At 44.9% G+C, this 57,671-nt stretch carries 41 protein-coding genes and 3 pseudogenes (2 of these 44 cut by a window edge); 28 read left to right on the plus strand and 16 right to left on the minus strand.

Annotation, left to right across the window (positions count from 1 at the left end; translation table 11 throughout):
- On the minus strand, nt 1-203 hold the 5' end (the start) of the coding sequence (locus MKY92_RS15650) for an HTH domain-containing protein (protein WP_339296804.1). Its footprint begins 772 nt before the window's first position; 203 of the gene's 975 nt are visible here — the first part of the coding sequence; the start codon lies at nt 201-203; its stop codon lies beyond the left edge, outside the window.
- Nucleotides 204-308: 105 nt separating this feature from the next.
- Here MKY92_RS15650 and MKY92_RS15655 point away from each other — a divergent pair.
- Nucleotides 309-792: pseudogene (locus tag MKY92_RS15655) on the plus strand (GyrI-like domain-containing protein).
- A 94-nt stretch (nt 793-886) separates the two neighbouring features.
- On the opposite strand, the gene MKY92_RS15660 reads toward MKY92_RS15655, so the two are convergent.
- The 3 genes from MKY92_RS15660 to MKY92_RS15670 are packed head-to-tail and all read right to left on the minus strand — an operon-like array spanning nt 887 to nt 4,549.
- Nucleotides 887-2,008, minus strand: coding sequence for a Ger(x)C family spore germination protein (locus MKY92_RS15660; RefSeq protein WP_339296805.1), 1,122 nt, complete (start codon nt 2,006-2,008; stop codon nt 887-889).
- A complete protein-coding gene (locus tag MKY92_RS15665) occupies nt 2,005-3,093 on the minus strand; it encodes a GerAB/ArcD/ProY family transporter (protein WP_339296806.1) in 1,089 nt (362 codons plus the stop codon). Before MKY92_RS15665 ends, MKY92_RS15660 begins: the two co-directional genes overlap by 4 nt.
- Entirely contained in the window at nt 3,086-4,549 is a 1,464-nt protein-coding gene (locus MKY92_RS15670; protein WP_339296807.1) for a spore germination protein, read from the minus strand. Before MKY92_RS15670 ends, MKY92_RS15665 begins: the two co-directional genes overlap by 8 nt.
- A 231-nt stretch (nt 4,550-4,780) precedes the next feature.
- Between MKY92_RS15670 and MKY92_RS15675 the strand changes: the two genes are divergently transcribed.
- From MKY92_RS15675 to MKY92_RS15725, 11 genes are all read left to right on the plus strand, one after another.
- Nucleotides 4,781-7,078, plus strand: a complete 2,298-nt coding sequence (locus tag MKY92_RS15675) for a stalk domain-containing protein (protein WP_339296808.1) — start codon at nt 4,781-4,783, stop codon at nt 7,076-7,078.
- Between the two features lie 126 nt (nt 7,079-7,204).
- Nucleotides 7,205-9,490 carry a DEAD/DEAH box helicase gene (locus tag MKY92_RS15680; protein ID WP_339296809.1) on the plus strand — a complete coding sequence of 762 codons (2,286 nt, stop codon included), beginning with the start codon at nt 7,205-7,207 and terminating at the stop codon, nt 9,488-9,490.
- 278 nt (nt 9,491-9,768) lie between these two features.
- The gene (locus tag MKY92_RS15685) at nt 9,769-10,716 is read left to right on the plus strand and encodes an ABC transporter permease subunit (RefSeq protein WP_036671347.1); all 948 of its coding nucleotides are present in this window, start codon (nt 9,769-9,771) and stop codon (nt 10,714-10,716) included.
- Nucleotides 10,717-10,729: 13 nt separating this feature from the next.
- Nucleotides 10,730-11,599, plus strand: a complete 870-nt coding sequence (locus tag MKY92_RS15690; protein WP_339296810.1) for a carbohydrate ABC transporter permease — start codon at nt 10,730-10,732, stop codon at nt 11,597-11,599.
- Nucleotides 11,600-11,664: 65 nt separating this feature from the next.
- Nucleotides 11,665-13,251 carry an extracellular solute-binding protein gene (locus MKY92_RS15695; protein WP_339296811.1) on the plus strand — a complete coding sequence of 529 codons (1,587 nt, stop codon included), beginning with the start codon at nt 11,665-11,667 and terminating at the stop codon, nt 13,249-13,251.
- A 92-nt stretch (nt 13,252-13,343) separates the two neighbouring features.
- Nucleotides 13,344-15,083, plus strand: coding sequence for a histidine kinase (locus MKY92_RS15700; RefSeq protein WP_339296812.1), 1,740 nt, complete (start codon nt 13,344-13,346; stop codon nt 15,081-15,083).
- The gene (locus MKY92_RS15705; RefSeq protein WP_339296813.1) at nt 15,083-16,693 is read left to right on the plus strand and encodes a response regulator; all 1,611 of its coding nucleotides are present in this window, start codon (nt 15,083-15,085) and stop codon (nt 16,691-16,693) included. The genes MKY92_RS15700 and MKY92_RS15705 overlap by 1 nt, the downstream gene beginning before the upstream one ends.
- A gap of 96 nt (nt 16,694-16,789) precedes the next feature.
- A complete protein-coding gene (locus MKY92_RS15710; protein ID WP_339296814.1) occupies nt 16,790-19,021 on the plus strand; it encodes an FAD-dependent oxidoreductase in 2,232 nt (743 codons plus the stop codon).
- 17 nt (nt 19,022-19,038) lie between these two features.
- Entirely contained in the window at nt 19,039-20,247 is a 1,209-nt protein-coding gene (locus MKY92_RS15715; protein WP_339296815.1) for a GDSL-type esterase/lipase family protein, read from the plus strand.
- A 268-nt stretch (nt 20,248-20,515) separates the two neighbouring features.
- Complete coding sequence (locus MKY92_RS15720; RefSeq protein ID WP_339296816.1) at nt 20,516-25,546, plus strand: hypothetical protein; 5,031 nt, start codon at nt 20,516-20,518, stop codon at nt 25,544-25,546.
- A gap of 338 nt (nt 25,547-25,884) precedes the next feature.
- Nucleotides 25,885-26,775 (plus strand): cation diffusion facilitator family transporter, encoded by an 891-nt coding sequence (locus MKY92_RS15725; protein WP_339296817.1) that lies wholly within the window; start codon nt 25,885-25,887, stop codon nt 26,773-26,775.
- 112 nt (nt 26,776-26,887) lie between these two features.
- Here MKY92_RS15725 and MKY92_RS15730 read toward each other — a convergent pair whose 3' ends face one another.
- The 5 genes from MKY92_RS15730 to MKY92_RS15750 all read right to left on the minus strand — a co-directional run bounded on the left by MKY92_RS15730 (nt 26,888) and on the right by MKY92_RS15750 (nt 32,519).
- A complete protein-coding gene (locus MKY92_RS15730; protein WP_339296818.1) occupies nt 26,888-27,358 on the minus strand; it encodes a ferritin-like domain-containing protein in 471 nt (156 codons plus the stop codon).
- Nucleotides 27,359-27,464: 106 nt separating this feature from the next.
- Nucleotides 27,465-27,905, minus strand: a complete 441-nt coding sequence (locus MKY92_RS15735; protein WP_339296819.1) for a CBO0543 family protein — start codon at nt 27,903-27,905, stop codon at nt 27,465-27,467.
- 211 nt (nt 27,906-28,116) lie between these two features.
- Complete coding sequence (locus MKY92_RS15740) at nt 28,117-29,550, minus strand: alpha-L-fucosidase (RefSeq protein WP_339296820.1); 1,434 nt, start codon at nt 29,548-29,550, stop codon at nt 28,117-28,119.
- Between the two features lie 14 nt (nt 29,551-29,564).
- A complete protein-coding gene (locus MKY92_RS15745; RefSeq protein ID WP_339296821.1) occupies nt 29,565-31,604 on the minus strand; it encodes a beta-galactosidase in 2,040 nt (679 codons plus the stop codon).
- Nucleotides 31,605-31,703: 99 nt separating this feature from the next.
- Nucleotides 31,704-32,519, minus strand: coding sequence for an AraC family transcriptional regulator (locus tag MKY92_RS15750; RefSeq protein ID WP_339296822.1), 816 nt, complete (start codon nt 32,517-32,519; stop codon nt 31,704-31,706).
- Between the two features lie 170 nt (nt 32,520-32,689).
- Between MKY92_RS15750 and MKY92_RS15755 the strand changes: the two are divergent.
- Nucleotides 32,690-33,403, plus strand: a pseudogene (locus tag MKY92_RS15755) (DUF421 domain-containing protein).
- Nucleotides 33,404-33,484: 81 nt separating this feature from the next.
- Here MKY92_RS15755 and MKY92_RS15760 read toward each other — a convergent pair.
- Nucleotides 33,485-34,843, minus strand: a complete 1,359-nt coding sequence (locus MKY92_RS15760; protein WP_339296823.1) for an alkaline phosphatase — start codon at nt 34,841-34,843, stop codon at nt 33,485-33,487.
- A gap of 349 nt (nt 34,844-35,192) precedes the next feature.
- On the opposite strand from MKY92_RS15760, the gene MKY92_RS15765 reads away from it, so the two are divergent.
- The 5 genes from MKY92_RS15765 (at nt 35,193) to MKY92_RS15785 (ending at nt 42,296) form a co-directional block, all read left to right on the plus strand.
- Nucleotides 35,193-37,007, plus strand: coding sequence for a family 43 glycosylhydrolase (locus MKY92_RS15765; RefSeq protein ID WP_339296824.1), 1,815 nt, complete (start codon nt 35,193-35,195; stop codon nt 37,005-37,007).
- A 231-nt stretch (nt 37,008-37,238) separates the two neighbouring features.
- Nucleotides 37,239-37,553, plus strand: a complete 315-nt coding sequence (locus tag MKY92_RS15770) for a metalloregulator ArsR/SmtB family transcription factor (protein ID WP_339296825.1) — start codon at nt 37,239-37,241, stop codon at nt 37,551-37,553.
- Nucleotides 37,550-40,018, plus strand: coding sequence for an FAD-dependent oxidoreductase (locus tag MKY92_RS15775; RefSeq protein ID WP_339296826.1), 2,469 nt, complete (start codon nt 37,550-37,552; stop codon nt 40,016-40,018). The genes MKY92_RS15770 and MKY92_RS15775 overlap by 4 nt, the downstream gene beginning before the upstream one ends.
- Before the next feature lie 256 nt (nt 40,019-40,274).
- Complete coding sequence (locus tag MKY92_RS15780) at nt 40,275-41,093, plus strand: helix-turn-helix domain-containing protein (protein WP_339301807.1); 819 nt, start codon at nt 40,275-40,277, stop codon at nt 41,091-41,093.
- Nucleotides 41,094-41,117: 24 nt separating this feature from the next.
- On the plus strand, nt 41,118-42,296 hold the full coding sequence (locus MKY92_RS15785) for an MFS transporter (RefSeq protein WP_339296827.1): 1,179 nt from the start codon (nt 41,118-41,120) through the stop codon (nt 42,294-42,296).
- Between the two features lie 624 nt (nt 42,297-42,920).
- On the opposite strand, the gene MKY92_RS15790 is transcribed toward MKY92_RS15785, so the two are convergent.
- A complete protein-coding gene (locus MKY92_RS15790; protein ID WP_339296828.1) occupies nt 42,921-43,397 on the minus strand; it encodes a hypothetical protein in 477 nt (158 codons plus the stop codon).
- Between the two features lie 163 nt (nt 43,398-43,560).
- Here MKY92_RS15790 and MKY92_RS15795 point away from each other — a divergent pair, with 163 nt between their 5' ends.
- Together MKY92_RS15795 and MKY92_RS15800 are read left to right on the plus strand one after the other, a co-directional pair.
- On the plus strand, nt 43,561-44,655 hold the full coding sequence (locus tag MKY92_RS15795) for a stalk domain-containing protein (RefSeq protein WP_339296829.1): 1,095 nt from the start codon (nt 43,561-43,563) through the stop codon (nt 44,653-44,655).
- A gap of 87 nt (nt 44,656-44,742) precedes the next feature.
- Nucleotides 44,743-45,198 (plus strand): DinB family protein, encoded by a 456-nt coding sequence (locus tag MKY92_RS15800; protein WP_339296830.1) that lies wholly within the window; start codon nt 44,743-44,745, stop codon nt 45,196-45,198.
- A 236-nt stretch (nt 45,199-45,434) separates the two neighbouring features.
- On the opposite strand, the gene MKY92_RS15805 is transcribed toward MKY92_RS15800, so the two are convergent.
- The gene (locus MKY92_RS15805) at nt 45,435-46,319 is read right to left on the minus strand and encodes an AraC family transcriptional regulator (RefSeq protein WP_339296831.1); all 885 of its coding nucleotides are present in this window, start codon (nt 46,317-46,319) and stop codon (nt 45,435-45,437) included.
- Nucleotides 46,320-46,536: 217 nt separating this feature from the next.
- Here MKY92_RS15805 and MKY92_RS15810 point away from each other — a divergent pair, with 217 nt between their 5' ends.
- The 4 genes from MKY92_RS15810 to MKY92_RS15825 all read left to right on the plus strand — a co-directional run bounded on the left by MKY92_RS15810 (nt 46,537) and on the right by MKY92_RS15825 (nt 52,571).
- Nucleotides 46,537-47,412, plus strand: coding sequence for a fumarylacetoacetate hydrolase family protein (locus MKY92_RS15810; protein WP_339296832.1), 876 nt, complete (start codon nt 46,537-46,539; stop codon nt 47,410-47,412).
- A gap of 21 nt (nt 47,413-47,433) precedes the next feature.
- Nucleotides 47,434-48,900, plus strand: coding sequence for an alpha-ketoglutaric semialdehyde dehydrogenase GucD (gene gucD / locus MKY92_RS15815; RefSeq protein ID WP_339296833.1), 1,467 nt, complete (start codon nt 47,434-47,436; stop codon nt 48,898-48,900).
- A gap of 16 nt (nt 48,901-48,916) precedes the next feature.
- Complete coding sequence (locus MKY92_RS15820) at nt 48,917-50,893, plus strand: YjhG/YagF family D-xylonate dehydratase (RefSeq protein WP_339296834.1); 1,977 nt, start codon at nt 48,917-48,919, stop codon at nt 50,891-50,893.
- A 61-nt stretch (nt 50,894-50,954) separates the two neighbouring features.
- Nucleotides 50,955-52,571 (plus strand): glycoside hydrolase family 43 protein, encoded by a 1,617-nt coding sequence (locus tag MKY92_RS15825; protein WP_339296835.1) that lies wholly within the window; start codon nt 50,955-50,957, stop codon nt 52,569-52,571.
- 270 nt (nt 52,572-52,841) lie between these two features.
- On the opposite strand, the gene MKY92_RS15830 is transcribed toward MKY92_RS15825, so the two are convergent.
- Entirely contained in the window at nt 52,842-53,198 is a 357-nt protein-coding gene (locus MKY92_RS15830) for a DUF3221 domain-containing protein (RefSeq protein ID WP_339296836.1), read from the minus strand.
- Between the two features lie 177 nt (nt 53,199-53,375).
- Between MKY92_RS15830 and MKY92_RS15835 the strand changes: the two genes are divergently transcribed.
- Complete coding sequence (locus MKY92_RS15835; RefSeq protein WP_339296837.1) at nt 53,376-53,675, plus strand: immunity 53 family protein; 300 nt, start codon at nt 53,376-53,378, stop codon at nt 53,673-53,675.
- Nucleotides 53,676-53,704: 29 nt separating this feature from the next.
- Entirely contained in the window at nt 53,705-54,490 is a 786-nt protein-coding gene (locus MKY92_RS15840; protein WP_339296838.1) for a hypothetical protein, read from the plus strand.
- A 110-nt stretch (nt 54,491-54,600) separates the two neighbouring features.
- On the opposite strand, the pseudogene MKY92_RS15845 reads toward MKY92_RS15840, so the two are convergent.
- Nucleotides 54,601-54,732, minus strand: a pseudogene (locus tag MKY92_RS15845) (L-serine ammonia-lyase, iron-sulfur-dependent, subunit alpha); the annotation flags it as partial.
- A gap of 102 nt (nt 54,733-54,834) precedes the next feature.
- On the opposite strand from MKY92_RS15845, the gene MKY92_RS15850 reads away from it, so the two are divergent.
- Complete coding sequence (locus tag MKY92_RS15850; protein ID WP_339296839.1) at nt 54,835-55,239, plus strand: helix-turn-helix domain-containing protein; 405 nt, start codon at nt 54,835-54,837, stop codon at nt 55,237-55,239.
- Between the two features lie 90 nt (nt 55,240-55,329).
- On the opposite strand, the gene MKY92_RS15855 is transcribed toward MKY92_RS15850, so the two are convergent.
- Nucleotides 55,330-55,944, minus strand: a complete 615-nt coding sequence (locus tag MKY92_RS15855; RefSeq protein WP_339296840.1) for a TetR/AcrR family transcriptional regulator — start codon at nt 55,942-55,944, stop codon at nt 55,330-55,332.
- A 176-nt stretch (nt 55,945-56,120) separates the two neighbouring features.
- On the opposite strand from MKY92_RS15855, the gene MKY92_RS15860 reads away from it, so the two are divergent.
- Nucleotides 56,121-56,858 carry an SDR family NAD(P)-dependent oxidoreductase gene (locus MKY92_RS15860; RefSeq protein ID WP_339296841.1) on the plus strand — a complete coding sequence of 246 codons (738 nt, stop codon included), beginning with the start codon at nt 56,121-56,123 and terminating at the stop codon, nt 56,856-56,858.
- Nucleotides 56,859-56,986: 128 nt separating this feature from the next.
- On the opposite strand, the gene MKY92_RS15865 is transcribed toward MKY92_RS15860, so the two are convergent.
- Nucleotides 56,987-57,671: the 3' portion of an AraC family transcriptional regulator gene (locus MKY92_RS15865; protein ID WP_237175237.1), read on the minus strand. Its footprint extends 188 nt past the window's final position; only the last 685 of its 873 coding nucleotides appear in the window; its start codon lies beyond the right edge, outside the window; the stop codon is at nt 56,987-56,989.

A 57,671-nucleotide genomic window follows, 5' to 3' on the forward strand; every position in this document is an offset into this window, starting at 1 on the left:
AGGAGGGAGTTGTTCATGACAAAATAACCCCCGTCCCGCCCAACTTCAGCGACAAGTGGCATTCCCATGGCTTCAATTTCTTTGATATCTCGAATGGCTGTCGAACGAGAAATATTAAATTCTCGCATGATTTCAGAGATAGTAAAGTGGGCACGGTTATTGATATACCGCGTAATGACATTAATCCGTTCAACTTTTTTCATTGGGCCCCCTAAACAGTATCATATTCTGACATGATTTAAGGTTATTATAAACTCATCAAGTGAAAACACAAATCAATTGAAAATTTAAAGAGGACGGTGTAAACCATGAGTAATTATCATTTTGAAGAGAAAGAAAGCTTCATCGTACTAGGTATTGGAACAGATCTTAAGAGCGACTACACAGATTATGCTGGCATCAACAAGGAGAAAGCGGAATTTTTGGTCTACGGTGAAAGAAGATGGAAGCCTAGACAAACTAAAGTCCCTGGCAACAAATGAATATATTTTCGCCGTAAACGAAGCAGTGAATAACAAGATGATGCATTATGCTGGGGTCATGACAGAAGAATCTCTGCCAGAAGCAACGAGAGTAATCCAATTTCCCAAGGGCGAATACCTTGTTGTGAAAGGCGAAGCAGAGACGGCTGATGCGCTTAGTAATATGCTTACTGGCATTGCCTTTGGTCAAGCCCTCCCCGTAGAAAAGGATTATTCCTATGTTGGCGGTCCAAATACAACGGTTGAAATGGGAGAGAAAAACGGTTTGGTATATGGTGAAATGTGGATTCCTGTTGTAAGGAATGGATAAGACGTGGAAATCTGAAAACTTTTGAGTTGAATATGAAGGAGAAAGCTCTCTTCCAAATGGAAGAGAGCTTTCCCAATTGCACGACACCATACTGTTAATTTAAAACACCGCTGCCGACTATGGTAACCTTCACTTCCGGGTGAAAACGAACTTGGGCATATTGTTTATTCCAGTTTAGGTTTTTCCACACGTCCGGGTAATGTGCAATTAAATGTCTGCCAATTCCGAAGGAATCACACCCGCTTTGCTGAAGTGTCTTGATAATTTTTTCTGCGTCCTGAGTCATGTCATCGGATAACTTGCGGTTCAGACGTTCAATCGTATCTTTTTCCTGAAGATGATTCATTGCATACTCAACGATCGTTACTGGAAGTTCGATATGGAGATTCACATCAATTTGGCTATCATTTGCAACCTTTACCGCCAGTTTGCGCTTAATTTGTGCGATATTCGCTTCATAAGTGACATAGTTGCGTAGGTTGTTGGAAGGCCCTGGGTGAACCTTTTTGACAAAACGCGCCGCTTTATTCCATTTCCCACTCATAATAATGTATAGAGGAGCCTGTTCGGTATTGAGACTGCCACTGAACCTTTGCCCATGAAACAGAGCGATTCCCCGAGCATCAATCTCCTCTCCATCCTTATAAAGGTAAGGCAGCGTAAAATCCTGTCCCGGATCCAGCATGGGAGGGAGAAGGGTCTCTAACGTCATTTCAGGAAAAATACATAATTCCTCCAGACTCTTAATTTTTTTCGTAATAAAATCACCAATCAATATGCTGCCAACTTTTTTTTGGTGTAACAAATCTCCTGCATCGCCATCCACAATCGCAATTTTCACATGTGAGGTCGGGTAATCGGGTTCCCGATATAAGACGTCCAGGTATGGGTAGATATCATTTTGTGCGAGTTTGTTGCCGTATAAGATCATCCCATATTTGAAGAAACGGATATCACCAGTCACTTTAGCGCGAATTCTATCCGTACTTTGACGGACGGATCTCCCGGTGCCAGAGTGGACTTCATTACCGCTGCCCCCTTGTTGACTCTCAGAATCATCAACAATTTCAAGCGTCTGTTTAATTTCACCCTCTGATGTGATGTCAAACGCCGAAGCATTAGCCAGTCTTGCATCTTTTAAACTATCCTGATCCCAGCATCCCGTCATCACCATGAGCAGGATCAGCAGGACAAGGAGTTTTCCTCGTTTACTCATATCATCTTCTCTTTTCGTTTCATTATATAAGATAGAACCAACAGTAGCAGAGGCAGGATCATGAGAAAAAAGTATGCCGATCTGTTGGCTATCGTACTAATCAACTCAAGGTTTTCCTTCTGTTGTGGCAGATAGGCAATTACGCAAGAAGCAAGAACGACATAAGGGACGGCTTTTTTATGGTGTTTTTGTTTGAAGAGATAACTTATACCATAGGATGCCGTATAGTAGTAGCCACAAATGGCCCCAAAAATTGATATTAACCAGATGGGGAGGAACAGAAAATCGGCCCGATCCATTGTCCCGAGTGGGATAGAACGGAGCAAATAAATGACAGGTTCAGGCATTAAGTCAACCTGCTGGGGACTGAAAGCCGTTGAACAAATAAACACGGTAAATGCATACAACAACACAACTACAGCACTTGCAGAAGCAACGGACTTAAGTTTGCCACCGCTGTTACCTTCAACCATGGGAAACACAACGAGAAAAAACTCGAAGCCGAACATAGCCATTAATGTTTCGGTTGATCCACTAATGATATTGGGCCACCCTGCTTCCGTCATAGGTAAAAGATATAACAGATTGATTTCCTTGAGTCCATAACTGATCAACACCATCATGGGCAAAACCAAAAAGGAGATGAGTACAAGCACCCGGGCAATGATTCGTAATTTTTGCCGAACCAAATAAATACTGCTGAATAAAAAGAGGGCAAATATAGCCCACCGTGGCGTATCCTGCAGCATCCAGCGATTAATCACACTGTAGGCATTCACCAGAACAGAAGTGCCCATTAACAGGAAATATCCAACGTAGGCAATGATCAGCAACTTGCCAATCCATTTACCCGTTATAAGCGTTACAATGTGATATATGGACGAACTCGGGAATCTTCGCATCAATAGCCAGCATAACAGTATGACAAGTTGAATCAGTATACCTCCAAGGAAAACAGAAATCCATCCCCCACCGTTGGACAGAAGGTGTATCCGATAAGGGAGGGATAAAATATCTACACCGATTTCAAATTTTATAATAAGTAAGAACAATTGTCCCCGTGTGATCGTCGTTTCCTTATTCACGTTTTTTCCAACTCCTAGAGAACTTCTGCTGATTCAGCCGCTGCGGGCGGGCATCATGAGGACGTCCGCGAAGCGCCCAGATGGGAAATCGGATCCATACATCCTTCATGTCAGCTAATCGGAAAGGAGCGACTGGAGCAAAATAAGGCGATCCGAAGTTTTCCAGCTTACAGAGGTGAATGGTTAAAATAACCAGACCAAATGCAATGCCGATATATCCAAAAAGCGCCGCCCCAATCATCATTGGAAAGCGGAGAATACGTACTGCTGAACTCATCTCATGCGAAGGCACCAAAAACGATGAGATAGCAGTTAGTGATACCACAATAATCATCGTATAGGATACAAGCCCAGCTCGAACGATAGCATCACCAATAACCAAACCGCCAACGATGCCGATGGTCTGGCCCACTCGGCTGGGAAGTCGGACCCCGGCTTCTCTTAATACTTCAAAGATCAGTTCAAGCAACATTGCCTCTACAAGTGCAGGAAAGGGGATGTTCTGCAATGATTTCTTGATTGTGTGTGCCAGCTCGATCGGTAAAATAGCGGAGTGAAAGGAGATCGTAGCAATATAAACAGCAGGTAATGTAAAAGCAATGATAAAACTCATCATGCGAATTAACCGTAAAAAAGAACTGACAATCCAGCGACCATTATAATCATCCGGACTTTGGTAAAAAGCAAAAAACGTCACTGGAGCGATAAGAGCTGAAGGACTTCCTTCGGCAAGTATGGCGACGCGTCCCTCCATCAAATTGGCAACAACCCGGTCAGGTCTTTCTGTACTGAGCTGCTGGGGAAACAGAGAAAAGGGGTTATCCTCTATAAACTCTTCAATAAAGCCTGAAGCGAGCACCATATCTGAAGATATGGATGCAATTCGCTCTTTTACTTCGTTCACCAACTCCGGATTGGCCAAGTCCTGAAGATATACAACTGCAATTTTGGTATGTGTCTTCTCGCCGACGTTAAAATATCGAACGATTAAGGATGGACTGATAATTTGTCTACGGATTAGATTCAAATTAACGGAAAGCTGCTCTACGAATCCATTGTGCGGCCCTCGAATAACACCTTCGTTTTCCGGTTCGGTTGTGCTACGGACATACATTTTCTCGGTAGAAAGAATGTAAAACTCTGGGTGCCCGTCGACTATGTAAAGACATTTCCCTTGAATAAGTGAGTCTACTCCACGTTGCAGATCCGTATCTTTTCGACTTTCTAACGTGGTGAACGATGGGTAGATTTCCGAATGATTTTGGCTATTCAGTGCTGTTAAGACATGTGTTTGAATGATCTCCAGATCTACAAGTGAATCGATATAGAGAAGCACACTCTGTACACCATTAAGTAGAAGCTGTTGTTGTTTCAAATCGTCAGTACAGTAGAGGGACTGCTCTACATAAGTAATATTCATTTTTAATTCAGAGAATGCCTGTTTGGTTGGGGTCATTGATCCACCTCTTCATCAAATGCGACATGGATTATCTTGTGCAAAATCAAGACTATTATTCAATAGGCACTTCTTATTCAAAGAACTTATAACCAAACATTGAAAAAATAACTGCACTGAATCCATAATTTACAATTGAATTAGAAACTTTTTCCTAAATCTAGCGTCTAATATTATGACTTTATGAGGGGTTATAAATTACTAGAGAGTAGAAGGAGCCAAAGACAACGCATGAATATGAAGAAGAAATTATCCATTTTTACCGCTTTAGCCGTTTTTCAAGCATTTGCAGTCGGTTCTGTGAGTGCGCAATCAGCACCGCAAGGTGACACCGCGTCAGTAAACACAGCCAATGTAGAATCAGTTGAGGTGTTAAAGCAAGAACAGCCGATTGCAGAGCGTGAAGTGAAGACGGAGAGCAATAACAAATCTATCAATACTCCGCCCACTGAAGCCAAGGACACTCAAACCTCAACCGGCACTGAGGCAACACCTAAAACAGATAGCGAGAAACCTGCATTGGATGGGGGAGAGACCCCTGCAAACGAAACGGGTACGAAACCTGTGGCTCAAGAGGAAGCACCTGAGGAGGAAACGCCAGCTACACCTGCTCAAATAGAGCAACCATCCATTGATGGAACGTCTCCTGTAGCAGCAGGTGGAAATCTGACGTTGTACATGAATAGCAACAAAATGGAGCAGGATGGAAAAACATATCTTGCTGGCCAGCCAATGGCTGTAAAAAATGGTGTATCCTATGTTGCAATCCGTGCGCTGGTAGACCGAGTGGGATACGGCGTCAAATATGATAATAAAACCAAGGAAACCATCATAATTAGTGGTGAGGATGAACTCCGATTCAAGACGAACAGCAAGGACTATACCGTAAATGGTGAGACCAGAACAATGAAGGGCCCTGCGTATCAGCAAAAAAGTACATTCATGGTACCTTTAACTTCCATTACTCAAGCTCTGAACATCACCTATAAAGTGAATCAGTCGGCCAAGACGGTAGTGCTGAATCTTAATACAAAACCTGTTGCAAGCTTTACTATTTCCCAAAAGGAAATCTTTGCGGGTGATCAAGTGGAATACGTGACTTCTTCCAGTTCACCTAATGGAATGGATATCGTTGACGAACGCTGGACTGGTCGCCAGGATTCATATGATCAAGCAGGTACATATACGATTTCATATCAAGTACAGGATTCCAACGGACAATGGAGTGATCCCTATTCAACTACGATTGAAGTTTTGGCTCCTAATCTTCCCCCTGTAGCCATGTTCGCCACGGATAAAGAAGAGTATAAAATGGGCGAAAAAATAACATACACAGACCAAAGTACAGATGATGAAAATAATATTGTTAAAGCGGCGTGGGAGAACAATTCACTTGCGTTCTTTGAACCGGGTCCAAAAACGGTGACTCTTACGGTAACTGACAATCATGGCGCTACGAACACGTACTCCAAAGTCATTACCATAACGAATGAGACCTTATATTCTTTTACCGACTTCAATTTACTCTTCACGCCGGTAGGACAGAAATTCACCTTTAACGGCGGCGAAGTGACTACCATGGAAAAAGTGCCATATACGTACATGGATGAGCCAAGTTTGCTGATCCGCAGCAACAGCCCGGAAACTGTGAATACAGAAGGCATTGTATATAAAGAATCATCTTCGGGGCAGACCCGTTTCATGATTCACCACGTGAACAATACAGGCAAAAGAGTAAAAATGTATGTGATTGCAACTAATAACAATCCAAATCCGGCTGTATTTGAACAACAGAATATGGGCTTTGCCGGACCTACACCATATGCTACCGTAGCTGGGAAATTGTCTATTGATAAATGGTTCAAGTCGATTCAGACTGGAGCGGATCAAAAGAAAGAGTACCTTCAACCTGGGGAAAGCAAACTCATTTTGACCGAACTTAATAAAACGCCGATGAAAGAAGGACAAGTCATCTCTCTCTATTCAGATGCATATAGTGATTATTCCTTAGACTATAACGTTATTCTGGTGGAAGAAAATAAAGATCCGTTTGAAGCCTTGCCATTGCTTCCCGTGCTTGATCGTGACGGAGTGCACAACCGTGGTACGTACCCGAATGCGACTCGCATTATAAAGTACGATGAGCACGTGGGAATCAAACCTGCCCGTCTGCCACTTGGTGACAATTCAAGCGATCCCAATCTGGCAGGAACAGATCCGATGGCTTACACAGACGCATCCAATGCGGGTAATTTCGGTGTATTGTACAAAATCACGCTGACCAATGTTGCACCGCGTACGCTTATCTCCTTTAACCCTCGTGGAGGGAAGTACTCCGGAGTAGCTCTGGTGAACAATCAGTTGGTATCGATTGCCGAAGGTAACGTTGCGGTTGCCAATTCAAGTGAACAAAGCGTTCTTTACCGCACCGGGTTAACTGGAGAGAGCGTAACGATTCTATTCTCTGCCGCGCCAGGAAGCAACCTGCCGGTCAATCTGCTCTTTACACCGCTCCCATCAGAGAAGTAATGTTGCTTTCTCTCTTGTCTCTTACAACGAATAGTTTGAGTGGCGCGTTAATCATCGACAGAAAAGACTCCGTATGGAGTCTTTTCTTTTCATAACTTATTTCTACTAAGGAGGAATACAATTCCGATGAATGTAGTCGTCAAGTTGATACGTGAATTCAAAGAGCGAGATAACCGGCGTTTGTTGAAGGATTATCGAGACAGAGTGGAGCTTATAAGGAAACGGAATTTGGAAACTTGGGACGATCAGCGCCTGCAAGCGGAATCCCTTCGGCTGCAAGAAGAAGCAAGATCAGGTAAGCCTTTGGATGATCTGCTTGTTGATGCTTATGCTCTAGTCTGCGAGGCTGCGAAGAGAACACTCGGATTACAGCCTTACGATGTCCAGATTATGGCTGCTATCGCTCTGCACGAGAGATTTTTGATTGAGCAGCATACCGGTGAAGGAAAAACACTCTCTGCTGTTATGCCTGTATATCTCAACGCGTTGACAGGCAAAGGCGTTCATGTACTTACTTTTAACGACTACTTGGCAAATCGAGATGCAGCGTGGATGGGCCCGATCTACCGTTTCCTCGGGTTAACGGTAAGCTCGGTTCAAGCGGGCATGAGCCTGTTCGAGAAACGGGAAGCTTACGCCAAGGACATAACCTATGTTACGGCTAAAGAAGCAGGGTTTGATTATTTGCGCGACACAATCGCATTTAATGAAGCGGATACCGTACACCGTCCTTTCCATTACGTCATCGTCGACGAAGCAGATTCATTGCTTCTTGATGAAGCGCGGGTGCCATTAGTCATTAGTGGCGATTCGAGTGCTTCCAAAAGTGATGGTGTTCTTTTCGCAGAAGTCGCCCGGCAGCTGCAGCCAGCAGAGCATTACGATTTTGACGAGTTCCAGCGGAACGTTTACTTGAATGAAGCGGGTGCTGCGAAAGCGGAGTCGCTGCTGGGATGTGGCAATTTGTACGATAGCCATAACAGTCATTGGTTAACTTCATTGAATTGTGCGCTGCATGTGGAATCGTTATTAAAGAAAGACGTCGATTACATCGTCCGGGACGGTGGAATCGAGCTAATCGAAGAACACACCGGACGTGTGGCCGAGAACAGGTATTTGCCGGACGGGCTGCAAGCTGCGCTGGTGGCAAAAGAAGGGTTGCAGTGGATGGCCGGCGGGAGAATTCTCGGTATGATCACGATTCAGCACTTTATTAGCCTGTACTCGGGAATTTGCGGAATGACGGCTACGGCACACGCTTCAGCAATGGAATTTGAGGATATCTATGCGTTACAGGTTGTGCAAATTCCTCCAAACCAGCCCAACATACGGATCGACCACAAGCACCGAATTTACACCCATAAAGAAGCCAAATATAAGGCGCTTGTACAAGAAATCTCTTCCGTCCATAGGATGGGACGCCCCATTCTTATTGGTACGTCAAGCGTCGAGGAATCTGATATGCTGGCGGAGGCGCTTGCCGCTGCTGGCGTACCTTGCCAGGTTCTGAATGCCAAAAACGATGCAAAAGAAGCCGAAATCATCGCTAAAGCGGGAGAAATAGGCGCGGTAACGGTATCTACGAATATGGCAGGGCGCGGCGTCGACATTCGTCTCGGCGGTGGTAATCCCTCTCAGGCAGAAGTGGTTGCCAAACTGGGCGGATTATACGTGATAGGTACATATGTGAACGAAAGTATGCGGATTGATGACCAGCTGCGCGGACGTTGCGGCCGCCAAGGTGACCCTGGATCTTCCGTATTTTATATTAGCCTGGAGGAAGAGTTGATGCTGCGCTTTGGCATTCATAAACTGTTTCGCGCTCCAAATCAGGACGAGGTTCTTGATGATCCGGCGCTCCACAACAAAATCGAGCATATCCAGCGCGTTATTATAGGTCAAAACTTCGATATTCAGCGGGAATTGAACTGTTATTCGGATATGGTGGAGGATCAGAGGCGAATTCTATATGAAGAACGGCTCGGAATTTTGAAATCTGAGAGACTGATGAGTCCATCGGAGCAGCGTGTACGGCTTTTTTATATCGACGAGTTCTGGGCTGACCATCTGGCATTCGTTTCTTACATCCGTGAAAGTATTCATCTCGAGAGCATTACCAGTCGCAACCCAATCGACGAGTTTCATACGCAAATCACCCAAGCATTCGAGCAAATTCCGGCTAAAATTGATCATGAATCGGCGAATATGCTTAGAAAACTCGGAGGTTCGAATGATCCCGAGAAATGGGAACAGTTCGGTCTGAAGAGTCCTATTTCGACTCGGACTTATATGATCAACGATCAATACAGCCAAGATAAGCGCAGTTCATGGACCGGAACGACGGTGTTTGCTTTTTGGGGCAGTAAGATTTTGAAGCTGTTACTGAAGCCAGTATATAGGATGTCAAAATAGTGATGGGAGCGTGACGATCGATGAACAATAATTGTTGAATTCGATTATGAAACTGAGATTTTTTGGGGAGAAGTATAAATACGGCATTGAAAGTCGCTATCTTAGCGGCTTTTTTTTTATTTTAGTAGAACAAGTTCTTGTCTCACCTGCCGGGATTAGCTGTTTGAACGAACCCTGGTACACTTCCTTAAAATCTTATAAGAAATTCTTGATATATCAGAAATTTATCCGATAGGCGGGTGCTATTATACAAATACAAACAAAGACGAGGTGATGAAATGCAAGCAAAATTGGCAGCGGACGCCATTCCCATCTCCAAAAAGCGAAAGACATGGATAAGGACGATACAAAAGCACAAAGTGATGTATGCTCTCTTATTACCAGCTTTAATTTACTTTGCGGTATTCAAATACATTCCTATGGCGGGAATCATGATTGCTTTCAAAAACTACAACCTGGCTCTGGGTCTATGGGATAGCCCATGGGTGGGATTCAAAAATTTTACGGATTTTATGAACGGCGTTTATTTCTGGGACATCATGAAAAATACGATTGTTATATCGCTTTATAAGCTATTGTTCGGTTTCTCCGCGCCCATCGTACTTGCTTTACTCCTCAATGAAGTGTATAGCCAATGGTTTAAGAAAATCGTACAGACCATCACTTATTTGCCTCATTTTCTATCATGGGTCATCGTGTATGGAATTATGGTAGCCTTACTAGCCCCAGGCGATGGTCTCTTTAACATGATTTTGAAGGATTTTGGTGTTGAACCCATCTCGTTTCTGACCGAGCCTGCCTGGGGCAGAATGCTGATCATCTTATCTGAAGTATGGAAGGATATTGGATGGGGGGCGATTTTGTACCTTGCCGCCTTGGCAGGAATCGATCCAAGCTTGTATGAAGCGGCTCGAATGGATGGTGCATCCAAATGGAGACAGCTCTGGCACATCACGTTACCTGGTATTCGAGGAGTCATTATTCTGATGCTGATTCTTAAATTAAGCCATATCCTGGATGCGGGTTTTGACCAAATATTCATGTTTGCCAACACCTTTAACCAGGAGAAGATCGATATTATCGACACATGGGTATACCGGGAAGGGTTGGAGCGTCTTAAGATTGGCTTGGCTACTGCTGTAGGATTGTTTAAAGCTGTCATCGGATTTGCTTTAGTGTTGGCAGCGAATAAGCTCGCCAAAAAATTCGATGGTCAAATCTGGTGAGGTGGTCTTTAGAATGATCCATATGACAATCGGGGAAAAAGTCTGGCAAACCGTCGTTTATGTAATTCTTATTTTTTTATCCCTACTGTGCGTGCTGCCCTTCCTATATGTGGTTGCTGTTTCCGTAACACCAGAATCGGAAGTATTAAGAAGAGGGATTGTGATTATACCAGAGTCCTTTACCTTTCTGGCCTATAAAGAAGTATTCATTTCTCATGGGATCTGGCAGGCGTATAAAATTACGTTGTTCCGAACGATTGTAGGGACTGCGTTAAATGTATTTTTTACAGTAATCGCGGCATACCCGTTATCCAAAAAATATTTACCCGGAAGAAGTCCGTTTTTACTCTTCATTGTGTTTACCATGATGTTCAGTGGGGGGTTAATTCCGACTTATCTATTAATTCGTTCCTTGGGATTGTTAAATAGTCCGTGGGTATTGATTATTCCAAATCTCATTAGTGCATTTAATCTGGTAATTATCAAAGGCTTTTTTGAGCAATTACCTGGTGAAATCGAGGAATCAGCGAGGGTAGACGGTGCCAGTGAACTTCAGACGTTATGGAGGATCATTTTACCCCTGTCCTTACCTGTCCTTTCCACCATTTCTTTATTTTACGCAGTCGGGCATTGGAACAGTTATTTTGATGCCATTGTATATATCAATGATTCCAACTACATGCCACTTCAAGTTATTTTGCGCAACATCCTGCTTAACGTTGCAACTCAAAGCGCTGATTCGCTCGCCAATTCCGGGGCTGTCAGTACGTTCGCTGTGCAGATGGCTACAGTTGTTGTAACTACAGTCCCGATATTGATCGTTTATCCATTTTTGCAAAAGCATTTTACCAAAGGTGTACTCCTGGGATCCGTTAAAGGTTAAAAAGTGTTCCAACCTAACTTATTACGGGGAAACCGTGATAATATACAAGCAAAGGAGAGGTCAATATGCAGCGTAAAAAGATTTCATTTGTTATTCTGTCGGCAATCTTAGGACTTGGAACGCTATTGTCAGGGTGTGGGGGAAATGAAGAAATTACATCGACAACTTCGGGTAATTCGCAAGGCCAGTCTGGCCAGTTTGCAACCAAAATGAAAATCTCAATGTTTAACCAAGGCACTTTTAATGCTGCTGCTCCGGTACCTCCACGTGAAGAAGATATTCAACGCCAAATGTTGGAAGAAGAGATGAACATCGACTTGGATATGATGATTCCTCAAGCGGGTCAAGCAACAACCAAACTGAATACACTCATTGCAGGCGGGGATATTCCAGACCTGATCTTTTTAAAGAGCCGTGCTGATCTTGCGCAATATTACGACCAAGGTGTTCTTGCGGATTTGACACCGTATATGGACCAATTCCCTGAACTACAGAAACGGTTTGGCACCGACTCGTGGGAGGCGATGTCCTATCAAGGGAAGACCATTGGAGTTCCGGGCTATGATAATGTAAACGGTATCAGTCGAAGCTTCTTCATCCGTAATGATTGGCTGAAAAAGCTGAATATGGAGGTACCAACGACACCTGATGAGCTGTTCGAAGTTATGAAAGCCTTTACAGAGAAAGATCCGGACGGAAATGGTAAAAACGATACGTACGGATTCATCGGTGGTATGAATAAAGAAGGCAATCTGCAAACCTACGGCTTTGATAGCTTGATGTGGATGTTTGGCGTCAATCCTCCTTCGGCCGTTGAGATAAAAGATAATGAACCGGTATTTCTGTTTATCGATCCCAAAATGAAAGAGGCGCTTGCTTACATTAATAAAATGATGGCAGCCAAGGTGGTTGACCCGGACTGGGTGACGATGAATTCGCCTGATCTGTTGGACCAAAAGATGTTTAAGGGTAGAGTTGGCTTCATGATCAGAGATGCTCGCAGACTGGAGCCGGATTATCAACAGAAAATGAAAGAAATTAGTGGAGAGGTGCCGGAATGGATCGTTATTCCTCCGATGAAAGGTCCTTACGGTGATCAAATTGTAGAGAGAAAATCATTCCAGGGTAATTCATGGGCCATATCCGCAAAAGCGGACGAGGACAAAATCATTCGGATCTTGTCCATGCTAAATTATCTCTTTACGGATGAAGAAGCCTATCCGAACTTTGCATACGGAATCAAAGGCATCCATTGGGATGTCGTAGAGGGCAAGATCAAAAATAAAACCTCCGAGTTATCAAAGGAAATGAAAGAAAAATACCTGTGGGTTGATCATTATAGAATGCCACGCCGTGGTGATGATGCAGAGTACTTCAGCTTCCAGAATCCGAAGACAGCGGAAGCTTTCAAGGACAATCAGCAATATGTGGGGCCAACGCTGCCCGGAAATTTATTGACCCCTGACCCCAGCGATACCTTGGATGCTGACCGCACACGTTTCATTAATGAAAGCTTGGTTAAATTTATGACAGGTAAAGAGCCTCTTTCCAACTGGGACAATTTCCTACAGACGCTGGATACCAAGTTTGACATGCAGAAATATAAGGAAACCGCAATCCAGCAATTTAAAGAAGCCGGCCTAATCAAGTAAAATAAACGAAGAGAGAGTGGCTATTCGTAGCCCCTCTCTTTATTAGCATATGCTATTCTTAGTTTAAAACGGAACTAAAAGGAAGATGATGAATGCGAAGAAGAATCAGCTTGCCTTTAAAATTATTTTTTATCGTATTTGCCTTTGTATTAGGCTGCATCATCTTGATAAGCCAATTGTCTTATCGCTATGTGCAAAAGGAAATAAGAACCAATGACATTTTTTACACCAATCAAATACTAGACAAGGTTGACCAGTATTTTACCGTTAATTTTTCCTCCTTCCAGACGATTCTCTTCTCAGTTGAAACATCAGTGAAAGCCAACATTAACAATACCGAAGTGATTAAAAAGCAATTAAGGGAGCTGTATGAACTCAACAGTATCTATGTCAGTAATATTTATTTGATCAAAAGCGATTTATCCATTCTGGGTGGAAGTACACCTACTCGAATATTTGATGAACCTTTATCTGAAAGAGCACCTTTATTTGATGCGGCTGACAAGAATAGAAGGACTACCTTTGTTAGTGAACCTTACAAATCGAAGTATTCCGGCTGGACCGTTACGATGGTTCGATATCTGAACGGTGCTCCGTTTCCTATGGCCATTGCGGTTGATTTGGATCTAAATGCCATTGAAGAAACCTTGTTTAAGATTAATAAACAGGAACAAATGAATCTCGCTCTGATCACTGCGTCAGGTAAGATCATTGCCGGATTTTCTGAAAATAAAGGACCTCTGAATATTCAAGATCATTCTTTTTCGATCGGAGAGACGTCAGCGGAAGAAATTCTGGATACAGCAGAAACAAACCTTCAACTGTATACCAAGGATTATACTCCGGTCTCCCTTTTGAAAAAACCAACGGAGAAATTCAACTGGACCATCATCTCGATCAACGATGAATCACGCTTAAAAGCGGCGTTGTCCAGATTGGAAACCTATTACCTCGAGCTTCTCGCTGCAGGTTTTATTTTAAGTTTGTTCATTTCTTTTTTGGTTGCCAAATATATAAGAAAACCACTTTATACGCTCAAAACAAAAATGAAGCAGGTGGAACAAGGCATCCTCACAACGACTATAACAATTAATCGAAACGATGAGTTTGGCGATCTTTCACGGGCATTCGATCGTATGCTTCAGCAGATTGTTGAACTTATTCGCCGAGCCGAGCTTCATAATGAACTTGAGCGGAAGCTGGAAATTCAGGTGTTACAGTCTCAAATAAACCCACATTTTCTGTATAACACGCTTGGTTCGATCAGCAATGTGATACGTCTCGGACAAATAGAGAAAGTCGATGTGGTAATCGGGTCGCTCATTTCTTTATTGGAATACGGGATAGACGATGCTTCTGAGAAGGTTTCCCTACGCCAGGAATTACGCAATGTAGCGGACTATATCGAGATCCAGAACATTCGGTATAACCGAAACTTCAATTTGATTGAAAATATCGAAGCAGGGTTAATGGATTTTCCGGTTTTCCGAATGTTGTTGCAGCCCCTTGTGGAGAATAGTATCTTCCATGGTTATAACGGAGGCGAGATTGAGGGACCTATTACGATTCATGCGTACAGGGAAGACGGTATCGTGATCATAGAAGTTGTTGACCAAGGTGAGGGAATTCCGGCCGACAAATTAAAGCATATTTTAATCTCAGAACCGAGTGAAGAGGAAGTAAAAAGAAAAAGGATCGGAATGAATAATATTCATGGTCGAATAAGACTTCACTACGGAGATCAATTCGGACTAGAGATCATCAGCATACCTAAGGAAATAACCCGCATACGCGCATTATTCCCGGCAGAATTGCAAAAAGGAGATGCATAATGGGGAAAGAGTATACCTGCTTCATTGTTGACGATGAAGACCTGATCATTCAACGATTGGAATTGTTTTTCAGTGAGCTCTCTCATAGGGATAGACGATTTGTTCTGGTAGGAAAAGCGAATAATGGGCTGAATGGGATCGAGGAGATCATCAAACTTAAGCCGGATATCGTCATATCCGATATTGTCATGCCGCGAATGGACGGAATCTCCATGATTGAGCAGCTCAAGCCGGAGCTCCCCCATACCCAGTACATACTTCTGACCGCTTATTCATCCTTCGAATACGCCCAGCGAGCCATTCAAGCCAACGTATTGGAGTACATTGTAAAGGTTCCGCTAAGGGAAGCCGATCTAAATCGAGCGTTGGATAAGGCAGCTGGAATTTTAAATGAGTTTGAGAAAAAAGAAGCGGAATTTCATTCGTTAAACGTATCCGTACTTGAAAATAAATATAGAGTCCGTAAGCAATTTTTTAACGAACTGATCCGAGGTGAAATTCCTTCTCATCGGGCATCGGATTTTGCCAATCGCATGCAGTTTCATTTCTTTCAAGCCAACTATTGCTGCTTCATCGTTGAGATGAATACGTATGAAAGTTTCCGAAACGAATACGCGGCCGCAGATCAAAACATCTTGAAATATGCGATTACAAATATCATCGAAGAAACGGTGATGAGTGGTGGCAGCGGTGTAGCTGCGGATCTGTCTGATAATCGTTTTATTGGCTTTTTATCCTGGGAAAATAACCGCAGTGATATGGAAACGGAATACGCTTGCCTATCCTTGGGAGGGCAGATCATCTCTCATTTGCATCAATATTTGAATCAAAGGGTATCTATCGCTTTTGGAGGTCCACACCGAGGCTGGGAATCGATCAAACAGGCGTACACGGAAGCTACAAATGTGAGTGAGGATTTCTATTATCATACCGAGAAAGTCGTAAAGACACCGATGCATCGGTTCCAATACCATAATGACAAAAAAGCAGATTTTCAGCAGAAGCTGACTGATTTTCTTATACGGCTGAAGACGAAGATTTCCAGGGAAGAGCTGGACAATGCACTTGCCGATCTGTCGCAATTTGTTACGGACCATAAAATCCACAAGTCCATCATGACGCCAATGATTAGAGACTTGTACAGAGACATTACCGTGAAATTTAAATCGGGGAATAAGATGGCCACGGAAGTTCCAGACTTCCCCATGGAATTTATGGCTTTTCAGGAGCAGCTCGCCTATATTGGTGACTTCACATTCGAATACGTGCACGCGGGCCAACTGTTACATCGTGCAGAAATCATGAGTGCTATGCATTATATAGAGAAAAACCTGAAACAGCGCTTAACGCTGGAAGCAATTGCGGAGGAAGTGAATCTAGCGCCATCATATTTTAGCAGCTTATTCAAAAAAACAATGAACGAAGGCGTGATCAGTTACATCAATCGTAAAAAAATCAACCTCGCTCTCGAGCTGTTAAATGTGAAGGATTATTCTTTGTTGGAATTGTGCGAGGAAGTAGGTATCGTCAATGAAGGGTACTTTTGCAAACTTTTTAAAGAATATACGGGGGATACACCTAAGCAATATCGGATAAAAATGACACGGTAGAAATCCTAATAAGGATGCAAAAAATGTATGATTTTTTCGCGAAATCCTGTAAAAAAAAAGGGGGCAAAACCATTACCATGATAGGAGCATCTAATCATGGAGGTTATCAAAATGGAACTTATGAAAGCAGATGTAACCGTCATAGGCGGAGGAATTGCCGGGATCTGTGCTGCCATTGCTGCCGCACGCCAAGGGCTGCAGGTTTCACTTATCAATGATCGGCCGGTTCTTGGGGGAAATGCGAGCAGCGAGGTCAGAGTTCATATCAACGGGTCGGCATATCTCGGAAACAGTCCATCCTATTATGCTCGCGAAGGCGGGTTGGTGGAAGAACTCAAACTGAAGATCTTTCATTATAATCCGTTATATAACAAAAAACTTATGCTTTCGCTTTCGGATACGGTGTTATTGGACATGGTTTATGATGAGCCCAACATTTCTCTATTTCTGAATACATGTGTGCATGAAACGGGCATGGAGAACGGCAGAATCCAATGGGTGGAGGGCCTTCAATTGGCTTCCGAGAGAAAATTTCGTTTTGAAAGCCCAACCTATATTGATTGCTCCGGTGATGGAATTGTTGGATACCAAGCAGGTGCTCACTTCCGATGGGGAAGAGAGGCGAAGCATGAATACCAGGAGGAGCTCGCTCCAGAAGTGGCGGATCATTACACGATGGGCGATACGATTCTGTTTCAAGCCCGTGACGTAAACTATTCCGTTCCTTACAAAAGGCCTGGCTTTGCGTATGATATTACGAAGCTGGAGTTTTTTGATAGTATCAGAAAAGGATTAAACCATCGGTCTTTTCCAAGGAAAATTAACGGACTTGGCGGATTGTGGTGGCTGGAATACGGCGGACATATGGATATTATCAAGAATAATGAAGACATTGCATTGGAACTACGGAAATTGGTGTACGGGATATGGGATTATATCAAAAATAGCGGTGAGTTTGATGATGTAGATAATCTCATCCTGGATTATGTATGCCCCATTCCGGGAAAACGGGAATCGAGACGTTTTATAGGGGAGCACATGCTGTCTCAGAACGATCTTACGAAAAAGACTCATTTCGAAGATGCGGTATCCGTCGGAGGCTGGTATATGGATCTGCATGCAAATAAAGGCATCTACGATGACGGACCGGCTACAGCGTGGAATTTTGTGCCGGGATTATACAATATCCCTTTCCGCAGCTTGTTTTCACGTAATATTCCTAATCTTATGTTCGCTGGCCGCAATATAAGCGCTACCCATGTCGCTTTTGGATCTACAAGGGTAATGGCAACCTGTGGTTGTATGGGGCAGGCGGTAGGAACAGCTGCTGCGTTATGCTCAAAATACGAGACAGACCCCGCGGCTATCGTCAATGCCCATATGGGCGAGCTTCAAGCACAACTGCTTCGAGACGGGCAGACGATTGTAGGCATCCAAGAGCCGTTAGACCCTTATTTTGCTGACGGATTAACGATACGTGCCTCGTCTCAGCGAAGCTATGAACAACTTCATCCAACCGAAGAGATCTCCTTGGAAAAAGCGTTATGTTTGGTCTTGCCGATTAAGACATCCATGGCAGAAAGCGTGCAGATCAAAATCAAAAATAGTTCCGAGCATTCGGAAACGTTACATGTGAAGCTGTTTGGCGGGGATCGAAAGGAAAACTATATTCCCACCAGCGAGCTGAAAGGCTACAACCTAGTGATTTCAGCAGGTCAGGATGACTGGATTACACTGGACCTCAGCTGCAAGAAGCCAGCAGACGACAAAATCTACATCGTATTGGAAGGTACGGCGGGCCTTACTGTACACAGCAATGAAGAGAGAATGACTGGAGCGCTGAGCTTCCTTTATAGACCGGAAGAGCCATCCAGGCTAAAGAAGCTTAATAAGAGCATTTGCTTCAAGGATCTGATTCCATCCCAGGATATGTATAACCCTGCGAATGTCCTCAACGGCTTCTCTAGACCTTATGGTCTGCCGAACGGCTGGATTTCTGAACGTACAGAAGGACAGGAATGGTTGGAATTTGGTTTTGGAAGCCCCAAAAATCTGGATGAAATCCATCTTGTTTTCAATTCGCAGCTTAATTTGGAGCATTTCGACGATCCAATCGAGCCACTGATCCAAGATTATGATGTGACCCTAACGTTAGAGGACGGAACCGAGAGTGAAATTAAAGTCCGCGGGAATTATCTTTCGTTGAACAAACATCAGGTGCATGCACAAGGTGTAATCCAAATCCGGTTTGATTTTTGTGCAACGTATGGTTCGCCTTATTATGAAGTGTTTGCTGTAAAATTTTTTGCTCCTAAAAACACTAAGTGAGGGCGGGTGAAGTCGAGATGAAAGAATTTTTCCCACGAAGAGGGCTACCTAATGTGATTCAGAAGTTGGAAAATGGGGAACCCGTGACCATCGTTTATTTTGGCGGTAGTAATACACGTTCGAAAGGATACAGGGTCATGACGGCGGATTGGCTGCGAGGGCAATATCCCCATGCCGATATCCGCGCTGTGAACGCAGGCATTGATGGGACAGGATCGGACCTCGGCTGTGCCCGTTTGGAGACAGATGTACTGAGTCATCAGCCTGATCTCGTATTTGTTGAATTTGTTGGTAACGATGGCGGAGTTCCCGAATCCAAGGCGCGGATCGAAGGCATTGTCCGACAGATTCGCAAGCGCAGCCGGTTTATCGATATCCTGTTTGTATATACGATCAAGGAGCGGGATTTGACTTCATTTCAATCCGGCGAATACCAGAAGGGCGCTCTTATGCAGGAGGAAGTCGCCGACTATTACGGCATTCCTTCGATTCATCTGGGCGTAGCGGTCAGTCAATTGGTTTCGGATGGAAAGCTTATTTTCACTTCAAGGGCAGACGTGTCCATCCCCGGAGCCGTTATTTTCACGCATGATTCGATCCATCCCACGATTCCCGAAGGACATCAGATCTACACAGATACCATCACCCGGTCGTTTGAGAAAATGAGTGAACTTGGAGATCACGTGGGAAAGGTCGAACATCACTTGCCGCAGGACACTTTGGTCCCGGCCAATCCTTGGGAGTATGCAAACATGCTGCCACTGGATCGTTTTAGTCATTTTTCGGCAGGATGGTCTTACATGACTCCCGATGATTTTGCCTTAGTAAGCCAGTATGATTGGTTGTTCCCCGGTTTATGGCGAGCAGTTGATCCCGGAGAGACGGTCACAGTGGAGTTTGAGGGAACCCACATCGGCTTATTTGATATCGGGGGGCCGGATTCTGGCCGATTGAAGGTGTCGGTGGATGGAGGGGAACCCTTCCTTATTGATCGATTCACGCCCTACAACGATCATAATCGAAATCAATATGTTTTCTTGCCGGAGCTACCCAATGGGAAACATACAGTTCGCTTCGAGATCGATCACGAGAAAACTGACAAAGCGGCCGTGTTTGAGGCTAGTGGCAATGAACGAAGTATGGAACATGTTCGACAGCATCCAGCTTGGTATGATCAAACGGTCATTCACCTTGGAAAGTTGTTATTGGTTCAGCCGCCATTATAATTTACTGGATCACTCGGAACACTTGGAAGACCTATATTCTATCTGACTGCAACTGAGCAATCAATTAGGATGTAGGTTTCTTTTTTTACTTAAAATCGTATAAGAAATTCTTAAAATGAAAGAAATTTCACGGTAATGTAACATGCTAAGATAAAAACGACAGAGTGGGACTAGGCAGAAGGCAACTCATTATTTGGAAGCGTTATCATTACGAGGAGAGGCTGTGAATTGTATGGTCAAAAGGAAGCTGTTTTTCTTCATCGTTTTCATGTTGACGATCGTAGTTCCTTTCAGCCTGATCGGAATAAGGACCGCATACGCGGAGACCTTACCTTATCAGACCATTATTATCGATGACGGTAGCATTAAGATCAATGATGTTGTGACACCTGATGCGGGTAACGAGAACAATGGATATTCGGCTCCAAATTGGACCACAAGCACAGGAGTGAAGGGGTATGATCTTTCCAGCACCAAATATACGAGTACAGCAGGCAGAACGATAACATGGAATCCGCGCCTGGAAGCAGGAACAGCGAAAATTTCGTTCTATAAGCTGGATTGGGCGGATAAGGCTGATAGCAATGTAAAAATCGAAATTGTTCATAATGGAACAACGGATGTAGTCTTTATGGATTTAAGACCCTCATCTGGCGCACCAGCGGGATGGGTTGATTTGGGAGAGTACTATTTTTCCGGAGTTGGTGAAGAATTTGTTCAATTGACCCGGTCTACCGGCACCACAAACACAATCCTTACACGTGCTGATGCGGTCAAGTTTGAAGGGAATATAGGGCAGAAAGAGCCACATAAGACGATCATTATTGATGATGGAAGCCTCACAATTGATCATGTCGTCACTGTTGATTCAGGCAACGTCAGTAACGGGTTCTCCGCTCCTTATTGGACCACAAGCGCAGGAGTGAAGGGATACAATAATTCCAGTTCCAAATTTACAGACGCCGTAAATAGAAGCATCACATGGAATCCACGCCTGGAAGCAGGGACGGCGAGAATATCGTTCTATAAGCTGGATTGGGCGGATAAAGCTGACAGTAATGTGAAGATTGAGATTGTTCATAACGGGATAACGGATGTTAAGTTTATGGATCTTAGACCTTCGTCAGGTCCATCGGTCGGATGGGTGGATCTGGGGGAGTATGAGTTTAGTGGTGATGATAGCGAATTTGTCAGGCTGACTCGAACGCAGCCTTCTACGGGTACAATTATTACGCGGGCTGATGCAGTCAAGTTCGAGGGGAATATCCGTCAACAAGCACCACCGCTCCCCCCACTAAGAAGCCGTACCTTAGCGAATCTCAGTTACACAGAGAAAGGTAGCATCGAAAATGCTAATTACAAGGCAACCTTCTATGAGGCAGTATGGGATGAAGGTAAAACCATCGTGCGTGACATGTTCTACAAGAACACGAACACGGGAAACTGGATGCCAATCAATAATGAATCGGAAAGACTTGAGGAACAATGGGTTTTATTGGATGGGAATGCGGGGAGCCGAACCAATTATTATGATACGATGAACAAACGCTGGATTACATTCGACGGGATCACGTTTCCTGACGGCCAGACGGCGGTATTAACCGATTCTACGCATGGCAGTGATTACGATTTTGAAGTGAACTGGTCCATGGCAGGGGATAAACCAGATGTTTCTTTTGCCTTTACGCCTCGCCGCGACGGAAATTATGTGATTGGATATCAGTCCTTCACAACAGAGGCAGTCTCGGGCATCAATGAAGTGTTAAATGGATTCAGGTCACATGCCAAAATGGTAGGTACAGTGGAATCCACAAGCTTGAGAGAGCTGAGCGCTCCGATGAGCCTGATTGAGAAGAATGATGATTCAGGGAATCCGTTGACATATGGGGTATTTGTACCTTCGGAAGAGTTACCGGTTGAATTTGAGCCGACGGGAGGCGTTACGAAACAACGGCTGGGCATGAGCCTGGTCAACAATGAAGGCAACGTGCAGCCAATCCTGTATGCGCCTCAATTAGGGGCATATTCGCAAATGACCGCAGAAAACACCTATCAATTTCATATGGGGTTAATCGCGCAAAAAAGTAATCTGTATGAGTCCTACACGGATATTCTTCGGAATGAGTACGAATATTCGGCATATCGGAAAAATGTGTCAGATCAATCGCTTACTGACGCGATGTTTAATATGATCGATTTGCTCAAGATTGAGCCGCAAGGGGACGACACTGTTAACTATGTCCCGTCACCCAGCGGGTGGTGGAGTCGCGCCAAGGGTTTTATTGATATCGAAAACGAGGATAGCGTTCGAACAAGCTCGAATGCAGTTCTTTTGGGAGCTTATTATTTAACTGGGGATGACCAGTTATATGATACGAGAGCACTGCCATCCGTCCAGTATGGCGTATCGCGAAATGGTATCGGTTGGTCACCAACGCAGAAAAAAGTATATGGTGTGCCATCGTTATGGAAAATGGCTACCCTGCCGTTTGATGTTTCAAGTGTAGCCGCTGTCAATCAGATGATGGCCACTTCGGCAGGCATTGGGGCGCTGGCACAGGAAGAATACCTCGTACGTGATCCTGACCAGAAAGACCGGGGGCCTGTTATTCAACCTCTGATGATGTATCGGATGACGGGAGATGCGCAGTATTTGCAAGCTGCAAAGGATGCAGCCGACAGTTATATCACGCAACATATCGATACGCCTGCATCCGTCGATGTGAGTAAAAATGAGTTCATTTATTACTATAGCAAGCTGTGGATGGAGATCTTGGAGCTATATGAGGAAACGCAGGATCCCAAATACTTGAATGCCGCTTATAAGGAAGCCAAACGGTATGCAACCATGTTTGTTGCTCGCCCCGTCCCTGAAGGTAACGTTACGATTCCTCAGCCGGAGACATATAATTACGCGGAGTCGTTCCATTGGCCGGAAAGTGGTAAATTTCAATATCCTAGACTGAAGCTTCCAGAAGATATCGCCGGAGGGGTTCAAGCGGAGCGTTGGCTTGTTTCACCAAGCGGATTGACGTTTGAAGCAGGAAGTACAACCGGCTATTATCGGATGAATGCTCAGGAAGCTCCATTCATGCTGAGATTGTCGCTCTATACAGGGGATAAGCTGCTTCAGGATATTGCTCATAATGCGGTTATTGGACGATATTCCAGTTATCCAGGTTATTACTATAAAGGCTTCGCTGTTAGCCAACTTGAACCGGACTTTCCTCTGAAAGGCCCAAGTGGGGCTACATCCATCTATTATCACCATATCCCGGGGCAGCTTGGACAAACGATGGATTATTTGATTAGCGAACAATCCTTGAAATCAAACGGGAGTATTACATTTCCTTCTGTTTTTGAAACAAATTTTTTATGGTTCAAATATCACCTCTATGGGAATAAACCAGGTCAATTTTATGGTAATTCCGACGTTTGGCTTTGGATGCCCAAGGGGATTATTAAGACCAATCATCCTCAATTGAATTGGATAACGGGTGAGAGCGGCGATAAATTCTACATCGGGTTAAGCAACGCATCTTCAGAAGAAGTTCAGACTCCAATTGAATTAAATGAACAAATCATTGGATTCAACCCGGCACAAGATTACACCGTAACGATCATCCGTGACAATGGTTCACCAGAGCAAACGGTTATGAGTGGTGGAATCATTCAAGCCACGGTTTCAGGCAAGGGCATCACCGCGATCATTGTAGAGGGACTCGATATTGATGTACCGCTGCATCAGGTCAGAACGGCAGATACATCGGATGCAAGTTATTTCTTTGATACCCACAGTCCAATTGATGCGGTTAAAGGCATGCTGATCGTTAAGCCTGACGAAACGGTTTATGATGCTTATGTGCAGGCCAAAACAACGAAACCAGCGACAATCCATTATTCCCTGGATGGCGGGGCCACGTACACAACCGTGCCAGATACGATATACCCAATGGAATGGTCGATACGGGTGAATGACTTATCCCAGACCTTCACTTATTATGTGGAATCGGAGGGGAAACAGACCCGCAAGCGGACACTCTATCTGCCGGATCAGGTATCGGAAACTCCAGTTCAACCCGATGATGGGCAGGATACTTCATCTATCATTGTGGATAATACGGAGGCGGAGACAGAAGGTGTCTGGATAAGGGATACGACGGCTAACGATTATTATTATGATAACTATGTGTATGCCAAATCTACGGCTGGCACAGCAACAAGCAAAATGAGATGGCGGCCTGAGCTGCCGGAAAGTGTCACTTACAGTGTGTATTACAAGATTCCGCAAATCACCGCAACGAGTGAAAATTGGGCAACAAATGCCTCGTTTACCGTTTATTATAGCGGGGGCTCCGAAACGGTTACTGTTGATGAGACAACGGCGAATGGTACTTGGGTGCACCTTGGGGATTATCCTTTTGCTGCAGGTGATAGCGGGTACGTGGAACTAACCAATAAGGCCAACAAGTCCAGAGTCGTTGCTGATGCAGTCATGTGGGTGGACCCAAACCGGATACCGCAATTGGAGTCTGCTGTGATCATGTCTGATCGGAACGAGCTGCAGATGACTCAAACCGCGCAACTGAGCGTAACCGGTTATTTGGATAACGGTTTGGTCGGTGATCTTACACAGGCTGATGTGCAGTATTTCGTCGATCGTACAGATCTGACCGAAGTGAATAACAGTGGGTTGTTGACCCTTCTTAATCTCGATGGGAACACGGATCACATTGAGGTATGGGCTACTGTCACGATTGACGGAGTGACCTTAACCACGCCTCCTTTGACCTTAACGATCAGGGACCTAACGGTTATCGTGGACAGTACAAATACAACAGGGTTATACACGACAGAAGGGTCTTGGAGCCAAAGCAATTTAGCTGGATACAAAATTGGGGTTAAATCCCGCTATTCAACAGTTCAAGGATCATCAGCGACGTGGAAAGGCGAGTTTCCAGAGGGGAAATATACGGTCTCGATTTATAAACTTGTCCATACGACGGGAAACGATAATAATGTCAAAGTGGAAGTGAAGCATAAAACGGGTACCGAGGTCATCTATATGGATGCAACGGTCGGCTCATCGGGTTGGGTTAATCTGGGAACGTTCGATTTTACGGGTGACGGCAGTGAATATGTCCGGTTAACCAGGGTTACGCCTACAACGGTAGACCCGCCAACGCTTCCTGCGGATATGATCTATACGAGGGTTGATGCAGTTATGTTCGAACGTCATTCCGAAGATTCGGAACTGCCTGCAAATGAGGCGCAAGGTGAACCGACACTTTCTGAATAATGGCAGTGAATTATGAATGGAAGTGGAACAAGGGTAAGTGATATTATACAAATTATTGTAAAATAACGCTAAGAGCCGAGTGGATCAAAACAATCCATTCGGCTCTTTTTGTCTAAGTGCAAGAAAGTGTGGTTACAAGAGAAGGCAGTCGGCCAACGTCCTCTTACCACCCATAAATCACTTAAGTTTGCCAAAACCAACTTTTTTGGATGCTCGTAAAAAAATTGCCGCTTTCAGATTATGTTTCGTCACACTCAAAACGTTTCTCTAGACCCACACAAATCATCAATGATACCATCATACACGTGCTAGATTTGAAGATTGCAGGAGGATATCATGTGGATCAACTTAAATACGATAATCTAAAGCTGGGGGAGCGCGGAGCTATCATCAGCATTATCGCCTACATATGTTTGACCGTATTAAAACTGATCGTTGGCAATATGGCCGGATCAGAAGCGCTCAAGGCGGATGGATTAAACAATGCCACCGATATTGTGGCCTCAATAGCTGTACTGATCGGTTTGAAACTTGCCCAACGCCCAGCCGACACAGATCATACATATGGTCACTGGAGAGCAGAGACCGTTGCGTCACTAGTTGCTTCTTTCATTATGATGGCAGTAGGTTTACAAGTACTGTTTGAAGCCATTGGTTCTGTGTTTCAGGGGACACATGAATCTCCGGATATCATCGCTGCGTACACAGGCATTTTCTGCGCGGTTGTCATGTATCTGGTCTATCGCTATAACAAGAGACTTGCTTCCCGTATTAAAAGTCAGGCGGTCATGGCTGCAGCTCGTGATAACATTTCCGATGCCTGGGTGAGCACCGGTACGGTCATTGGGATCGTGGGTTCCCAGTTCGGCCTCCCATGGCTGGACCCTGTAACGGCTGTCATCGTAGGTTTCCTGATCTGCAAGACCGCTTGGGACATTTTCAAGGAAGCCACACATCATCTGACGGACGGTTTTGATGTTGAACTGATTCAGGAGTACAAAAAAACGATTGCCGGAATTGACAGCGTAGAGACGGTTAAAGACGTGAGAGCGCGGAACTATGGCAATAACGTTGTAGTAGACGTTGTCATAACAGTTGATGCAGAGCTGGATCTTCAACAAGCACACGATATCTGTACAGATGTGGAGAATGAGTTGATGGAGGAGCATGACGTTTACACCGTTCACGTTCACGTGGAACCTGATATTTTGGAAGACTCAGGATTATAAAAGAGAGGCTCGGCAAAGCAAAAACCAGTGAAGTGTAACTCATTCACTGGTTTTTGCTGATTTCAATTTTTCACTTTTAAAAGAATCCGCGCGTTATATATCCCATGCATGACTATCTCGGCAAATTGTAGGTAATCAGATTGTTATATTTATCCGCATGTTTCTGTTCATCCAGGATGATTCCCCACACCGTATCTTTATATATGCCATACGGGAGACCAAACCATATTTTTCTATACTTTTCCACGGCGGCCAATTCACCCTGAAACGCCTTTTGCAATCCGGCAAGATAAGAGGTGACCGTCTCAACAGGCTCACTGCTTACGCCCGAAACCTCCTGACCTATCAGATCCTTGTACATTTGGCGGAACATTTGATTATGTCCACGTTCATCATTACGGATGCTCGTGATGATGGCTGCCTGATTGGCATCGGGTGACAACTGAATCAGAGAATCATAGAACATCTCATCGTTTCGTTCTCCTTGCACAGCCGTTTTGATTAATTCAAGTGCTTCGGCTGATGATGTTGCCCATACCGGAGTAAAAGTGTACCTGTAACCATAAGGATATGCCACATACATTACGAATCCCTCCAAGACGAATATGAGTTAAGATATGCACGTATGCCCATCAGCGTTAACCCATATCATCTGTCCCACCTTATTAGTCGAAAGCTTCAGTGAAACTTCACTTGATATACCTCAATATTTTACTATAACCATAAGCAAGAACAAATGGCAGGAGGTATGACAAAAAGGTCCAAAGAATGTTCCATCCATTAAAATAAATGACATGTCCCATCATTTTGGCAACCCATTCGATTAATGTCAGCGACAATGATGCAATGAGGATCGCCAACCATGGCTTGGCACCTTTTTCTAAAATCGTATACATCATCAGACAGCCGGCGATCGGATAGATTCCAAGATCCATTGGAAGAGCAGCCAAGGATTGATTACGAGTGTTTGGAAGAATATTCCAGAAGTAATTAAACCCGATATTGTTGATGAATGCTGAAATAGCCACACCAAGTGGATAATATAGAATAAGGATTGTAAAGTTCCGACGCAGAATCCATACACCCAATATAATGGGAATGACCATACCGAGCAGAATGTTTCCTAACATGCTTTTCTCCTCCAAAGCTTGTTACTTCTATAGCTCACAATAACCAATCATTAACTGCATTTATCGGATTTCTCTCCCTTCAATGCAAGTGTTGTTGTATAAGGTAACCAACTCCATGGGATATAATGCATATTAGCAATTTCGGAACAGGCATGTGTGAGTCCGAACGTCAAAAAGGCCGCTTATCCAACAAGGATAAGCGACCTTTTTATTATTTATTCACATCTTGAGGACTTAAGTAAACTTCAACAGCAGATAATGTCGGACACCATCTGGATTCTTCAATAATCAAACGGAGCCTTCTTGCTCGGATAGGGAGAAAGCGGCAAATCCGTTTGTATCCAACGATGGTACAGTCGCACAGATCACGCCATATCTCGCCATCAAGATATTCGATGTGAAGTTTCTCAATGCGCTGTCCAGACCGGATATGCTCCTGAAGCAGGATCGTATCAAACGTATGCTCTTCCAATAAATCAAGCTCAATGGCAGCGTGTTCGGTTCCTTCCATGGGGCACCAATACGTCGTTTTGTCCCCGTCCAGCACATGCGTGGCATCATGTTTCTCATCAAGCGATTCTGATGCAGTGGCGTGTCCTCCGAAGGCCAGGTTATGGTGGAACGTAGCACGAAGTCGATCGCCAAGTTCTTGCATCCGTTTGGCATCATTCTCATGAATTCTGCCGCGTTGGTCTGGAGGCAGATTTAACAGAAACGTAGCATTACCACCAACAGACTTATAATAAATATCCAGAAGTTTCTCAAGACTTCTGACCTGGTCATCCTCAGCAGCGTGGTAGAACCAGCCCGGCCGAATCGAAGTATTAACTTCGGCAGGGAACCAAGTAACCTGTTTTCCAGCTACAGCATCACGGCTGCCCAGATTTTCGTCGCGAGAGTTAGCAAGTTTGGCAAACTGTCCATCATCCACATGCTGCGAAGCCTCCTGAATCTTCTCGCAATCCCTGAGTTCCTCCGGAACAACACTCCACTCCGAATCCCGTGTATGTCCTGCTTCATTTCCACACCAGCGCACATCCGGACCACATACGGATATAACGGCACCTGGCTGCAGTTCCCGAATGACTTTATAGTAGCCATCCCAATCATACACTTGTTTCAATCCGTTCGGTCCTTCACCGCAGGCACCATCGAACCATACACAGAAGATGTCGCCATAGGAGGTCAACAGTTCACGCAACTGCAGCTTGAAATATTCATTGTATTCGGAGGTTCCGTATCGATGGTCATGACGATCCCACGGGGATAGATATACGCCAAATGCCAGACCACCCAGCCTGCAAGCCTCAGCGACTTCCTTTACCATATCGCCATTGCCTTCGCGCCACGGACTGCTCTTAACCGTATGTTCCGTATATGCGCTTGGCCAGAGACAGAAACCATCGTGATGTTTACAGGTTAGGATGAGACCCTTTATTCCTGCAGATTTGCACACCTCTACCCATTGCGTGGCATCAAAGTCGGTAGGGTTGAAGAGGGCAGGTGATTCGTCACCGAATCCCCATTCCTTATCTGTAAATGTATTTATTCCAAAATGAATAAATGAATAAAATTCGAGCTCCTGCCAGGCCAATTGACGGTCGGATGGGGTGATATTGGCTAGAGTCTGAATGGAGTGGCTCATGAGTAACATCTCCTTTAATTTGAAATGAATTGAATGATTTCAGCATCATAGGGCTCAAGCTTCAACTCAGAGGTTATGGTCTGGCCTGACAGCATACCCATTGCTGTTTCTTGAAGGGGCACCGTCTGCAACTTGCCTGTTGTGTTGACATAGAGGGTATTTGTGTTGTCCAGATGACGAGCCACGACACCAGATGGTGTGGCGGGACCTTTGACTATGCCAAGCGTTGGATACAGACGATGCAGAAGCGCACTCAAAAACGTTGTATTGGCAGGCAAGGCCACATAGATCGCCTGACCCTGTCCGTATTTATTGCAGGTGACCGCCGGGGAAGACTCACGTGTATTTGAAAAACTGGCGATGACGCTCGCGGTACGCGGCTCAAGGATCTCATAATAATCGATATCAGGCTGAATGTTTTCCGAATCCATGACGATGACCGGCTTCTCACGCTCCAGGCCAAGCTCGGTTTTTTCCAAACCTCCGGCATTCTCCCAAGGGGTATGGCTGCGTGTTCGAACAAATGCACCACAGCGGATGCCAAATACATCACTCAAGCCTCCTGGTAGGGTAGTATCAAACACCCGATTGTTCGCAGTGACTTTGGCAGAATAAGCCGTCATGATAACGGTACCCCCTTGTTCAACAAAAGCCCGTAGTGTTGCAGCCGATTCTTCATCCATGATCGCGTGTCCGGGTACGATAATCACCTTGTAGTTTTGATGAAGGCTGCGCAGATTGACGATGTTGCAATCCAGATTGGATTGTTCCAGAGCGCTGTATGCTTGCAAAACCTGCCCGGTATAATCGGTCTTGTAATAACTTGGATTGCCAGCCATAACCTTTAGCGTCTCAAAGGAGTACGCGATCGCAATATCCGGGTTTGTTTTTCTTGGCATATCCAGATCCTGCAGCCGTTTGAATTCCTGTGCAATCCGTGCAAATTCATCATATTTCCAGCCGGGTATACCATCATGATCCACAAGACCAAACACATATTGCTCTTCGCCGCCCAGCATTGTGCGCCAGGTCCAGGCACAGACGGCCTGCGCTCTGTGAATCAGAGACAGGTACGCGTACATTCGCATCGCACCCGGTGGAGAAGCGTAGCCGCCAAAGTCCCCAGTCTGGAATTCCAGACACCAGATCGGCCGATCCAACTCACCGATACGATGGTCCATGAAGAAACACGCAGCAGTTAGCGCTTGTTTATCTTCGGGATTGGTCCCGGGATAGAAGCCAATGCCCGGCAAGTCGATCATTTCCCGGTACTGCTTCAGATAATCGAAACCGTAGCCCGGATTTTCCGACCAGTGGTTCGTTGTTTCTCTGACGTCTGGAGCTAATTCCCTCACGATGTCGCTTAATCCTTGCATATAAGCCAACGTCTCATCGGAGTAAAAACGTGCCATATCCAGAAGGCGTTCTGGTGCACCTTTGACCTGTCCCGAAATCGGGAGGACCACATCACTGAAGCTGTTCAGTTTACGGGACCAGCGCTGTGCAGTCCAAGCTTCATTAAGCTGCTCGACCGTTGCATACTTATTACGAAGCCAGACCTCGAATCGGTCCCGGGCCGCATTGGAATAGGATGGAGCACCGGAGCCCAACTCGTTGCATAATCCGAAAGCATAAAGGGCCGGATGATGCCGGTAGCGCATGACGAGTTTTCTGGCAAAATCATAAGCGTATTCTTGAAAGGTTGGATGACCGACATCCTCCATATATCTTGTTTGCGCTTCCATACGAAGGCCGCTCGGAGCACTCAAAGAAATTTCGGGATACTTTCTGTGCAGCCAAGTCGGAGCCGGACGGGTTGCAATATCCAGAACGACCTGAATACCGGCTTGGTGAAACAAGGTCATGACTTCGTCAAACCATGCAAAGGTGTAGTTTCCTTCCGATGGCTCGAAGCTGTCCCAGCATAAATGGCCGAGTCGAACGATTGTAAACGAAGCTTCACGCATCAAGTCGATATCGTGCTGCCAGCGTTCGCGCGGCCAGTCGTGGGGGTGGTAGTTAGCGCCTGCATATAACATCCTGATCACCGCCATATAATAATATTAAATATACAAATCATTTTAATAGCTGATGATCGGATAATATATATAATAAAAAATGAAGTTCATATAATAAAATGAAACTGATTCTGATTAATGGAGTTCACGAAAACGTTGGGGCGTAATATTCTCAAACTTTCGGAAGGTAGAGACAAAATGGCTCACATCCAGAAATCCCACGAGAGAAGCAACGGTTTTGATGGTCATATGTTTGTTGTTCATTAAGTGTTCCTTGGCTTTCTGGATTCGCAGTTGGATCAGATATTGATAAGGGCTCATTCCAGTCGTCATACGAAACAAGTAATTAAGCCGCTGTGAGCTTAAGCCTGCATATTCCGACAGATCAGCCAAGCCGATTGAGGCATCATGAAAATGCTCCTCCATGAATCGAATCAAGGGTGCCAGTCGCGAGGATTGTTGGGAATAAGAGCGTTGGTTGTCCACTTGTCCGTAACGTTTCAGATCCATTAGAAATCGATACACAAACGTGGAGCTGTTCATTCCGCTGAATTCGGACTGCTGCCTCGCCAATCGGCTGGTAGTGTTATGAATTCTGGATAGCCTGGAATCGCCTTCCCAACGAATGACCTTGGATGTGGCCAATCCCAGGGAAGAGATGATCGTTGGGGCTAAATCACCACTAAATGTGATGTACCAAGTAGACCAGGGATGTGACGATGTGTAATAACGGTGCGGAACATGAGGTGGCAATAGAATTCCCTGATTAGGCCCAAGTGTCATCGTGTTCCCCGCACATTCAAAGTGCCCTTCACCGCCTGTCGTTTGCAGCCAGTGGTAACAATGATAGCCGTCAGGTCTATCAAATTCTTCTTGCCATTCGTTATAACCGGTTTGTTCCAAATAGATCGGCAGTGTACGGTCCAGATTAGTGACAAGCATCTGCTTCATGTAATGCTTCATGGTTTATCAACCGCTTTCATTTTTATATCATTTTTCTAATTATAACGGATCATGTTGTTTTGTTTCATTTGTTATACATAAGGCAACATATTTAAGGATGATTGGGTGAATACTCAGAAGAGTTCCATAATTATCTAACGAGTGAAAGGGTGCTTGTATTGTACGAACATCTTATCATCTTCATCCGAAGTATCTTTGCCTTCTTGCTTCTATTGGGTATTGCGCGCATATTGGGGAAACAAACGTTGTCTGATATGAATTTCCATGAATTTGTCACCGCAGTCATCATGGGAGCCATAGCTGCCAATCTAGCTTTTAACGAAAAAATAGAAGTCACACATCTGATTATTTCTCTAATTGTTTTTACTGGAACCTCTTATCTGTTATCCAAATTAAATCTGAAAAGCAGAAAAATTCGCTTACTGGCCGAAGGCTCCCCTACCGTATTAATTGAAGGCGGCAAAATTCTTGAAAATAATCTCGCCAAAAATAAACTGACATTGGATTCCTTAAACTAAATTCTAAGACAGAAAGATATTTTCAACATGGAGGAAGTGGAGTACGCCTTACTCGAAGTGAATGGACAAGTTTCGGTCATGAAAAAAGCCAAGTATAGAACGGCTACGGTTGAGGATGTTCATAAGAAGGCAGAGTCCAATCCTGAACACATGCCTGTGGAGTTAATTATGGACGGGGAGATGTTAAGCAAGAATCTCGAACTAAACGGCATATCTGATAAGGAACTGGTGCAACAGCTTGAATCACAAAGTAAAAATATAAGCGACGTATTCTATGCGGTAAAAGGAAGCGACGGCAGGATCTATATGGATTATTATGAGGATCAAATCAAACATCCCATTGATGTCGAGTGACACCCTCAGAAATGAAAAAAAACCTTCTCTTCGGATGAAAGAAGAGAAGGGATGATCCTAAACTATTGAATTATTATCGTATTACTGGTGCTTGCTGAGAATATCAAATATGATCTTGGCATTATCTATGTTGTCGATCAAACCGGCGAAGCGATGACTTGCCGGGCCGTAGGCATAGACCGGAACATCTTCACCTGTATGTCCACCTGTTGTCCAGCCCGCAAATGAACGGTTATCAATAATTGCTTCAATGGCATTATCAATCTTTGTTACATCCGCACTTTGGGCTGCTTCTTTCACCGATTGAATCTCTTCCGGTTTCAACTCCAGTTTCAGATAACTTTTCAGTGTTTCTTCAACTGAAGCACCTTTTGCTATTTGTGCTGCCATGAAGTCTGGGGTCCGCAGTGCAGCTTTGATCGGGTCTACGAAGAAGTTGTATTCTCCGTCTTTTCCAAGCGTAAGTCCGCCTGTGGAGTGGTCAGCAGTAGCTACGACAAGTGTTTCACCGTCTTTTTTGGCAAAATCAATAGCTGCCTGAAATGCAGCTGCGAAATCATCCATTTCACTCATCGCGCCAACGATATCATTATCATGTCCTGCCCAGTCGATCTGGCTGCCTTCGACCATTAGAAAGAATCCTTTGTCGTTAGAACTGAGACGATCAATCGCTGTATTGGTCATCTCAGCCAATGATGGAGTTGCAGCAGTACGATCAATCAACTTGTCCAGACCTCCGTCCGCAAACAGTCCAAGCACTTGTTGATTCTTATCAGCAAGGAGAGAGGAACGATCCGTGACATAGCTGTATCCGGCCTTCTGAAACTCCTTCGTCAGGTCACGACCCTCGCGTACAAAATTGGATTTCCCTCCACCCAGAAGTACATCCACCTTATGCTTGCCATTAATCAACTCATCATAATAATCGTCCGCAATAGCATCCATATTTTTCCGACTGATATCATGGGCACCAAATGCAGCTGGTGTGGCATGAGTGATCTCCGACGTAGCCACGAGTCCGGTGGACTTGCCGTTTTCTTTTGCCTGCTCAAGTACGGTTTTGACTTCCTTCTGCTCAGGGTCAACCGCAATGGCCGCATTGTAGGTTTTTACACCTGCCGACATGGCCGTTGCTGCGGAAGCGGAATCCGTCACATTTTGTTTATCATCATCAGGATAGGTCATTTGTGCTCCAACCAGATAAGGGTCGAATACGGTTTTGTCCATGCCCTTCGTCGAAGGATCATCTTTCATATAACGGTAGGCGGAAGTATAAGAGGTCCCCATGCCATCCCCAATGAGGAAGATGATGTTCTTGATTTGTTTTTTCTCTACACTTACAGCTTGAACGGCACTTGCTTGTCCGGCGGACAAGAGAGTGGAAGCCGATACAGCCAGAGTCAGCGCTACCGCTGGTAATACTCTTTTGGATAATTTCACAATGATTCCTCCTCGTAATATCTCAAAAACAAAAATGAATGCATGAATCTATATTCATTTGTTCATCACTAAGAAGGTTAGCATTTATTTGTAAATGAAAACCAAGAATTTTGTATACCTGAGGTAAAATAAAGGTGATGCGTTAATTCTTTGCATAAGGAGCAAGTCAAACATCCCAATCAGGGCAAATGTTTCCGCCGAAAGATTCACATGATCTGCAACATACGAGATTATAAAAATATACTCATTCTACTGTTTTTGAAGTAAGATACAACATATGTAGAACGCTTTCATTTTTATATTTACTGTTAGTATAAAATCAATTTCACTTTCAGGAGGCTCTTTACCATTGACCAAAACAACTCCAACTTATGATGGGTATCTCTTTGTACATTTTATTGGCGAACAACCAGACGGAGAGCAGGTTTATTTCTCCTATAGCGAGGATGGTCTTCACTGGAAGGACCTTAATGGCGGCTCGCCTGTGCTGTTTTCCGACCTTGGAGAAAAGGGGGTACGGGACCCATTTCTGGTTCGTTCAGTCAAGGATAATAAATTTTATATGATTGCTACGGATCTACGCATCGCAAGCGGCAAAGGATGGTCTCAAGCCGTTAATGCCGGGAGCCGTGACGTAATTGTATGGGAATCCAGCGATCTCGTAAACTGGTCATCCGCATGGAACGTTACACTAGGTGTTGAGGGCGCTGGATGTGTCTGGGCACCAGAAGCTGTGTATGATGAAATGGCAGATGAGTTTCTTGTATTCTGGGCTTCAGCGACGCAGGAACCTCAGGAGCAAGAACGAAAGCAAAAAATATACAGCGCTCGCACAAAAGACTTTCGTACGTTCTCCGCATCGGAAAAATACATTGAGCGGGATAATCATATTATTGATACAACGATTCTTCCAGCGGATGGCTCTTATTATCGATACTCCAAGGATGAAACAACCAAAAACATACGGGTAGAAAAAGGAGACTCTCTCGACAAAGGGGCGTTTGTTACGCTTCAAGCCCCGGTACTGGAGGCTGTGGCAGGTGTGGAGGGACCTCAAATCTTTAAATTCAATGACCGGGAGGAATGGTGCCTGATTGTTGATCGATTTGCTGAAGGCAAGGGGTATCTTCCTCTGCTGACTACAGATCTAAGAAGTGGAGAATTCCGAATCGTCCCTGATGGTGAATTCGATATGGGAACGACTCAAAAGCGGCATGGAAGTGTCCTGCCAATCACAGCTGAGGAGTGCAGCCGGCTTCTCGCGGCTTTCGGGGATGGTCATCAAGTGCTCCCCGGACAATATGCCGATCCTGATATCGCACAGTTTGGGGATCGTTACTATATGTATCCAACAACAGATGGCTTCGAGGGGTGGTCAGGGACACAATTCAAGGTGTTTTCTTCTTCAGACCTGAAGCATTGGCAAGACGAAGGTGTCATCCTTGATCTGGGAACAGAGGATGTCACTTGGGCAACCGGTAATGCCTGGGCACCGGCAATTGCCAGCCGAAACGGAAAGTTCTATTTTTATTTCTGTGGCAAAATGCTGAACGGCGAGAGTGCCATTGGCGTTGCTGTAGCAGATACACCGATTGGTCCATTCCTGGCTGAGTCACAGCCTTTAATCACAATGGAGCAGTTGAAACGTCTGGGCATCACCATGGGTCAGGCCATTGATCCCTCCATCTATGTCGAAGAGGATGGAAGAACGTATCTGCTATTTGGTAATGGATATGCTGCCATTGTGGAGCTTGGTGAAGACATGATAAGTGTCGTAGAGGACACAATGAGCAATCTGGCGGGCTTGCATGATTTTCGTGAGGCGGTAACCGTGTTGAAGCAGGGTGGACTATACCACTTTACGTGGTCCTGTGATGACACAGGCAGCGAAGACTATCATGTGAATTACGGTACGGCAGAGCAGCTATATGGTCCAATCACCTATCGATACCCAATCCTGAGCAAAAATGTGGAGAGGGGCATGCTGGGCACAGGTCATCACTGTATATTTATTGATTCCGAAACGGGTCAATACCAGATTGCCTATCACCGTTTTGTAACACCACTGTCCAGATTCTCCTCTGGAAAGGGGTATCACCGCGAAATATGTATGGACCCGCTTCTTTTTGGTAAGGACGGACTGATGAAGCCTATCATACTCTAACATAAGCCGTTCAATTGAATCGCTATTTAATAAATGCCTGATACAGCATGGTTGCCTGTCAAATATCGCTTTTAGCGGTTTTGGCAGGCATTTTTATCATCCACCTGAATCAAGTCAAAGCCGAAGGGTTGAGCGGGTATGAACTTATTGAACGCATTCACTCGAGAATACATTTGACATGAGAATCAATAAATCGTATTATTACGATATAACGATTTAGGAGGAATACTTTTGAACACTCCCGCTTTTGACAGCAATAACATTAAACAGTTCGATGAACCTGCTAATCTGCTGAAAGCTTTATCTCACCCCATTCGTTTATGCATAGTGCGGGGACTGATGATGAAAAAAAAATGTAATGTTTCTTATATGCAGGAATGTCTGGATCTTCCCCAATCAACAGTCTCTCAACACCTCCAGAAACTTCGTAGTGCTGGTATTGTTGCGACGGAGCGGAATGGTCTTGAAGTAAACTATGTGCTTGCCGACAAACGGGTTGAACAGATTATTAAAACTTTATTTGAAAAGGATGATTGTGAATCATGAGCAAAAAAGTACTGATTGTTGGCGGTGTAGCTGGAGGTGCATCTGCAGCTGCACGTCTTCGCCGTCTGGATGAACATGCCGAGATTATTATCTTTGAGAAAGGACCCTATATCTCATTTGCCAATTGTGGCTTACCTTATTATATAGGTGGATCAATCGAAGATCGAGAGCGTCTGCTGGTGCAAACGCCAAAAGGGATGGCAGATCGCTTTCGTATCGATGTTCGTACAAGAAGTGAGGTCGTAGCTATCGATTCGCAGAAGCGAGTGGTTAAGATACAGTCCCAGGAGCGCGGTGCATATGAAGAAAGCTATGACGAGTTGATATTGTCACCAGGTGCAAAACCGATCATTCCTGATCTTCCGGGCAAGGACAATCCACTAATTTATACCGTACGAAGTATTCCAGATATTGATCGGATCAAAGAACAGGTAAGTTCTTCTAACAACAAGACTTCGATTGTCATAGGCGGTGGATTTATTGGCGTGGAAATGGCTGAGAATTTAAAGGAAGCTGGTCTGGATGTAACGCTGATTGAGGGGAACGCACAAGTACTCACACCCTATGATACCGAGTTAGCAGCCGCATTGGCACAGGAAATGGAGAATCATGGTGTGAACCTGCTGTTTTCCAAACGTGTTCAGGGATTTCATTCCCTGGAGCAGGGCATAGGGGTTGAACTTGCGGATGGTCATGTGTTGACAGCAGACATGGTTATTCTTGCGATAGGCGTAACGCCAGACACCTATTTTTTGAAAGATAGCGGCGTTTCGCTGGGTGCACGTGGACATATTATCGTAAATGAAGCTTTAGAAAGCAGCGTGCCACATATCTATGCTGTTGGGGATGCGATCGAAGTAACGGAAACCATTCATGGTACGAAGGCAACGATACCACTTGCCGGACCTGCCAACAAACAAGGCCGTATTGTTGCCGACCGTATCGCAGGGCTTCCTTCTACCTATAAAGGAACACAAGGTACATCCATTATCAAAGTCTTTGGAATGACCGCAGCCACGACAGGCAGTAATGAAAAAACACTGCAACGTCTCGGCGTGGAATATCAAACCGTTATTGTACACCCTGCTTCTCATGCATCGTATTATCCGGGTTCAAGCGCGATTACTCTTAAACTGCTGTTTACTCCGGAAGGTAAAATTTTGGGCGCACAAGCAGTTGGTTATGATGGAGTGGATAAACGAATTGATGACATTGCTGTAGCCATTCATTTTGGAGGACATGTACGGGATTTGACAGAGCTTGAACTGAGTTACGCGCCACCTTATTCTTCTGCCAAAGATCCCGTGAATATGGCTGGATATGCAGCAGAGAATATGATCACCGGACGTGTTCAGACGTTCACCTATAATCAACTGGCTGATCGTCAGCCGGGGCAGTCGATACTTCTGGATGTTCGCAGTGAAATCGAGCATCAAAATGGTCATATTCCAGATTCACTCTCTATTCCAGTTGATGAGCTTCGTCAACGCTTAGATGAATTAGACCCATCTAAAGAAATCTGGCTATACTGTCAAGTCGGCTTACGTGGTTATACAGCTTCGCAAATTTTGCGTCAGCATGGTTTTAGCGTAAAAAACCTGAGTGGTGGTTATAAAACATACCGTCAAGCCCAGTTTAAGCCTGCTCCATTTACTGCTACAACACAAGAGCAGCATGATCCTGTGATAGACGCGAAAGAAAAGGAGTCTATTCCCACTGACTCAGCACAGCTGCAACGTATTGATCATGAGTTGAACGTATGCGGATTAAGTTGTCCTGGTCCCCTGATTCAGGTTAAGCAGAAAATGGATCAACTTTCAAACGGAGAAACCCTTCGTGTGAAAGCTTCCGATCCAGGCTTTTATGAAGATGTCAAAGCATGGGCCACGATGTCGGGTTCCACAATCTTGCAGTTGAAAAGACTGAAAGGCGGTACGATTGAGTCTGTCATTGCTAAAAATACAGCACAACCCGTATCGGATTCTCCCGTCAGCGATCCTGCCAGCACAATGGTAGTCTTCAGTGGCGATCTGGATAAAGCGATCGCTTCACTCATTATTGCAAATGGGGCAGCAGCCAGTGGACGGAAAGTAACTCTATTTTTCACATTTTGGGGATTGAGCATTATTCGTAAGCAGCAGCCGCAGAAGTTATCCAAAACCATGATCGGCCGTATGTTTGATATGATGTTACCTCGCGGCAGCCAGAAGCTTGGCATGTCCAAAATGAATATGCTCGGAGCAGGCCCGAAGATGATCCGTGGTTTGATGAAAAAACATCATGTGCCTTCATTGGAAGAAATGATTGAGAGCGCAATTGCACAAGGAGTAGAGATCGTTGCCTGCCAAATGTCCATGGATTTAATGGGAATTCAGCGTGAAGAATTAATAGACCAAGTTAAAATTGGTGGTGTCGGTTACTATCTTGGACAAGCATCACAAGCCAATCATAATCTGTTTATTTAAAAAAAATTATAAATGCTAAGCAGGATAATTGAATGAGTAGCGAAAGGATGCCACGATGAGTGGCATTTTTTTGTTCAAAAAAATTGAACGTTTCATTCAGAAACGGTTCTTTGACTTACCCATAACACCAACATAGAGTGATGACAAGGACGGTATTTGATTTTAGCTAGGCAAATGAGAAGCATATACACCCTCGACTTTCCCCTATACGGGAAACTATATACTCGCATTATGTTAAAAGATTGGAGATGATATGTTGTTCAAAATCAGTGCGTTTTCCAGACTAAGCAGGGTCTCATTAAAAACACTGCGTTATTATGACCAGATTGGCATACTTAAGCCGAGAAAGGTAGATCACGATACGGGTTACCGTTACTATTCCGCAGATCAGCTTCTCGAGCTCAACCGAATCTTCATTTATAAAGAATTGGGGTTCACATTGCCACAAATCACACAGCTGTTACAGGAACATATTACATTGGAGAATATTCAAGGCATGTTTAAGCTAAAAAGAAGCGAAATTCAGCAGATTATCGATACGGAACAAGCCAAACTCGTCCGAATTGAGGAACGCATGCAGCTTCTAGAGGAAGAGGGGCACATTGAAACCGGGCAAGAAATCCGAATCAAAGAGGAAGGTGCTCGGCAGTTTCTTTTTCAGACAGGGTGCGGGAGGGAAGAGGAGATCCCGAGTTTATTTCGTCAGTTTGATCAGTCATTAACAAAAGGAATGCGCCAACTGATCCATGGACCACAGGTTGTTTTGTGGAAAGAAATCGCAGGACAAGAGGAAGCGTTCGAGTTTGAAATAGGTTATTTCTTAACCTGTGAGCTGCGATCAGCTCCCGACCCATTTCAACTGCGGACTCTTCCTGCTGAGCCCATGATGGCCACCATAGCTTATCGTTCCAACGCCACCTTTGCCTGTAAAGCCTGTGTTCATCTAGCTACATGGATTGAGAAGAATAACTATCAGATCAAGGAAAACGAGTCTGGTAGGGAACTGTACTTACCCTTATCTCAAGAACAAGATGCACAATTGATAGAAATACAAATCCCCATACTAAATAGATAACTGTAGAAGACGGAGTGGATTAAAGTGAAAAATAAATGGATTATATATATCTTGGCATTGGCTGTTTTTCTGATCGGAACCCTTGAATACATTATTACAGGAGTCATAAAAATGATCGCCTCCGACTTGAGCGTATCTACTTCCGAAGTGGGTTTACTGGTGACTGTATTCGCTCTGGCAGCGGCCGTTATCGCTCCGATTCTCATTGCAATTACAATAAATATGGATCGCAAGAAGTTGCTGTTGGCCGCCCTCAGCGTGTTTATTGCCAGCAACGGACTTATGCTTGTTGACCTTTCTTATGAAACTTTACTATGGGTGCGAATTATTCAAGGGGCTAGCGGAGGAGTGGCTACCGTAGTAGCGATGGCCGTATCGACACGACTGGTTGAAAAGGAAAAAAGGGGCAATGCCATCGGCATCATTTTGATGGGGCTAAGCAGTTCGCTAGTACTCGGTGTCCCATTGGGCACATTTTTTAGTGAAATGTTTGGATGGAGAGTTCTATTTGTATTCATTGGATTGTTAAGTGTTCTTCCATTACTTATTATCTACAAAAAGGTTCCGGCAATCAAAGAGGAAGAAAAGATCACACTCAGAATGCAGCTCTCCATTTTGAAAAATCCGCTCATTCTGACTGCCTTGCTTATTACATTATTGTATATCGGCGGTTATTCAACACTGTTCACGTATATTACGCCTTTCTTACAAGCTACGTCTTCTCTTTCCATGACCGAGATAAGCGGTGTTCTGTTTCTCGCGGGAATTTGCAGCTTTGTCGGATCAAAAGTGGGCGGACAATTGGCAGATGCAAAGGGATCAAAGTTTACAATTTGTCTAGGCCTTCTGTTACAAGGCGTAACTCTTCTTTTGTTTGCTCTAGCTGGAGTTAATCTTATCATGTTAATCTTGGTTATAATGATTTTTATGTTAGCAACGTGGAGTATATCTCCGGCCCAGCAACTATATCTGGTTACACTGGCCCCTCGTAATCCGGACATTGCCCTTAGCGTAAATACGTCGTTTATCCAATTTGGTTTTGCACTGGGATCTGGATTAGGTGGGATTGTAATCAGTCGTACATCTGTCATGTATTTGAATTGGTTGGGTTTTGGAGCTGTAGGAATTGCTTTACTTCTTGCCATACTTCTATTCAGAAGGATGAGCAGTAGGACTGAAAACCCTATGGTTACTGGTGAATAGGTAGGTGGACTGGTTAAGTAAACATCTATCTGGCGTTGAAGTCCTAATTAGAAAGAGGGAATGTACAAGTCGTACATTCCCTGAAAAATACTGCCATCTCAGGATGGTTTAACGCATAAACATGATATTGTGCTGCATCCTCGGAGCTGATCCATGGGATCGGTTTATCCGCTGGCACTGGGTAGAAAAGCATCCCATTATGGATGAGACCCGGATTCAAGAAGTTCTCCATATAGATTACAAGACTGGGGTCTACAGCATATGTAAGCACCTTAAACACGTGGGCAAACAACAATTAAAGCCGCGAAGCACCGCAAAAAACCGGCATGCGCGTAGGCGAGATCAGGATGAAAACACACTTATCCCGTCCGACCGTATCCCATCATCAAAATATTAAAAGAATCGCAAATTATAAGTGTGCGTAAAGAAGGGACTCTCAACTTTTACAGGCTGGACTCCGGAAGCTGAACGTAACGTATCTCGATATAGGAACATATACGACGGTTGGACACAGGTAAGAGATATTCCATAAGCCCGAATGGCTACATGATCAACCCAATTTATATAAATTTGATGAAACTGTTTATTCGCTGATAATCCTGTTAAAATAAAGGGCCATCCCGATCAACCTAAAGACAATAACAATCGTTTTCCAATCTTCAATAAAACTTTCAGCTGCGCCCAGCAGATAATGATTGAAATGACCATAACGATTACAAAAAACAGAAAAACAACGATTTTCATTATGATCAGACGTTTTCCGTTCGGATGTTTGGAATCTCTGCTCGATGAGTTGTCTTTAGATTTAATCATAGCTCGTATACCGACTATGCAGGCAGTAGCCAGCATTATAAAAAGCATTAAAGTAGCCATTCGTTCAGCAGTGAAAGCGATGAGATTTGATCCTCCCGGACCAGAACCCGAGCGCAAAAACCAATGGCAGAAGGCAACAACAGAAAGAGATGACAGGAACAAGATAAATATAATCTTCCACATCCAGTCGAACAGCTTGAAGAAAGGACCGGGTGGATTGATTTTCTGTTCCCGGCGAACCCGACGCTCGGCGTTTCTTCGATCGATTATTGCTCGTTTGGATTTCATGGATGTCTAACCTCCTGCAGTTTCACTGTTCTTCCTCGTAACATTAAGAATATCACAGTACTGACAATCACGTCCCATGTTGATTTGAAACCTTTTAGTTAAAAACTGCGTTTAAAAGCTAGAAGGCAATGAACTTGAATCCAGAAAGGATGTAAGAAAAAAAATGAATAGAAACAAGAAGAGAAATAAGTTAATTGTAAGTGCAATTATGACAGCATTACTGGCATCGCCCCTGGCATACATCATGTCCGAAGGCCAACCGGTAGCCGCTGCAGCTTCCGTTTCCAAATATAAAGTTACCGCACAACCGTTCAGCATTGAAGGAAAGAAATCAAACATTGGTACGATTAATAAAAACGGATCGACCTATATTGCTCTTAGGAACCTAAATACAGCCCTAGGGTTAACCACCAATTTCAATAAGACTAAACAACTCGTTGAAGTGTCGGGAAATGGACGATCGCTTAAAATTAATCTCTCTAACAATACTATTCAATTGAACGGACAACCGGTCTTTGGACCTCAAGTCATTCTCCAGGACAATACAACTTATTTGCCACTTCGCTTCCTACTGGAGCGGATGGGCTATGTAATTTCATATCAGAATAATACAAAGCAGGTCGGTATTCAATCGATTAAGGAAAATGACTTGCAGGTTCAAGCGGAAGAGATCGGTGCCGACGGAGATGGCAAATCATTGCTCGTCTACTATCCGGTAATTAAGGGCTATGCAAGAGAGAAAGTACAGGACAAGATCAACGCCTTTTTGAAGCAGGAGACCGACAAGCACATTGCGGCGGGATCGAAGGAAATGGATACAGTCGTAAAAGCGAATAATCAATTACTAATCAAAAATCCAAAGGCTGAAATTCGGCAACCGAGCCTCGATGGCAGATTTACAGTTATGTATAACGAGAATGGAAAATTGAGCCTATATGTGGATTATGATCTTTATATGGGGGGAGCGCACGGAATGACGACGAGGATTCCTTACACGTTCGATCTCGTAACAGGTGATCCGATTTCGTTGAAGGAAGCAGCAGGTAACGCCGATTATGTCTCTATCATTAACAGCCAAATCACAGATCACATCAATCATCGCGGATTGGAGTTGTCCATTCCATTTAAGACGATCGAAGCTGATCGAGATTATTACCTGAGCCATGATGGTATCGTTATCTATTTCACAGAATATGAATATACTTCCTACGCTGAAGGAATGCCAGAGTTTATTATTCCTTATTCCGAGTTCAAATGACGGAAACTGAGGCTTCAAACTCTAAAGTCTATCGGAGCATGATGACAAGTCGTGTAGTGACAGTGAGACGATAAGGGGGAAAGCGAAATGAATACGATCAAGCGCATGATGGACCATCTGTACTGGGCAGACGAACGTATTTTAGACGCGCTCGAGGAGTCAAAGACAGAGAACAAGGAGCTTCTGAAGCTGGTTCGACATGTTGCGGTTGCGGAACGCGTATGGCTGTCCCGATTGCAAGGCAAGGGTAGCGCACAATATTCATTGTGGGAAGAAACGGAAGACTTGACGGCGATCCGGGAGATGTTCGAAGAAAACATCGAGCAATATCGCGTCTATATGGACGGGCTCGAGGAATTCAAATTGGATGAGATCATTGATTATGCAAACCAGAGCGGGGTTCCGTTCCGAACTTCCATCCGGGACATTCTCTCGCAAGTCATCTTACATGGGCAGTATCACCGGGGACAGATTAACCGGGCACTTCGAACCGAATCGGCGGAGCCTGTCCAAGTCGATTACATCACCTTCGCACGACTCTAAAGGGCGGGGAGAATCATCAACATTGCTGTGCCAAGTAATAACAAAATAGTCGCAGAAATAGCCGCCAACTTGGCGGCTTTTTTGTTCGAAATTAAAAAATCTTTTACAACAACTTCGTCGCCGCGGTAAATCTTGACGGTAATATGCTAGACGCCATGGACCAGCCCAACATTATTACCTTTTATAGAAATAAAAGCTCAGCGGTATGAACCATCAGGATGATCGGCTACCGCAGTCTACTGGGAATGGCTGCGAAATTCACTTGGCGCGATGCCTGTCCACCGCTTGAACTGGCGGCTGAAATGCGCATTGGTCTTATACCCCAGCATCATCGCAATATGATCAATGTTCAGGTCTGTTTGCTTTAACAGCCGCTGGGCTTCGTTCAAAAGGGTTTCGGATAAAAACTTGCGTGGGGCTCTACCGTATACCTGGCGAAAAATTCGATTGACCTGTGACGGGCTAATGTTCAGCGACTTGGCAATATCCTGGATCCAGGTTCGCTCGCTTTCCTGTATTTCCCCATGAAGATGGATATATCTTACCGAATCCTCAATGTGCTCGGCAATTTGATGAGCGATGGCTTCTTTTCTAGATAAGGTAATGGATGCATTTTGAGATAACTGGCCGACCAGGGAACCGAGCAGTTCAAACACGGCGGCATGTACCTTCATTTGTTTGGAGGAAGTTAGCGAGCTAGACAAATGCTCTGTGGCCAGACCATACAAGGTAGACAGGGAAGGGGAGAGCCCCAGAGCCAAATTCGAATTTGCCGGATAATAGATGTCTTTGCAACGGTTAAGTTCTCTGCAAAAGGATGTATCGTGTATGCTGAAATGCACGGAAAAATAAGTGAACCCCTCCGGTCCGGCTCCGGTGCAAGAGTGGGTCATACCCGGCCGGATGAACAGAAGGTCGCCAACCGACTGACGATAAGACTGCCCGTTGACAACCATGTTCATCTGCCCGTCCATCATCCAGTGAACTTCATACATGGAATGTTCATGAGACGGATAAGTCCATCTGGAATCAACTTTTCTTGCATGCAGCCCCAATAATTGAAAAGACATGCGAACATCGGGTAGACGACCTAAATACACAGCATCCGAAAGCTTGGTCACAGCAAACCAACCCCCTTGTACGATTCTATATTCCAACATCCTGTCATCGGAGTGTCCTCGTAAATTATTTTCAGTTCAACGGATATAACCTCATCTTAACAGAAAAAAAATGCGTGAAAAGGGTAAATCGTCGGAGTGATTAGAACATCGTCATGAACCATAGCCGGTGCTATGGTAGTATTATCAACCCGATGGGGAAAAATGGAGGCAAGCTTGAATGAGAATTATTCGATTTCTGGACGGACAACAGAAGTGGCTGGCAGCCGTTACGGATGATGAACAAGCGTATCGTTTGCCACAAGCAGATTTTATGACTTTGATCTATCAAGCAAGAAAGCAGGGAATTTCTCCAGTTCAACTTGTTGAAAGCGCTCTTAAACCATTGAACAAGTTAACTGACGATTGGACTTCCTTGCATCTGATCACTCCATTGGAAGCTCCGGAAGTATGGGCGGCGGGTGTAACTTATCAACGCAGCCGCGAAGCGCGAAATTATGAAGCAACCGAAGGCAAGCTGGATGCAAAAACCTTTTACGATAAAGTTTATGATGCCGAAAGACCGGAGATCTTTTTTAAATCTACAGCAGCCCGCACCGTCGGGCCCAAGGAGGCTGTCACACTTCGCAGCGATTCCAATTGGCAGATCCCGGAGCCTGAGCTGGGGTTGGTGCTTGCCGCGGATGGCAGCATTGTGGGATACATCGTTGGCAATGACATGAGCTGCCGCGATATTGAAGGGGAAAACCCGCTGTATCTGCCGCAAGCAAAAATGTGGCGCAATTCCTGCTCGATAGGTCCATCCATTCGTCTAGCGGAAACGGTGCAGAATCCATATGCGTTCAGCATCGTCTGCGAAATATATCGCGAAAATGAAATCGTTGTAAAAAGCGAGGCAAGCACAAGTGAGTTAAACCGAAAACTCGATGAACTGGTTTCTTTTCTGGCCAGAGATAACGATCTGTTTGACGGTACGGTGTTATTGACAGGCACTAGCATCGTGCCACCTAATGATTTTACACTTGCACCCGGGGACCGCATTGAAATATCCATTAGCGATATCGGGACACTTATTAATCCAGTCATTTCAAACTAATGTACAAGGAGGATGAATGCGATGACCACATTTCAGGTAGAGCAGACATACAGCAATTACATTAACGGAGAATGGGTAAAGGCGACATCCGGGGAAACCGAACCGAGCATCAATCCGGCGAATCGGAAGGAGGTAGTTGGTTACGTACCCACCTCCGGCGTAGAGGATCTGAATCGGGCTGTCGCAGCGGCGAAGCAAGCAGCAAAAGAATGGCGGAGGTTATCGGGTGCGGAACGCGGCAACTATCTATTTCAAGCAGCCAATGTGCTGGAACGCCGGGCCGATGAAGTTGCAGAGGCAATGACCAGGGAAATGGGCAAAACACTCCCAGAAGCCAAAGGAGAGACACTGCGCGGTGTCGCGATCTTAAGGTATTACGCCGGAGAAGGCATGCGAAAAACCGGTGATGTCATTCCATCAACGGATAGCGAAGCGCTGATGTTTACGACCCGCGTACCCCTTGGCGTTGTAGGAGTTATTGCTCCTTGGAATTTCCCGGTTGCCATTCCGATCTGGAAAACGGCTCCGGCCTTGATCTACGGCAATACGGTTGTGTTGAAGCCAGCTCAGGAAACTGCAGTCACCGCAGCTAAAGTAATGGAGTGTTTCGAAGAGGCGGGCATTCCGGCAGGCGTGCTTAATCTGGTATGCGGCAGAGGATCAGTGATTGGATCTGCACTTGCTGAGCATCCGGATGTGGGCGGAATAACGTTCACAGGCTCCAATGAAGTGGGCAAACGGGTCGGCGGCGCAGCACTGGCACGTGGGGCCAAGTATCAACTTGAAATGGGTGGGAAAAACCCGATTATTATCGCGGCTGACGCTGACCTGGATTTGGCTGTGGAAGCCACGATCAGCGGTGGGTTGAAATCGACTGGGCAAAAATGTACGGCCACCAGCAAGGTCATTATTGAACGAAAAGTATACGATGCCTTCAAAGAAAAGCTGCTATCGCAAATCCAGGAAATCCGGCTGGGTGACGGCATGTCTTCTGGAAGCTGGATGGGTCCATGTGCAAGCGAAGGACAGCTCAATACCGTGCTGAGTTATATTCAAAAAGGCCAGGATGAAGGTGCTGTTCTGCTCGCTGGCGGAAAAAGAGGGGACGGTCCGGGACTGGAAGAGGGATTCTATGTGCAGCCTACCGTATTTGAAGGGGTCGAATCCCATATGTCCATCGCCCGGGAAGAAATCTTTGGCCCGGTCCTGGCCTTGATTGCGGTAGATTCCCTGGAGGAAGCGATCGAAGCGGCTAATGATAGCGATTATGGCTTGAGTGCTTCCATCTATACACAGAACGTCGGAGCCATGTTGTCTTTCATCCGGAACATGGATGCAGGACTCGTCAGAATTAATGCAGAAACGGCCGGCGTAGAGCTGCAGGCTCCGTTCGGCGGAATGAAGATGTCAAGTTCACATTCCAGAGAACAGGGGCAAGCGGCTATCGAGTTTTTCACGGCCATCAAAACGGTCTTTGTAAAGTCATAAACTGTGGGAGGCTACCATGTACGAACAGATTACGTCGATTATGGGAGAGACCGCATCCAACTGCTTCGATATCATAGCCCATGCTCCAGGGGCTGCAGGACGTCTGCCTCTAACGGATGATTTGCTGCGGAATGCTCCAAGCGGCGACTTGTTTGGCATGTCCCAGAATGTTGGAATGGGCTGGAAGCCCGGGGATTTGAACGGAAAACAATTTTTGATCTTAAGTACACAAGGTGGCATACGCAATGAGGACGGCAGCCCGGCAGCACTCGGTTACCATACCGGCCATTGGGAGGTCGGCCTGCTGATGAAAGCTGCCGCAGAAGAACTGTCAAGCCGTGGAGGAATCCCGTTTGCCGGATATGTCAGCGATCCGTGTGACGGCAGATCACAGGGGACGACCGGCATGTTTGACTCGCTTCCGTACCGGAACGATGCCGCTATGGTATTTCGCAGACTGATTCGCTCGCTGCCAACTCGTAAAGGCGTGCTTGGTGTCGCCACTTGTGACAAAGGTCTTCCAGCGATGATGCTCGCACTTGCCGGCATGCCGCAATTGCCTGGTGTAATCGTTCCCGGTGGCGTCACACTTCCGCCTACCGATGGAGAGGATGCCGGTAAAATTCAGACCATCGGTGCACGGTACGTCAACGGGGAACTTTCTCTGGAAATGGCGTCCGATTTAGGATGTCGAGCTTGTGCTACACCGGGAGGAGGCTGTCAGTTTCTAGGTACCGCGGCTACGGCCCAGGTTGTAGCAGAGGCACTGGGTATGACAGTGCCACATGCCGCGCTTGCACCTTCCGGGCAGCCCATCTGGTTTGAAATGGCACGCCAATCGTCACGTGCACTCATCCATATGGAGTCACAGGGGATGAGGATGGCAGACATTGTCACCGATGCATCCATTCGCAATGCGATGACCGTTCATGCCGCGTTTGGCGGATCGACCAATCTGCTTCTTCACATACCAGCGATTGCCCATGCCGCCGGTTTAACCGTACCCACGGTACAGGACTGGATACAGGTTAACAAAAATGTTCCAAGGCTGGTTAGTGCCCTGCCAAACGGACCGATCTTTTATCCGACCATACGTGTCTTTCAGGCCGGAGGTGTACCGGAGGTCATGCTCCACCTCAGACAGCTTGGTCTGTTGGATGAGTCTGTACCAACGGTTACAGGTACTTCATTGGGTCAGGTACTGGACTGGTGGGAATCGTCGGAACGCCGTCATCTCATGCGGAAGCAGTTAAAAGAGCAGGACGGCATTGATCCGGACAGTGTCATCATGAGTGTAGAACACGCTCAGCGGCTTGGAATCTCTTCGACTGTAACATTTCCCACCGGAAATATCGCTCCAGAAGGTTCTGTCATCAAATCCACCTCTATTGATCCCGCTGTGCTGGATGAGCATGGCGTATACCGTCATCGTGGCAGAGCAAAGGTGTTTACCACCGAACGTGAGGCAATCCATGCGATTAAGACCGGAGGTATTCTGGCTGGCGACGTTGTTGTGCTTCTCGGGAGAGGTCCGTCAGGAACCGGGATGGAGGAGACGTACCAGCTTACATCTGCGCTTAAACATTTGCCTTTTGGCAAATACGTGTCACTGATTACGGATGCCAGGTTCTCCGGTGTTTCCACCGGAGCGTGTATTGGTCATGTTGGGCCCGAAGCGCTGGCAGGCGGACCGATTGGCAAACTGCGGAACGGAGACCTGATTGACATTGCGGTTGATCGTAACACGCTGGAGGGCAGCATTAACTTTGTCGGAGAAGGAGAGCTGGCGTTTTCGCCGGAAGAAGGTGCTCTCATATTGGCACAAAGGTCCTTCCATCCGGATATGAGGCCTGATGAAGCTTTGCCGGATGATACAAAGCTCTGGGCTGCATTGCAATCGGTCAGCGGTGGGACTTGGAGAGGGAATGTATATGATGTCGAGCGGATCGTGACCGCCCTGGAAGCCGGCAAAAAAGCGTTGGGCTGGTACTGATATCCATCTTTTGTGTATCTGTGTTGTACAGATCATTACTTTCATACCGGAGGTTTCTTCCATGAATAAGATCCAGAAAATGATCACCAATCCCATCCTTCCCGGTTTCCATCCCGATCCGTCCATATGCCGAGCAGCGGAGGATTATTATATCGCTACTTCCACCTTTGAATGGTTCCCTGGTGTACGGATTCACCATTCCCGGGATCTGGTTCATTGGCGGCCAATTGCTTCTCCGCTGACTCGTGTAACGCAGTTGAATATGGAGGGCAACATTAATTCCGGAGGCGTATGGGCACCCTGTCTTAGTTACGACAACGGTGTGTTTTACCTGATTTACACCGATGTCAAAAGCCGGGTAGGCGCTTTTAAAGATACCCACAATTACCTTGTGACAGCAACGGATATCGAGGGCCCTTGGTCCGATCCGGTGTATCTGAACAGCAGCGGTTTTGATCCTTCCCTGTTTCATGATGAAGACGGACGCAAATGGCTGGTCAATATGATCTGGGATCACCGTAAGGGCAACAACCGGTTTTCAGGCATCGTTCTTCAGGAATATTCGGTTCAGGAGCAAAAGCTGGTTGGCCCTGCGGTGAACATATTTAAGGGAACAGCATTAGGACTGACCGAAGCACCACATCTGTACAAACACAAGGGCTATTATTATCTCATTACGGCTGAAGGTGGAACCGGTTATGAGCATGTTGTTACCGTAGCACGTTCACGTACGTTACAAGGCCCTTACGAGGTTGATCCTGCCAATCCGATCCTCACTTCATACGGCAGACCGGATTTAGCTCTGCAAAAGGCAGGCCACGGCAGTCTAGTCGAAACGCATACCGGCGAATGGTACATGGCTCATCTGGTTGGACGACCCGTTCATCACAAATATTGCATTCTTGGACGTGAGACCGCACTTCAGCCGTGTACGTGGAGCGAGGACGGCTGGCTGAGACTTGCGAGCGGTGACCGATATCCGGAGGTTCAGGTGTCTGCACCGAAGATCCCGTCACATCCATTTGAACCGATTGCTGAAATGGATCACTTTGATCAATTTGAGCTTCGGCAGGATTGGAATACACTTCGCATTCCACCCGATTCGACTTGGCTCAGCTTGACGGAACGCCCTGGTTACTTGCGCTTGCACGGCATGGAGTCGATGAGTTCAACGCACAGGCAAAGCATGATCGCACGGAGACTTCAGGCCTTGGAGTGTGAAGCCGAAACGTGTCTGGAATTTGCGCCGGACCATCCCCAGCAAATGGCCGGATTGATTTTGTACTACGATACCCAGGACTATCTCTACTTACGTGTAACTTATCATGAAGAGAGAGGGCTCTGCCTGGGGATTATTCAGTCCAAATACGGGGTATACGACGAACTGCTTGAGGATATTCCGCTAGAGTCGGTGAGCACGCTCCGTTTAAAGGCTGTGGTAGATCAAGATCGCGCCCGCTTTTGTTATGCGTTAAATAGTGATTCATCCTGGAATACAGCAGGCGGGTGGATTGATATCACACATCTGTCCGATGAATCTCCGGAGTATATCCGGTTTACGGGAACCTATATCGGTCTTTGTGTGCAGGATCTTGGCGGAACCCGAAAACATGCCGATTTTGATTACTTTATGTATAAAGAAACAAAGCATGCAGCTGGTGTATTGGAAAACATGTGACGGTCTTTTTGGAAGGAGCAGGGGACAATCCAAAGAGGACCAAATCACATATTTATCCATGTGAAATTAAAAATCATCAGCGGATTTTAATTTTATAAAGGCACATCTTCCATAAATCAGTTGATATGGTTGGGACAATGATGGAAATAGAGGCCCGTCGGATTTAACCGCGCGAAATTTAACTCCGAACTTTTGAACCCAAAATGATAAAAAGTCCTTACGTTCACTTGAAACGATAAGGACTTTTTATCGTTTGGCAATAGAAAGATCTCAGCCTATTTTTTTAATACTCACAACCGTTCTAATGGGTGGCGAGGGTTCTAGTTGGTCAAAGCCAGCAGTGATTCTTACTCTTTGGCCTGTTTCAATTGTTTCATATGTTTCTCTATCGACCAAATAATACGAAGCTTCCTGGTCTTGTGCTAGTTCTATAAAATCCTCAAGATTTCCATTCTCCAGATCTTCCTTACTTATATTTTGTAGTACAAGAAATTTGTACTTGTCATTTTCATCTGTTTTAAATACTACAGTGCCCTCGAAAACTGGATAATTCTCTTTCTCATCCTTGTTAGAACAGCCCGCAAGTATAGTCATACTAATGAAGATAAACAATATTATTTTTTTCATAATAACCTCCTTGATTTGAAATAAAGTTTTCCCCTTGCTTTTAAGTATACCCTACATAAAAAAAGCAAATTATTACTAAAAGGTAATTCATACGAGAAAAGTATGAAACATGGCTTGAGGATTCTTTTAAAGAATAAGTTCCTAGAGTCGAAAAAACAAAAAAAAGAGGTCACGACGATGGATAGCCTAAAATGGATTCAAAGCTGGTATTATGAAAATTGTGACGGCGATTGGGAGCATTCATACGGTGTGCGAATTGATACGGTGGATAATCCTGGTTGGTCTGTCGAAATCGATTTGACGGATACATATTTAGAAGATGTGCCATTTGATTCGATTGAAAAAGAGAGAAATGAACAAGATTGGTTCTACTGTATCGTGAGAGATGGAGTGTTTCAGAGTGCAGGGGGAGCAAAAAATTTAGAAGAGATGCTTAATTGCTTCAAAAATTGGGCTTCGAGTTTGGATAGAAATTAATGATGAACTGACTGAGGATGAGGCCTTGATTGGCTAAATGCCTTTTAGATTTTTTATTTATAAACCATGGAGAGGATCAGATGATGTATCTAAAAGAATTCAATTTAGATTTACCGTATATTGTAGATGATGAAAATATTGAATCTATAATGAAAGAGCAAAATTGCGATCGCAACGAAGCAACAAAATTAGATTATGCATTGAATTGGAAATGGCAAAGACGCTCTTTTAGCTTGGAAACTCGCTGTATTACAGCGATGTATGAACGTCTGTTGGGGAAATACAAAACGAAAGATTGTTGGAAAGTCCTAATAGAATGTGTAGAAAACATTTCGGATGAACGGATTGTTAACGATTCTGGTGTGTGCTCGGTACCGATCCAATTTAGTTTGAATGACTTTAGCGCAAAAAATGAGCTGGAGAAAAAAAAGACTACGCTTCGCCTGCTAATGGAAGGCATAGAGAAACTTGCTCTACGTAATAATTGGGAGGTTGATCCATTTAGGGAGATAGCTTTGCAAATCGAGGAGTTAGATTATGTAAATGAATGGACTTGGAAAAAGGATGTGAAGAGCCCTAATAAGAAGTACTATGCTAAAGTCATTTGCCATCATAATGTAGAAAGCATGGATATATTCCTAACTATTTTACAACGAGATGGTACGCAAATATTTTTAGAGAAGATCATATCAGAACAACCAGATGAACTTGCCTATGCTAAACATCTAGGTAAAATTATATGGGTATCTGATTTTGAAGTTGCTTTATTTAATAAAACAGGCATTAAAAAGCACTCTGCAACCCTGAAATATTAATTATTTGGCCGCTAGAAAACATTGTCCAGCTGGTGTCATGGTCTCTTTTATTATTAGGCATGCTTTTATCTTGAGGTTGCATTCCTCTCGTATAAATGACAGGTCCGTTTTTATTTATGCTGTAAATTCCTTGTGATTTTGCGTCCTGTTGGTGTCTGGGCGAGGCCGCCGGCTGCTGTTTCGCGAAGAGATTCAGGCATGGCTGATCCAACCTCCAGCATGTCCTGCACTACCTCATCCGAACGGCTGCTTACGGTTATCCCTTATGAGTGCTTAGGTGTGTTGTGGAGGTATGACCCTGCGATCGACGCGTTAATGGTCAAGGCAAGAGTAACCATGCCTTTGTGGATTTTACAGAGGATTATTGGCAGAAGTCTGGGGAGATCGGAATCGTTCCTTCAACCTCCATCGTGGTGGGACTGCTGGAGTTTGAGGAGTGGACGGGATACCAGGAAGCGGACAAGGCGCTTGCATACCAGAAGACAAGAAGAGAACAGGGGACGATCCGATATACGGATATCGGTATTAACCGGTTGTTTATCCGGCAACCGGCTGAGGATTTGAATGCGTTTATGGCAGAAGTATTCACTTCGGCCTGCAAAGGGCAGACCGGTGGGTTAGAAGAAACACTGATGACGTATATGGCGTGTGGAGGTTATGCAGTCCAAGCTGCGGCAGCACTTCATATTCATATCAATGCTTTGTATCAGCGTAGCATAAAATCGAAGAGATTCTGGGCATGTCCCTGAGTAATCAGGAGCATCTGCTCCATCGCTACAGGCCTGTTATCTAAGGCAGACATATCATTCATCGTGATGTTCAAATCAACTTACTCGAGATCACGCCTCAAACTTGTCACCGACATAATGAAAAGAGTGAATATGCGTTTTGGTGAGTTCAATTACGTTTTTGATAAATGCCTCGCGTGATTCATGATATCCACTTAATATCCAATTGTTCAACAGTCCAAAAAAACCGTAGGCGGTATAGTATTTGAAATAATCCATATTAACTGGGGAGTTGTTGATCGTCTCAAAGACAAATTGCTCCTGATAGATTTTGAGTATGGTTTGTGGAAAGCCTGTATGTAGACCGGGTAACGTATCATCGTATTGAATCAGTTCGAAGAAGTCACGGTGCTCGTAGATATAATCCACGATTTGAAAAGATTCGGCATCCAGCTTGTTGGTTGAAACCTTTTGACCGTGCCAATAGGGTTTGCCTACTGCGCCCCTCAATCCTTCGAGTGTCATAGTCAACAACTCTTCGGCGAGAATATATTTATCCTGGTAGTGTAAATAAAACGTGCTGCGATTATAACCCGCCTGATCAACGATGTCTTTGACAGAAACACCATGGAATCCTTTTTTCTTAATGAGCTGAATCAGAGCGGTTTTTAGGTGCTCCTTGGTTCGATTACGATGTTGAGATGTCACAGTAAGTTCATTATTCATTCAAAAAAACTCCTATAAATATAGACATAGTTTTATAAAGTGTCTACGAGGTAGACACTTGGTCACATCTTAATGATTGGATTGTTACAATTTTAAGCATAGAATTAGTTTTGTAAACATCATATAGCACTATTTATATAGGCGCTATTCAAAATATTATACTGGGGGATTTATTCATGGGCAAACTTCAAGATAAAGTTGCAGTCATCACAGGAGGAGCATCCGGGATTGGTGCAGCGACAGCTCGCTTATTCGTTTCCGAAGGAGCTAAAGTGGTCTTAGTGGATCTGAATGAAGAAAAAGGCAAGGCGTTTGAGCAGGAACTGAAAGCGCTTAAAGCAGAGGCTCTCTTTATTAAAGCAAACATAACAAGTGAAGAAGAGGTTTCTGAGATTTTCAAACAAACCGTAGAAACATTTGGTCAAGTGGATATCGTGTTCAACAATGCGGGAATCGGGCGTGTTCATCCGACACATGAGCTTGATTATGCCGAATGGCGCAATACGGTCAATGTTGATCTGGACGGCGTATTCTTGGTTGCACGTGAATCGATTCGCGAAATGCTCAAAATTGATGGAGGTACAATCGTCAACACGGCTTCCATGTACGGATGGGTTGGTTCACCTGGTTCGGCAGCCTACAATGCAGCTAAAGGTGGCGTTGTGAACCTGACGCGTTCGCTCGCGCTGGAGTATGCTGAGCAGAATATTCGGGTGAACTCCCTTTGCCCTGGCTTCATCGATACACCGATTATCCCGGAAGAGAGCAAACAAGCACTTTCTGCGGCAACACCAATGAAACGTCTGGGTCAAGCAGAAGAGATGGCGAAAGCCGTTCTGTTCCTAGCTAGTGACGATTCTTCATATATGACAGGAAATAGTCTGATCATAGACGGAGGATACACCGCTCAATAAGTGCAGCAATCATCGAAGCACACAAAGAACATAGTTCCATTAAAAGTCGCTATTCTAGCGGCTTTTTTTATTATATTGGTATAAGAGCTGTTCCCAAGCCAAGGACAACTAGCAAACAGCAAGTTTAGCTACTCATAATAGATGGCCTCATAAGGAAACTCTAACTTATTCAAGCGGTATTCTTTGGGCGACATGGACATATATTGCCGGAAAACTTTGCCGAAATAGCTGGGACTCTCAAAACCGCATTGTTGACCAATTTGGGAAATCGGAAGTTCCGTTGTACGGAGTAGTCGAACTGCAACCTCAATGCGTCTGTCTTTCAGATAGGCTAGCGGTGATGTTTTCTCCGATTTCTGAAACAATCTGCACAAGTAGTGTTTATTGATATCGCAATGGCTGGCTAGAAGATCCAACGTTAATGGAGATGCATAATTCTCTCGGATGAACTTTTTGCATTTCTCAATCGTTGTTATGGATAGGGCACCGATATCCTTCTCCGCATCCCGACTCGTCTGTACCAGGATAAGCAACCACCGATAGACTTGCATGGACAAGCGATACTTGTCCGTAACTTTCTCTTGATGAATCAAATGGATAATTTGCCATAACTCTTGAATCAAGGGAGAGTCCGCGTTTCGTCGAATGACATGTCCCTCATTATCATGCATCATATCCCAGATTCGGTTAGCTTCATCCCCGCGAATGTTGATCCATATAAATTCCCATGGTTCGTTGTTCTCTTGTTTATAGTAATAGCAATGTTCTCCAGAGATTTTAACAAGTAGGGCATGTCCCTTTGGTAAAGGAATC

It is taken from the genome of Paenibacillus sp. FSL R5-0623 (assembly GCF_037974265.1).
In the GTDB taxonomy this organism is placed as follows: Bacteria; Bacillota; Bacilli; order Paenibacillales; family Paenibacillaceae; genus Paenibacillus.

Coding starts and splice junctions, on each gene's coding strand:
- MKY92_RS15660 (WP_339296805.1), bottom strand. CDS start 2,008: ATGAGTAAACGAGGAAAACTCCTTGTCCTGCTGATCCTGCTCATGGTG.
- MKY92_RS15670 (WP_339296807.1), bottom strand. CDS start 4,549: ATGACCCCAACCAAACAGGCATTCTCTGAATTAAAAATGAATATTACT.
- MKY92_RS15675 (WP_339296808.1), top strand. CDS start 4,781: ATGAATATGAAGAAGAAATTATCCATTTTTACCGCTTTAGCCGTTTTT.
- MKY92_RS15680 (WP_339296809.1), top strand. CDS start 7,205: ATGAATGTAGTCGTCAAGTTGATACGTGAATTCAAAGAGCGAGATAAC.
- MKY92_RS15685 (WP_036671347.1), top strand. CDS start 9,769: ATGCAAGCAAAATTGGCAGCGGACGCCATTCCCATCTCCAAAAAGCGA.
- MKY92_RS15690 (WP_339296810.1), top strand. CDS start 10,730: ATGATCCATATGACAATCGGGGAAAAAGTCTGGCAAACCGTCGTTTAT.
- MKY92_RS15695 (WP_339296811.1), top strand. CDS start 11,665: ATGCAGCGTAAAAAGATTTCATTTGTTATTCTGTCGGCAATCTTAGGA.
- MKY92_RS15700 (WP_339296812.1), top strand. CDS start 13,344: ATGCGAAGAAGAATCAGCTTGCCTTTAAAATTATTTTTTATCGTATTT.
- MKY92_RS15705 (WP_339296813.1), top strand. CDS start 15,083: ATGGGGAAAGAGTATACCTGCTTCATTGTTGACGATGAAGACCTGATC.
- MKY92_RS15710 (WP_339296814.1), top strand. CDS start 16,790: ATGGAGGTTATCAAAATGGAACTTATGAAAGCAGATGTAACCGTCATA.
- MKY92_RS15715 (WP_339296815.1), top strand. CDS start 19,039: ATGAAAGAATTTTTCCCACGAAGAGGGCTACCTAATGTGATTCAGAAG.
- MKY92_RS15720 (WP_339296816.1), top strand. CDS start 20,516: ATGTTGACGATCGTAGTTCCTTTCAGCCTGATCGGAATAAGGACCGCA.
- MKY92_RS15730 (WP_339296818.1), bottom strand. CDS start 27,358: ATGTATGTGGCATATCCTTATGGTTACAGGTACACTTTTACTCCGGTA.
- MKY92_RS15735 (WP_339296819.1), bottom strand. CDS start 27,905: ATGTTAGGAAACATTCTGCTCGGTATGGTCATTCCCATTATATTGGGT.
- MKY92_RS15740 (WP_339296820.1), bottom strand. CDS start 29,550: ATGAGCCACTCCATTCAGACTCTAGCCAATATCACCCCATCCGACCGT.
- MKY92_RS15745 (WP_339296821.1), bottom strand. CDS start 31,604: ATGGCGGTGATCAGGATGTTATATGCAGGCGCTAACTACCACCCCCAC.
- MKY92_RS15750 (WP_339296822.1), bottom strand. CDS start 32,519: ATGAAGCAGATGCTTGTCACTAATCTGGACCGTACACTGCCGATCTAT.
- MKY92_RS15775 (WP_339296826.1), top strand. CDS start 37,550: ATGAGCAAAAAAGTACTGATTGTTGGCGGTGTAGCTGGAGGTGCATCT.
- MKY92_RS15790 (WP_339296828.1), bottom strand. CDS start 43,397: ATGAAATCCAAACGAGCAATAATCGATCGAAGAAACGCCGAGCGTCGG.
- MKY92_RS15795 (WP_339296829.1), top strand. CDS start 43,561: ATGAATAGAAACAAGAAGAGAAATAAGTTAATTGTAAGTGCAATTATG.
- MKY92_RS15800 (WP_339296830.1), top strand. CDS start 44,743: ATGAATACGATCAAGCGCATGATGGACCATCTGTACTGGGCAGACGAA.
- MKY92_RS15810 (WP_339296832.1), top strand. CDS start 46,537: ATGAGAATTATTCGATTTCTGGACGGACAACAGAAGTGGCTGGCAGCC.
- gucD (WP_339296833.1), top strand. CDS start 47,434: ATGACCACATTTCAGGTAGAGCAGACATACAGCAATTACATTAACGGA.
- MKY92_RS15820 (WP_339296834.1), top strand. CDS start 48,917: ATGTACGAACAGATTACGTCGATTATGGGAGAGACCGCATCCAACTGC.
- MKY92_RS15825 (WP_339296835.1), top strand. CDS start 50,955: ATGAATAAGATCCAGAAAATGATCACCAATCCCATCCTTCCCGGTTTC.
- MKY92_RS15830 (WP_339296836.1), bottom strand. CDS start 53,198: ATGAAAAAAATAATATTGTTTATCTTCATTAGTATGACTATACTTGCG.
- MKY92_RS15835 (WP_339296837.1), top strand. CDS start 53,376: ATGGATAGCCTAAAATGGATTCAAAGCTGGTATTATGAAAATTGTGAC.
- MKY92_RS15855 (WP_339296840.1), bottom strand. CDS start 55,944: ATGAATAATGAACTTACTGTGACATCTCAACATCGTAATCGAACCAAG.
- MKY92_RS15860 (WP_339296841.1), top strand. CDS start 56,121: ATGGGCAAACTTCAAGATAAAGTTGCAGTCATCACAGGAGGAGCATCC.